Genomic DNA, 57,671 nt, shown 5'->3' with positions numbered 1-57,671 from the left:
TCAGGAGACAAAGAAGCGAAAGAAAAAGCTGTGAAAAACTTAGATGCGTATCGGATGAAGCAAGCGAAATTTCTAGATCAAGCGACAGATGGACGTTTGAAGGCGGCGGATTTAGAAGCTGGCTTGAAAATGCATATTGATGAGCTGATCAAAACATATACGTCTTACCATAATGGCGAATATGATCAGCTTTATCCAACAGTGAGAGAAGCGTACGGTCATATGTTCATGGTCGGTCAAGATGTCGCAGCAGCGATTGTTGATCAGCATCCTGAACTGTTCAAATCCAACATGCCTAATGAAATGCCGAAAACAGGTATGGGAGGCACAGCCGGTCCTTTAGGTATGTCATATGAAGCATTTGCGGGAATGATCGCAAGTTTGATCCTAGCCGGCGGTGCAGCGGGTGCGTTCTTCCTTACTCGCCGTAAGACATCAAATTAAGCTCGTATAAAAAGGAAAGGGGAACGTGCACAATCGTGCCGTTCCTTTCTTTAAAAGGAGGCAGACTGACTTGAAAAGGTGGTTGTTTGGTCTTCTGATGCTTCTCATCATCACGGGCTGCGCATCACAATCTATGGTTGATTCGTCATCCTCTAAAACAACCTCATCTCCTGAAAAAATGACAACAAACCAAGCCGCAAAACAGTCTCATTCACAAGACATGTTAAAAGACGAACCGTCTGGTATTGTCCCGGCTGAAATTGCGATTCCGGCGATTGATGTCAAAGCAAAAGTGGAGAAAACAACTTTATCAAAGGATGGCAGTATGGGCGTCCCAAAAAATACGGACAACACAGCTTGGTTTAAAGGTGGTCCAAAGCCAGGAGATAAAGGAAATGCCGTCATGAATGGCCATGTTGATAATAAATGGGGACCTTCTGTTTTTTATCGATTAAAGGAGCTAAAAAAGGGAAACAAGGTAATCGTGACGTCCTCGTCAGGAAAAAAGCGAACTTTTGAAGTGATCAAAGTGCAAAGCTATCCGCGTGAAGAAAAGCCGAATGCGTTTTTCGGGTACGCTTTTACACGGAATCTCAATTTCATTACGTGTACAGGGACATTTGATCATGCAGCAGGGACTCATGAAAAGAGACTGGTTGTCTTTACCCAGCTGATCCCTTCATAAAAAAGGCGATTACACGGAGGTGTAGCGCCTTTTTTTATGGTTTCTGCCAGAGTCCTACAAAAAGATTCATAGGTCATTAGATATGGTTTGTTGTATAAATAGGGGCGTTTGTCATATAAATGAGTTGGCAATTTTTATTTCTTTTCAGTAGAATATGAGTAATGAAGAGAACTGCAAGCGTATACACCCTGTCCAGACAAGGCAGATTCTCCACCCTTACATAAGGAGGCCGATCTGATGCTGAGTAAAAGACTGGCGCACATCTTAAGTCAGCTCATGGCAGCGGAGACCCCGCTCACAAGCGCTGCGCTTTCTGTCAGCTTACAAGTGACAAGCCGCACCATTCGTACAGACATCAAGGAACTGAACGACCGTCTCGCTCCTTATCAAGCGGCTGTATCAGCTGTTCGAGGAGCTGGCTATGAGCTGTTGATCAACGATGAGAATGCCTTTCGCCGTTTTATGAAAGAGGAGGTCGAACAGGAAGAGCCACTGGCTGTTCTGCCGGAGGAGCGCGTTCGGTTTATTTTAAAGAAGCTGCTTCTCGCAGAGTCTTATGTGAAACTGGAAGACTTACAGGATCAGCTGTTTATTAGTAAATCGACGATGAGTAACGATATGAAATGGGTCAAACGCAAGCTTGAGCCCTTTGATCTTAAGCTGGAAGCGAAGCCGAATAAAGGCTGCCGGATCAAAGGATCGGAGATGAAAATTCGTTATTGTATGTCAGAATATTTATTCAATGAACGCCGTTCCTGCCAAACGATGCTGAACACAGCAGTCACCATTTTGCCAAAACATGAATTGGAATTGATTCAGAAAACAATGATTGATTATATCAATGAAGAAAGAATGAATCTATCAGACATTTGCATGAATAATTTAATCGTTCATGTTGCGATTGCCTGCAAACGGATTAGACACGGAAACTATGTATCTGTTTTGCCAGAGGAAATCAATGAGATACCACAGGCAAAGGAATATAAGGTCGCTAAAAAAATGGTGGAACGCCTTGAAGGACTGCTGGACGTCTCTTTTCCACAAGAGGAGATCGTCTATATCGCCATTCATTTATTAGGAACAGCCAAAATGGTACAGTCCTTTTCATCGAGTGGTCAAAAACAAATTGTGGATGATGACACGAGCCGTCTTGTTCAGCTTATGCTCCAAGCCATTGATCAAAAACTGCAGCTTGATTTAGCCGGCGATGCGGAATTAATGATTGGACTGAGTCTGCATTTAAAGCCAGCTATGACCCGGTGTAAATATGGAATGAACTTAAGAAATCCGATGCTTGATGAAATAAAGGCGGGGTATCCACTTGCTTTTGAAGCAGGTATTATCGCCAGCAGGGTCCTAGAAGAAGAGGAGGGGCTGAGTATTCATGAGAATGAAATCGGATATATGGCGCTTCATTTTGGTGCGGCTTTAGAGCGGAGAAAAATGGAGATTCCGCCGAAGCGATGTCTCATTGTCTGTGCATCTGGTGCAGGGAGTGCAAGGCTGCTTCAGGATCGTTTGCGGTCACAATTTGGGTCAAAACTGACCATTTTAGGAACAGCAGAGCTTTATTCGCTTCCGCATGTGTCTTTACATGCCCTGGATTTGATTATTACAACGGTCCCGATTCAGATGGATTTACCGATTCCAGTCATACAAGTAAACACCATTTTGGGAGGCGGCGACTTTTTAAAAATTGAAGAAGCCCTGACGAGTGAAACAAGGGTGACATTGGCCTCTCAATATATGAAAAAGGAATTGGTCTTTACAAAATGCGCCTTTCAAACAAAGGAAGAGGTCATCACCTTTCTCACGGAAAAAATCATCGATATGGGGTTAGCACCAGCAGAGCTTACACCTTCTGTGATGGAAAGAGAAGAGGCTGCACCGACATCCTTCGGGCATTATACAGCCATTCCGCACCCTATGACGCCGCTGACAGAAGAGACGTTTTGGGCGATATGTACATTAGAAAAACCGATCATATGGGGAGAGAAAAAAGTTCAATTTGTCTGCTTGCTTTGTGTCGAAAAAGAGAATGCCAAAGATTTAAAAGGGATGTACCGTCTGCTGGGCGAGCTTGTGCATAATGTGAAATTCATTCAGCATCTCATCGCCTGTGATACATTTGAAGACATGCTGGATATCATGTATAAAAAGGTCCCTTCGTACAAGAACTAACAGTGTGATCTTAACTTTTTCCGCTTCCTAAAGGAAAAAGTATAGGTGTTTATGAAAGCGGTTTCATAATATGATGAATGTGTAAAGAAAAGCTTCACACTTTCAAAAGGGGGCGTTTACACATGAACATCTTATTGGTTTGTGCAGCAGGTATGTCAACAAGCTTACTAGTCACAAAAATGGAGAAAAGCGCACAAGAACAAGGAAAAGACTATCGTATTTGGGCAGTATCAGGAGATTCAGCAAAAAGTCATATTGATCAAGCCGATGTGCTTTTATTAGGACCACAGGTTCGATATTTATTACCACAAATGAAAAAGCTCGGAGAAGAAAAAGGAATTCCAGTCGACGTCATTAATACCGTGCATTATGGCGTATGTAATGGGGCTGAGGTTTTAAAATCTGCTGAACAGTTAGTGAACGGATAAAGGGGGCGGAAGGGATGAATGGATTCAACCGATTTCTAGAAGAGAAGGTCATGCCGTTTGCAGGGAAGATTGCCGCTCAAAGACATTTACAAGCATTGCGTGACGGAATTGTTTTAACCATGCCTCTCATTATTGTCGGTTCACTGTTTCTCATTTTAGCCAACCTTCCGATCCCAGGATACAGCGATTTTATGGCAAGTATCTTTGGAGCTGAATGGGCCACGAAACTATCCTATCCTGTTAATGCAACCTTTGACATTATGGCACTTGTTGCCACCTTCGGGATTGCCTACAGGCTTGCTGAAAAGTATGCAGTGGATGCCCTATCATCTGGTGCGATCGCTGTTGCAGCTTTCCTTTTGGCGACACCATATCAAGTTCCTTTCACACCTGAAGGCTCAACAGAAGCCATCCTAGTAGGTGGGGGAATTCCAGTCACATTGATGGGCAGTAAAGGGTTATTCGTTGCCATGATTATTGCCATGCTTTCAACTGAAATTTACCGATTCATTGTCCAGCGGAATATCGTCATTAGGATGCCTGATGGTGTACCGCCAGCAGTGAGTAAATCGTTTATCGCACTTATTCCAGGTTTTGTGGTCATCACGCTGATCTGGGTCGTTAGACTTGTGATTGAGATGACACCATTTGAGAGTATTCATAATATCATCACGGTCTTAATTGGCACACCGCTTTCCATTCTTGGTGGAAGCTTAGGCGGAAGTATTGTCGCCATTGGTGTGCAAATGCTCCTCTGGGCATGTGGTATTCACGGAGCAACCATTGTCGGCGGCGTCATGGGCCCAATTTGGCTCGGTGCGATGGATGAGAACCGTCTCGCATTCCAAGCAGGAGAAGTGCTGCCAAATATCTTCACAGCGCAGTTCTTTGAAATCTTCATCAATGTCGGCGGAAGCGGTGCAACGCTTGCCTTGGTGCTGACGATGATCTTACGTGCCAGAAGTAAACAAATGAAACAGCTTGGCCGACTTGCCATTGGGCCAGCCATCTTTAACATCAACGAACCGATCATTTTTGGAATGCCGATTGTCATGAACCCAATGCTTCTCATTCCGTTTATCCTTACGCCAATCATGATGATCATCACCACATATATCGGAATGAGCACAGGACTTGTAGCAAAACCGGCGGGGATTGCTGTCCCATGGACTATGCCGCCCATCATTTCAGGCTATCTCGCCACAGGAGGCAAAATCTCTGGTGCTGTCATGCAGCTGATTAACCTGGCGTTGTCATTCGCTTTATACTACCCATTCTTTAGAATGTGGGATAAGCAGAAATTAAAAGAAGAAAGTGAGCTAGAAACAAAAGCATCAACTGATGAAAATGTTGTCAGCATGTAATAGAGGAAACAAGGGGGATGCGGCCGATGGAAATGGAACAAATTGTGTTTCAACTCATCTTACACGGCGGGAATGGCAGAAGCTCCGCGATGGAGGCCATTACATGTGCAAAGCAAGGAAATTTTGATGAGGCGAAGCAAAAATTGCAGGAAGCACAAGACGCGTTAAATGAGGCGCATCACGCACAGACAGAGCTGATCCAAGGAGAAATTAGAGGAGAAAAGACCGACATCAGTCTCTTAATGATCCATGCGCAGGATCATCTCATGAACGCAATGACCGTCAAGGAGCTCGCGGCGGAAATCATCGAGCTCCATGAAAAAATGAAGCAACTCGGAGGTGTCAATTCATGAAAGATGGAATCAAAATTGTCACAATAGGCGGGGGATCGAGCTATACGCCTGAGCTTGTCGAAGGGTTTATCAAACGATATCATGAATTGCCTGTAAAGGAATTATGGCTAGTGGATATTGAAGCGGGTCAGGAAAAGTTAAACATCGTGGGCGCTCTCGCGAAACGCATGGTTGAAAAAGCGGGTCTGCCGATTGAGGTACACCTGACGCTTGACCGCCGGGAAGCCCTGAAGGACGCAGATTTCGTGACGACACAATTTCGTGTAGGACTGCTGGAAGCACGGGCAAAAGATGAGAGAATCCCGCTCAAATACGGCGTCATCGGTCAGGAAACGAACGGACCAGGCGGTTTATTTAAAGGACTTCGAACCATCCCAGTCATTCTAGATATCGTGAAGGATATGGAAGAACTTTGTCCAGATGCATGGCTTGTGAACTTTACAAATCCGGCGGGCATGGTCACAGAAGCTGTGCTGCGCTACACGAATCTAAAAAAAGTAGTCGGTCTATGCAATGTACCCATTGGGATGAAAATGGGGATTGCCAAGGCGCTTGATGTAGATGTTGAGCGGATCGAGGTACAGTTTGCGGGCCTCAATCACATGGTCTATGGGTTAGACGTGTATTTAGACGGGGTCAGCATCAAGGATCAAGTGCTCGATGAATTGGGAAATCCGAATAGTCAGTGGTCTATGAAGAACATTGAAGCGAAAAACTGGGAACCTTCTTTTGTAAAAGGCTTAGGGGTGATCCCATGTCCGTATCATCGCTATTACTATAAAACAAAAGATATGCTGGAAGAAGAGCAAAAAGCAGCCCAAGAAAAAGGAACAAGAGCAGAGGTTGTACAGCAGGTTGAGCAAGAATTATTTGAGCTCTATAAAAATCCTGATTTATCGATTAAACCACCGCAGCTCGAAAAAAGAGGCGGGGCGTATTACAGTGATGCGGCATGTAACTTAATCAGCTCCATCTATAATGATAAGCATGACATCCAACCTGTCAATACAGTGAACAGAGGGGCGATTGCCAGCATTCCGGCTGAATCAGCGGTTGAAGTGAACTGTATCATTACGAAGGACGGACCAAAACCAATTGCGACGGGCGATCTGCCTGTAGCTGTGAGAGGGCTCGTTCAACAAATCAAATCATTCGAGCGTGTGGCAGCAGAAGCGGCTGTAACAGGAGATTACGAGACGGCTCTTGTGGCGATGACGATTAATCCGCTTGTCCCATCTGATGAAATTGCAAAGCAAATTTTAGATGAAATGCTCGAAGCGCATCGTGAATATTTACCGCAATTCTTCAAATCAGTCAAAGCGTAAAACAAAATGGCCCCTTTATGGGGTCGTTTTTTATCATTGCCCCATATGGGAATTCAAGAAAGAAGTGTATGATAGAAAAAACAGCATGTATGGCTTCAAAGAAAGGACGGTTTGAATATGGTTGCAATTGGTTTAATGCTTTACGGCTTTATCGTTCAACCACTGATGAGTTACGGCACAGTGGTCTTGTTTTTGTATGGCATCATTGCTTCATTTATTGGTCTTATTCGTCATAGACAGTATGTGTGGATTTATGTTCTCCGCCTGCTCGTTTGTTTTACCATTCCAGTGACCAACCTGTTGATGTATTTCGCAACGATTGGTGGAGATGAAAGAGACTTTGATTTCCAGCCCATGCCGCTTGTTTATTATCTTGTCTTTATCCTAGAAATCATCATCGTCTTTTTACCAGAGATCTTTTTACTGATCGAAAGAAAGCGGAGCATAAAAAGGAAACAGTGGATATATGCAGGGGCGATTGTGGGGGTATCGGTCTTGTTTTGGTGCACGATTTGATGGGCGGCTGACTGGACATCTGAGTCTATTTCGCCTTTTTGTTGCGTAACCTCCTTCGTCTAACCTTCACAAAAGTAATAGAAAGAACAAAGATAGAAATTCCGAGAAACTTAAATAGAAACCGGGTGAGGAACGGTGAATCGTCGAAACCTGTAGCTATGATCATCGATCCGATGCAAATACCTAAGAACGCTAGTAGATAAGTAAAAAACATACCATCACTCCTTATACGTATGATTACCATTATAAGGTATATTGGAGGGGTAAATAAACAAAAAAAGAACCCTTCATGACTGAAAGGTTCTTTTACATGCTTAAGTCTGTTTGACGACCGAGTCGACTTCTACTGTCCAGCCGAAGATATCTGGCTGTGTTCCTTTTTGAATACCAGTAATGGCTTCGTACAATTTCTTCGATACTTCACCTGTTTGACCATCTTGAATTACATATGGCTGATCGTGATAAATTAATTCCCCGACAGGAGAGATGACGGCCGCCGTTCCAGTTCCAAAGATTTCTTCAAGCTCACCTGATTGATGTGCTTCAATTAACTCATCAATCGAAATTTTACGCTCTGTCACTGGAATACCCCAATGTTTTAACAGCTCAAGTACAGAGTTACGGGTGATGCCTTCTAAAATGCTGCCGTTCAATTCAGGCGTCACGATTTCTCCTTTGATTTTAAAGAAGATATTCATACTCCCGACTTCTTCAATGTACTTTTTCTCGACTCCATCAAGCCAAAGAACCTGTGAAAAGCCTTTGGTTTCAGCGACTTGCTGTGCCTTGAGGCTTGAGGCGTAGTTTCCAGCTGTTTTGGCATTTCCTGTCCCGCCCTTAACGGCACGGACAAATTCGTTTTCAACTGCAATTTTGACCGGGTGGATGCCTTCTTTATAGTAAGATCCCACTGGAGATAAGATAATCAGCAGCTTATACGTGCTTGACGGCGCAACGCCTAAATACGGCTCAGTGGAAATAATGAATGGACGGATATACAAGGAAGTGCCCTCTGCATCAGGTACCCAATCCTTATCAATGCGAATGAGTTCATTTAAGCCCTCTAAAACCGTTTCTGTATCAATTTGCGGGATACACAGGCGGTCATTGGATCTGTTTAAGCGTTCCATGTTCTTTTCCGGACGGAATAAGAGAATTTTCTGATCCTCAGAAACATAAGCTTTTAAGCCTTCAAAAACAGATTGCCCATAATGGTAGACCATCGAAGCTGGGTCCATTGGAATGGCCTGATAAGGTATAATTCTGGGATCGTACCAGCCTTGATCAATGGAATAATCCATCACAAACATGTGATCTGTGAAGATTTTTCCGAATTCAAGTTGATCAGATTGAGGTTTTGGTTTTTTTGTTGAACTAAGTTCAACGCGGATGGGTTGTTTTGGCATCGTAAATCTCCTTGCTGTTTGATTATTTGAAAATTCTAATAATATGAAATAATTATGATTCTATTCTATACCTTCACAAAATATTAGCAATAGGTTTTCTGGAATTCAGATAAGAAAAATCTGTTAAAGCGCTTTCCTTTTCTCTGCCGTCAGTCTGCCTCAAGTCACCCCTTTTTAATAAAGAAATAAAATCCAAATGCATTATTAACTGATTAATCTGACAATTTAAAAACGGATGATTTTCCTGTAAGATATTCTTTCAACCATACACCTTTTGACTAGTACATTGCAAGGGGCATTCTCATATTTTAATCCTCTTTTTTTTAACCGATAAAGGAAGAAGAGAAGTGAAAGGAGCAAACAACAAGATGAAACGAGCGATACTAGGCATTTTACTTATTTTATTCATGACCGTGATCAGCTTCGGCTGTCAAGCGATGACAGAGGAGGCTGGCGCCAAGCAGGGAACTACCTATTACGTGGCGCCAAACGGAAACGACAAAAACCCGGGAACGAAGCAAAAACCTTTTCGCACGCTGAAAAAAGCGGCAAGTATGGCGAAAGCCGGGGCAGCCGTTTACATGAGAGGCGGCACATACAAAGAGAAATTGATTGTCCGCCATTCAGGTACAAAGAAAGCACCCGTTATCTTTCAAGCTTACGGAAAAGAAAAACCTGTCATTAGCGGGGCTTCTCTTAAGGGAAATCAAGCAGATGGCGGTCTTGTCACGATCGATCAAAAAAGCTACATCACCCTCAAAGGTCTGACGGTGGGACATCTCAAGACGAATAAGGAAGATGTGACACCAGTCGGTATTTTCATCAAAGGAAGCGGCAAAGGCGTCAAACTGCTCAACAACCGAGTGTATGACATTCAGACGACACACAAAAATGGGAATGCGCACGGTATTGCGGTCTATGGAACAAAAGCTCCTGCGGCCATTGAAGACATTGAAATCAAAGGAAACACTGTTGAAAAATTAAAGCTTGGCTTCAGTGAAGCGCTTGTGCTAAATGGGAACGTCAAAAAATTCCGTGTGACACATAACACGGTTCGCCACACAGATAATATAGGCATTGATTTAATTGGTTTTGAGAACGTAGCACCTTCTAAAAAGTACGATCAAGTCAGAAATGGTGTCGTATCTAAAAACAAAGTATATGAGATTACGAGTGCAGGGAATCCAGCCTATGGCAAAGACATCTCCGCTGGCGGAATTTATGTTGATGGCGGAAAGGACATTGTGATTGATCATAACATCACACATCACAATGACCTGGGGATTGAAGTCACAAGTGAACATAAAGGAAAAATGGCAGATCGCATTCGCATCGAACACAATCAAGTGTATTTGAACCGTTATACAGGTATTTCAATTGGCGGCTATGATAAAAAGCGAGGCGGAACAACAAATACGACGATCTCACATAATATTTTGTACAAAAATGACACAGCCGGCTTAGAAGGCGGTCAATTGTTGATGCAATATCAAGCGGTGAACAATCGAATCACGAATAATATTATGACAGCGAGTGCGTCGCATTACTTAGTCGTGAATCTTTATGGAGTGAATCAAAAGAATACCTTCCAGAAGAACGTGTATGACGACCGAAAAGGTGCGAAGGCATCACAGTGGGTATGGCGCGGGAAATGGATGGAAGGCTACAAAACGTATCTCTTGAAAAGCGGCCAAGATAAAGGATCAGCACACCTCAATCCACAATTTGTGAATGAGAAAAAATATGACTTTCGCCTGAAGAAATCATCACCTGCTAAGAAAATCATCGGAAGTTAAGCATGTATGAACCACAAATGTATTGTTTTAAATTTTCAAAAAAATCATTGACATTGTTGTCACATCACATTAAAGTAAAGAAGACATTTTAACTAAAACAAAATTTCATAACGGATCTCTTATCAAGAGAGGCAGAGGGACTGGCCCTATGACGCCCGGCAACCGTTTCTACTATAGAAATTGGTGCTAATTCCTGCAAAGCTGTTACAGCTTTGACAGATAAGAGAGGAAGACTTCCCGATACATGTTTCATGCAACGGTGATCAAGCCTCTCTTTCCAGGAGAGGCTTTTTTTCGTCTCTTTTTCAAATGAAAGAAAAGTTTACTGGCGTTTTCCCACTGTTTTACCTAGTTTTCCGATGAGAAAAATAAAAACAACTTGAGGAGGAACAGCAATGAAGCGTAAGCATTTTACATCATGTCTTATATTATTAATGGTATTGACGATCCTATTAACGGGCTGCGGCACTGGATCAAGTGCAGGCTCAAAGGCAAATGCGAACGAAAAGGTCTCCTTTGACAATGTACCGAAGCGATTTGCAAAGGGACAGGGAGCAAAAATTAAAGTCATCCGTAAAATCGGAGGAGATGATCATACAGCGCAGTTTTTAGCTGGGACGAAGGCAGAAGGTGAAGCGCTTGGCTTTACGGTAGATGTCTACACCGCAAATGGAGATACAGCGAAATTCCATGATGCGATCTCTCAGGCGCTGGAAGAAAATTATGATGGCTTTATCATCTCTCATGGGGACGACGAGGCGACCGTCGCTGACGTGAAAAAGATTACAGCGAAGGGCATTCCAGTCGTAGCGTTTGATTCGAATCCTAAGCTGAAGGACATCAAAGGGGTCACAGTGACGTCTCAAGATGACGAACAATTAGCGAAAAAATCATTAGACGCACTCGTATCTGATTTTAAAGGAAAAGCAAATATTGCATACCTCTGGGTAGATGGGTTCCCGCCAATGGTGAGACGAAACAAGGTCTATCAAGAAACGCTCAACCAACACAAAGGGATCAAGGAACTTGACCGCTTTGGCATTGCTTCCTCTGATACGTCTGTTCAAACGCAAAATGCAGTAGCAGCCATGCTGAATAAATATCCAAAGGGTAAACTTGACGCTATTTTTGCCACGTGGGATGCCTTTGCCATTGGCGCAGCAAGAGCGCTAAAGGAAGCAGGAAGAACAGAAGTGAAGATTTACGGGATTGATGTGTCAAATGCTGATCTTCAAGAAATGACAGCGAAAGAAAGTCCATGGAAGTACACAGCAGCGGTTGATCCGAAGCTCATCGGCGCTGTTGACGTGAGAATTCTTGCGAAGAAAATAGCGGGCGAGAAAACGCCATCTTCCTATGACCTTGAGGCCTCTCTCATCTCGCAAAATCAGCTTCAACAAGCAGGAAAAGCCATCAATATGGTCAATCTTGCAGACGAAGTGAAGGGGTTCGGCTCATCGACTGCTTTTGAAGAAGATTGGATGAAGACCTTGAAGAAGCATTATACAAAATAAACGACGTGCACTCTCTTCCATAGAGAGTGTTTCGTTTTTCAGATGATGATCATGAGAAGGAGGACACCTATGACTTCGCCGCTTGTTTGTATGAAACATATTTCGATTGAATTCCCAGGAGTAAAAGCGTTAGATCAAGTGAATTTTACATTAAAAAAAGGGACGGTTCATGCGCTGATTGGAGCGAATGGTGCTGGGAAGTCCACGTTAATGAAAGTTCTTTCTGGCGCTCATTCGCACTATGAAGGAAGCATCCATATCAATGGTCAGGCGGCATCCATTCAAACCCCAAAGAATGCGGCCTCATATGGTGTGCAGACGGTCCATCAAGAAGTGGATACGGCGCTAGTTCCCTACTTAAGTGTTGGTGAGAATATGATGATGCATCAGATTGAGAAAAAAACATTTGTCGGCTGGAAAGAGCTGCACCGTAAGGCAGCTCAACTATTAAAAGAAATGGACATCGACATCTCCACAAAACGCCTTGTGAGTGATCTGACCCTTGCAGAAAAACAGATGGTGCTCATTGCCAAGGCCGTTTCGATTAAATGCAGCATTTTAATCTTAGATGAACCAACGGCCCCTCTTAGTCATACAGAAACAAGCAAGTTATTCTCAATGATTGATCGGCTGAAACAGAATGGAACGGGCATTGTGTTTATCTCCCATCGCATGCCTGAAATTTTCACCATCTGTGATGAACTGACAGTGATGCGAAATGGAACCGATGTCGCAAAACACCTCGTTCAAGATACAAATCCGCAGCAGATTATTGAAGAAATGCTAGGTGCGCCATTAGAGGAGCAATTCCCGCTCCGTACACCTTTGAAGGATGCACCTATTGTGCTTGAAGTGAAGCAGCTAAACGACCAGCATAAATTACGCAACATTCATCTTCACGTGAAAAAGGGAGAAATTCTCGGAATTGCAGGCCTTGTCGGTGCTGGAAAAACGGAATTGTGTAAAGCCCTTTTCGGCGCCTCAGAAAAAAAGACGGGAACTGTGCAGCTTCATGGTCAAACCGTTCGCATCACATCGCCTCATCAAGCCGTGAGAGCTGGAATGGCCCTTGTGCCGGAAGAACGTAGAAAGGAAGGGGTTCTGACAGAAGAGAGCGTGGGATGGAACTTAACGGCTGCAAGTCTTCGTTCATTCTCAAGAGTGTTCAGCTTCTTACATCGTTCGAAGGAAAAGCGGGAAGCAGACGTAATCGTCAAACGGCTTGGTGTCAAAACCCCATCTTTTGAAGCAAAGGTGAAGCATCTATCCGGTGGAAATCAACAGAAGATTTCCATAGGAAAATGGCTGCTGGCTGAAGCGGATATCTATCTCTTTGATGAACCAACAAAAGGCGTTGACGTTGGAGCGAAAAAAGATATTTTCACCCTGATTGCAGAGCTTGCCGCCCGCGGGAAATCTGTGATTTATGCGTCAAGTGAGCTGTCGGAGATTGCAGGTATCGCAGACCGAGTCTACGTGCTGTATGATGGCAGCATTGCCCGGGAAATGACTGCGCCAACGACTGAGGAAGAGCTTTTATATCATTCAACAGGAGGACAATTATGAGTGAACGACAAATTCCAGCCCCTGTGCAGCAAATGAAAAAACAGCGGCCATCCTTTCATCTATTTGATTTCTTTTATCGATATGGCACGATCTTAACCATTGTCGTATTGATTGTGGTATTTGCGGCAGCGAATCCAGCGTTTTTGCAATCAGGGAATATCATCAATATATTACGGTCTATCTCCATTGTGACCATTATTGCGGTGGGCCTTACCATCTCATTGGCAGTAAACGGCTTTGATTTATCAGTCGGATCAGTCGCAACGTTATCGAATGCAATTGTGATTTCTATGTTCGTGTGGTTTTCGCAAAACCCGCTGATTGCGATCCTCTCTGCGCTAGCGGCTGCCCTTATTGTTGGTTTACTCAATGCCTTGATGATTGTCAAAATGAAAATTCCAGATATGCTCATGACATTAGCTATGATGTTTATCATTCAAGGACTGGCTCAAACGTATACGAAAGGGGCGACCATTTCTGAAAACATGGTGCTGTCTGACGGTACATTCTCAACGGGCACAATCCCCGCCTTTTTCAGCAAAATCGGCCAGGTGCCATATATCATTCTCTTAATGGTAGCCATTGTGCTATTTGCACATGTTTTCATGACCTACACAAAGCACGGCCGATTTATGTACATTATTGGAGGGAATAAGGAAGCGGCTCGATTGTCCGGTATTCATGTAAACAAATATAAAATCGCAGCATATCTGCTCTCGGCTTTATTTGCAGCAATCGGTGGTATTGTGCTGGCATCAAGGGTGATGACAGCGGAAATAAATGCTGGCACACCTTATTTAATGGATGGCGTAGCGGCAGCTTTTATCGGTTTTTCCGTCATGGGAGCAGGAAAGCCAAATGCATTTGGTACGTTTATTGGGGCTGTGCTCATCGGTATTTTGCAAAATGGACTTGTGATGATGTCTGTCCCTTATTACGCGATGGATATTGTGAAAGGCTCTGTACTCGCGCTTGCGCTGGCGTTAACGTATTACAAACAGCGAGGCTGACGACGTATTTTTTAAAACCTTTTGAGTCCTTTCTCCGTCTAGTAAACGGAAAGCGGTGCAGCCGCCGTTTCCCAAAAGGAGATGACAAAAAGAAATGAATATGTCAGCAACTCATGTAGAAGATTTGAAAAACGTCATGGAAGACTGGAAAAATGAATTATTAGTATATAAATTTGCATTAGATGAAATGGATACAAAGTTTTCAATTATCAGCCAGGAATATAATTTAATCCATGGACACAATCCAATAGAGCATACAAAATCACGAATCAAATCCTTTGAAAGCATTGTAAATAAATTAGCAAGAAAAGGATGTGACATCACAACACAATGTGCCAAGGAGTATATCCATGATATCGCTGGTGTCCGTATCATCTGCTCTTTTATTCAAGATATCTATAATATTATGGATGTATTGAGGCAAAGAGAGGATCTAAAAATCCTTGAAGTGAAGGATTACATTCAACATCCAAAACCAAATGGCTACAGAAGTCTTCATTTAATTGTGGAAATCCCTGTGTACTTAACGAATCGTGTGGAGCATGTGAAGGTTGAGATTCAGGTGCGGACCATAGCGATGGATTTTTGGGCGAGCCTTGAACATAAAATCTATTATAAACTGCAAAACGATGTCCCTCATCAGCTGACCGATGAATTGAAGGAAGCGGCAGATATCGCCCATTACTTAGATGAAAAAATGCAAAATATTAAACGAGAAATTGATTAGCGCATAGAAAAGAGCAGCTGTTATATTCACAGCTGCTCTTTTTCATTTTTAAGGATTGGTGCCGCGGTCTCTCTTTTGAATGATATCTTGAGATTGTGCAGATTGGCTGTCTTTTTGGATAGAAGCGCCAATGGAAACACCTGTTATCAAGAGTGTCAAAATCGCAGTTGTGATAAACCATTTTTTCATCATACATCACTCCATATTTTTAACAAGTTTTTAAGGACAACGCCTTGTTCCAGAAATAAGTGGATTCCTCATGAAGTCCAAGATCCGTTAAGTAAGCAGCTGCATCCTGACAGATGGCTTCAAGATCGACAAGGAAATTCATAGATTCTAATTGATCACAATAAGATTTGATTTGCTCCATCATGTTGTCTGGCTGAAGCATAAGTGTTTCTAAAATGGATAATTTAAGTGAAATGTTTCGTTGTTTTAAATTTTCTGCTTTTTGTAGTGAAAGCTGTACATAATAGTGGAACAAACCAGGCTTTTTCAGCTTGAACAGTGCTTTTGTATAGGCATACATGGCAAGTAAGTAGCCGCCTGGAGAAGACGTTTCAAATGTCTCGATCAATAAAGCTTTTTCTAGGAGCGGCACAGCTTCACTGTATTCATTTCTAAGACTTTTAATAAAAGCTGCATTGCAATACGCGTGACCAAGTAAATCTGGGTCTTCCATTTGTTCTAGTGAATGAATCACTTCTTCAAATAATGACTCTGCCTCATCATATTTCGATTGATCAGCATAATTCAAAGCGAGCATCATTTGACAGCTGATTGACTTTTTCACATAACATGGATCTGCGTCATAAATAGATGAAGCCATCTTTAAGTGGTGTATGGAGAGAAGCGTGGACCTTATATTATAGTAAAGACACCCTGTTTTATAATGAAATTCTGCTTTTTCAATGTCATCGTGCACGAGATCTAATTTATCCTCGGCCAATTTTAAAAGGTGAAATGCCGTATCCTGATTGCCTCTGCGCATTTCATACATCCCTTTAAAGAAATAGAAATAGTAACTGAGCATGTCATCTGTACGGATCGCATTTTCATCAACAAAAAGACTATGATCCAACGAAGCTGTATCTTCGATGAGATCCTTAAAACGGTACTCTAGCAATTGATAGTAAAGTAAGACGTCTTGATTCTCTTCCATTCGATCAAACGCTTGAAGAATCTCTTCTTTTAGCTGGATCGCACCTTGTATTTCTCTTTTTTTCATCATGACATACCAGTCATTTAACATATTCGCTACATCAACGGACGACAAAACACCTGTTTCGGCCAATTTATATCCTCCTTTCTTCATCTATCCATCTAGTTCGATGTCCATTCATCTGAATTCACTTTCCATATTCAGTATCTTCTTATATTTTAAGCGCTCTCTTGCAATTTGTAAAACATGTTTTTTGATGTAAATTCAACCAGTTGTGAAAGAAATAGGGATCATCCATCCTTTTGTATGCGTTTACATATTTTTAGGTAAAAAGAGGGTTTTGGAAAAAATATATTACGATATCAATAGAGAGAAGAAGGTAATTCAAGAGTCTGTTTTCGTATGTTAGAAAAAACGGAGATTTTCAAGGTGATGTCTCGTTTTTTCGTAAGATTATCTCACATCATGATTGTGAATCACTCTTCTTTTAGAATAAAATGAGTTATTCGCAAAAAAGTAAAATTTAAAGAGACTATTGATCTAGTATTGTATGGATCTTTGGTATTGATAAAAAATATCACACGCTATAGATTTAGCGTGGTATAGTATTATTGGTATTGCGAATATTTAGACAAAACTGACAATAGGGGGTCGTGTTTTATGAAAAAATCGATGTTACTGATCATGGGACTCATTGTTGTGCTCGTCATGGCAGCCTGTGGATCAAAATCGGACAGCGGTTCGGGAGAAGGCAAAGGCACATATAAAATAGGGATAGATACAACATATCCGCCGTTTGAATTTGAAAAGGGCGGTAAATATGAAGGAATAGACGTTGATCTGATTAACGCAATCGCGAAAGACCAAGACTTCAAAGTGAAACTTGAAGCTATGGACTTCTCAGGCATTATTCCAGCAATGCAGGCAGGCCAGCTTGATGTAGGAATGGGCGGGATGAGTATTACAGATGAACGTAAGAAGAAGGTAGATTTCTCAGATCCATACTTCGACGCTGGACTGACAGTTGTTGTGAAAAAGGACAGCAGCATCAAATCAATTGATGATTTAAAGGGGAAAAAGCTAGCTGTTAAAAATGGGACGACAGGTGCAAAATTTGCATCAGATAACGCAGATAAATATGGGTATGAAGTTGTTCAATTTAATGACAGCCCATCGATGTTCCAGGAAGTTTCAAACGGAAATGCAGATGCCTTAATTGAGGATTATCCTGTCATTACGTATGCAATCGCACAACAAGATTTAAAATTGAAAACAGTTGGAGACCGATTGAATGGAGACCAGTATGGTATTTCTGTGATGAAGGGGAAAAACCAAGACCTATTGAAGAAGATCAATAAAGGTCTAGAGAACCTAAAGAAAAACGGTGAATATGACAAAATTATTGATAAATATTTGAAGTCATAACACAAGCGAGGCGCGCTCCGAGCGCGCTTTCTTTATGTGGCACCGTATGTGAATTAGGGAGGGAGAAACATGGACACGATTATTAATGCATTTCCATATTTAATGGATGGTTTGCAAACCACTTTATATATCTTTGTTGTTGCCATCATTTTAGGATTTATCATCGGTTTAATAGTGGCATTATTCCGTCTGTCACCTTTTAAAATCTTAAATTTCATCGCACTTGTCTTTGTCAATGCCATTCGAGGCACACCATTTATCGTACAGCTATTCTTCATTTACTTTGGTTTGAATACACTTGAATTCATATCGCTTGATCGAGTGCCGGCAGGGATTATTACAGTAGCGATTAATGCAGGGGCTTATTTCTCAGAAATTATTCGTGCAGGGATTCAGTCCATTGATAAAGGACAAACAGAAGCTGCGCGCTCTTTAGGCTTTACAGGGGGACAAAACATGCGCTTTATCGTCCTTCCGCAGGCATTCCGCCGCATGCTTCCAGCGATTACAAACCAAGCCATCATCAGCTTGAAGGACACGTCTCTCTTATCGATTATCGGAATCGCCGATATTATGCAGCGGGGACAAGTACAGGCATCGGCAACATTTGATCCTTTGAATGTCTGGCTCATTGTCGGCATCATTTATTTCGTGATCATTTATTTACTTTCTCTACTGGCTAGCTATGCAGAAAGGAGATTTGATATCAAATGAGTATGATTACGGTGAAAAATTTAAAGAAATCCTTTGGCGATCACGAAGTGTTAAAGGACATTAATGCAGTCATCGAGGAAAAGGAAGTAGTGTGTGTGATTGGTCCTTCTGGATCAGGCAAAAGCACGTTTCTAAGATGTCTCAATAAATTAGAAGATATTACGGCTGGCGAAGTCGTTGTCCACGGACATACGATTACAGATCCAAAGGTGAATATCAATAAAGTACGACAAGAAGTGGGGATGGTGTTTCAGCACTTTAATTTATTTCCTCATAAAACCGTTTTAGAAAACATCACGATCGCACCGATGAAGGTAAAAGGCGCCGACAAGAAGGCGGCAGTCGATAAAGCAATAGACCTGCTTGAAAAGGTCGGCTTAAAAGACAAAGCCAAAAGCTACCCTAACCAATTATCTGGTGGACAAAAACAGCGTGTCGCCATTGCAAGAGCCTTGGCAATGGACCCGAAAGTGTTATTATTCGATGAACCGACCTCTGCTCTTGACCCTGAAGTCGTCGGGGATGTATTAGCAGTTATGAAACAATTAGCCGTCGAAGGCATGACAATGATTGTGGTCACACATGAAATGGGCTTTGCGAGAGAGGTAGGAGACCGCGTGCTCTTTATGGATGGCGGATATATTGTCGAAGAAGACAAACCGGAGGCTCTCTTTGGAAACCCGCAGCATGAGCGGACAAAATCATTTCTTAGTAAGGTGTTATAAAAAAAGAGTAAGGGCATATGGATGCTCTTACTCTTTTTCTTTTATGGAGCCTAAGAAATATCGCAGTTTATATGATGATAAAGGTAACTGGCCCCATTTCCTAGGAAATATTAGCGCTGGAAGAATTCGATCCATTCTTGGTCTGGGCCTCTGAAAAAGAAGTAGCAGTATCCATTTGGTAACGTCGTAATTTCTTCATCAATTAATTCAATTTGCAGCTTTTGAATACGATTGAATTCAGCATGAATATTGTCTGTTGTAAAGGCAAGATGATGGACCTTTCCTTCAGATGGCAGGTCGCTGCTGTACCCTTGGATGAGCTCAATTTCCGTTTCTGTCTCATCTTTAAAACCGAGAAATGCAAGCTCAATGACTCCGTTTGTATGAGTGATGCGATCCTTTAATTTCATGCCCACGACCTTTTCATAAAAATCAATGGACTGATCAATATTTGTGACCATAATACCTGTATGATCTAATCGTAATGTCGTCAAAAAAAGAGCCTCCTCTATGGTGTGTTGATATTTTTCTCCTCATCTTATCATAATAGAAGTAACGTATACATTCATATGATAGGATAGAGAGAGGCAATTTAGGATAAGGATGACACAAATGAAAAAAATCTCATTAAAACAAACATTTGCAGAACAAGTGAAAAAGGGATATCCGCTCATTTCCAAAGATGCTGTATCTCATGTAAGCGGTGTGAAAGAAGGCGAGCTGATTGAATGGGTGGATGAGCGAGGCGCCTTTTTAGGAAAAGGATATTATGGTGTACAAAATAAAGGAATCGGCTGGGTACTCACATTTGATGCCAACGAAAAAATAGACCAAGCCTTTTTTGTCTCCAAGCTTGAGCAGGCAGCGAAAAGCAGAACGCATTTATTTCGTGATGCGCAGACGACTGCTTTCCGTGTGTTCAACGGAGAGGGTGATGGAATTGGCGGCTTCACGATTGATCATTATGACGGTTTCTATCTCATCCAATGGTATAGCGAAGGAGTCTATACATTAAAGGCGGAAGTATTGGCTGCACTTGAGCAAGTATATCCAGACTATAAAGGCATTTATGAAAAGAAACGATTTGATACGTCTGGACAGTATATAGAAGATGATGATTTTGTGAAGGGAGAGAAAGGTGAATTTCCTCTCATCGTGAAAGAAAATGGCATGAACGTAGCGGTTTACTTAAATGATGGTGCGATGACAGGCATTTTTCTTGATCAACGTCATGTGAGAAAAGCGATTCGAGATCGTTATGCAAAAGGAAAGAGCGTGCTTAATACATTTTCTTACACAGGCGCTTTCTCCGTGGCAGCAGCGCTTGGCGGAGCGAGCCGGACGACAAGTGTAGATGTCGCAAACCGCAGTTTGAAAAAAACAGCTGAACAGTTTGAAGTCAACGATATAGATGTGGACGGGCAGGATATGAAAGTCATGGACGTCTTTAAATATTTTCCGTTTGCTGCGAAAAAAGGATGGACTTATGATCTTGTCATCTTAGACCCGCCATCCTTTGCACGCACGAAAAAGCACACATTCAGTGCGGCGAAGGATTATAAGAAGCTATTAAAAGAAGCCATCCAAATCACAGCTGAGAACGGCGTCATTGTGGCATCAACGAATAGCAGTGCATTTGGTATGAAGAAATTCAAAGGATTTATTGAACAGGCCTTTAAAGAATCAGGGCAAACCTATCGTATCCTTGAAGAATATACACTTCCTGAGGATTTCCGTACAACGAAGAATTATCCTGAAGGAAATTATTTAAAGGTTGTCTTTATCCAAGCATAAGAAAAAGCCATTTTCCGATAAAGGAAATGGCTTTTTTATAAGGCAAACGACATGAGGAGAGGCGCTGCACATAATGTAATAATAGCTGAAAGAATCATCGACACACTTGAGATCGTCCCTGAGACGGAGCTCATTTCAAATGCCTTCGATGTTCCTGCCCCGTGTGCACCTGTACCAAGCAGGACGCCCATGGCAATGTCATTATCAATACGGAAATAACGAATGACCATTGGACCGATGATTGACCCAAACAGTGCGGTTAAAATGACGAATACAGCCGTAACGGACGGCATGCCGCCAATCATTTCTGACACACTCATCGCCACTGGTGTTGTGACCGACCTTGGGACAAGACTTTCAATAAGGCCTGTATCCAAATGAAACAACTTGGCGATAAATGCTGTTGATAGGATCGCAATGACAGAACCACAAGCCACATTCAAAATAATTTCCACTGCATGCTTCTTCAGAATGTGAAAATACTTATATAAAGGAATGGCAAAAGCAACAGTCGCAGGCTGAAGCATATTCGTGAGCCATTTACCGCCTTGATTGTATGCATCGTAAGGAATGTTGACGATTAATAGCAAGACGACAAGGACAAGCGGCGTCACAAGTAATGGGGAGACATAGACCTTCGGATGCCGTTTATACACCGCTTTTGATCCGAGATATAAAAGAACCGTTAAGATCAGAAATAGTGCGCCAACTAACATAGCTTTTTTCGCTCCTTTCTTTTCGCAATCATTTGCGTCATGATACCAGTCGAGAGCATGACGACAAAGGTACTAAGTAAGACGACAAGGACAATACTTGTGCCAGATTGAGAAAGCAATGTTCCATAATCAATGACACCAACTGCTGACGGGATAAAGAATAGCAGCAGTTCTCCAAGCAGCCATACGGCGCCAAGTTCAATCCATTTTAATTGAATGATTTTAAAATGAAGTAATAAGAAAATGACCAGAATGCCTAAAATCGTGCCCGGAATTCTTAAATGCAAAAAGGCCGCGAGCACATTCATCAATTTCGCAAAAACAAACAAAGCCATAATCTGAAGGACAGCAATCAGCGGCGTTTTGAGCAATTTCACTTTCTTTCACTCCTTTTTCTATATAAATTGTTCACTGTTTCACAAAAACATGACAACGTTCCAATTGATTAGCTTACTTTAAAGTGTACAGCACGTTCAGTTATAGGTAAAATACATATATCGAATAGTTAGTATTCCTTTTGTCTATAGGAAGGGTGAGTCATGTGGACATTAGACATTTAACATATTTCTTAGAAGTGGCGAGGTTAAAAAGCTTCACAAAAGCATCACAATCTCTTTATGTGTCGCAGCCTACCATTTCCAAGATGGTCAAAAATCTCGAGGATGAGCTGGGGGTGCAGTTGTTTTATCGAAATGGCCGGCAGGTTGAAATGACAGATGCTGGACAAACGATGTATACACAGGCGAGTGAAATCACACAATCATTTCAGAATTTAACGAGCGAGCTAAATGATTTAATGAATGTCAAAAAAGGACATATTCGCATCGGGCTGCCGCCGATGATTGGATCGAGTTTTTTCCCGAATGTCATGGGAGAATTCCGCCAGCAGTATCCAGATGTCACATTTCAATTGGTGGAGCACGGCTCTATTAAAGTAGAGGAAGGGGTCGAAGATGGTTCGTTAGATATTGGTGTCATTGTTCTGCCTGCAAATGATAAAATTTTTCATACGTACACCATTATTAAAGAAGACATGAAGCTCGTGACGCATCCATCACATCCGATGGCAGGTCGTGATAAGGTTGATTTAGCTGATTTAAAGGAAGAGTCTTTTATTTTCTTTCGAGAAGATTTTGTTCTGCATAGCCGGATATTGAATGAATGTATGAATGCGGGATTCCGGCCCAATGTCATTTATGAAACGTCTCAATGGGATTTCATTAGTGAGATGGTAGCCGAGAACTTGGGAATTGGTCTTCTGCCTGAGCGGATCTGCCGTGATCTTGATCCTGAAAAGGTGAAAGTCATTTCCTTAAACACGTCGATCCCGTGGCATTTAGGAGTCATTTGGCGAAAGGATCGCTATTTGTCGTTTGCGGCAAGAGAATGGTTAAAGCATACTAAATCCTATGTGTGGGGAGCAGAGTAAAAGGGAGGACGATACGGATGAAAACAAGCTGCGTGTCTCATTTATTGGAGAGGGTTCGAGCGGAAAATCCACTCGTTCATAATATCACCAATCAAGTCGTGACGAATTTTACAGCGAATGGTCTGCTTGCTTTAGGCGCTTCGCCAGTCATGGCAAATGCCAAAGAAGAAGTGGCTGAAATGGCGCAGTTGGCGGATGCACTTGTGCTCAATATCGGCACATTGACAAAGGACACGGTGGAGGCCATGGTTCTGGCTGGACAAGCTGCCAATGAAAATGGTGTACCTGTTCTATTAGATCCTGTCGGCGTCGGTGCGACAACGTTTCGAACGAAAGCGGCAAAACAGCTGTTAGAGCAAGTGAACATGACCGTTGTCAGAGGAAATGCTGCAGAAATGGCTCATTTACTTGGAGTGGATGGCTGGGAGTCAAAAGGCGTTGATGCGAAAGCAGCGAACGGAGATGTATCGGCACTAGCCAAACAAGCGGCAAGGACACTTCAGACCGTTGTGGTGATCACAGGAAAAGTCGATGTGGTGTCAGATGGAGAGGACGTGTTGTCTATTCATAATGGACATGAATGGCTCACCAAGGTGACGGGAACCGGCTGTTTACTGACGTCTGTCATCGGGGCATTTTGTGCAGTGGGTGAACGGCCTATTCATGCGTCAGCAGCTGCATTACTGTTTTATGGTGTCGCAGCTGAAAGGGCAGCTCATTACACTCAGGATAAAGGGCCAGGGACGTTTCAAATGGAATTGTTAAATGCACTCACACACACAACTGGCGATGATGTGGTGACTATGGGGAGAATAGGGGGAATTTCACATGACAAAGGCTGATCAACAGCAAATCAAACAGCAATTATCGGTTTATTTTATTATGGGAACAGCGAATACAAGCAGACCGCCGCTTGATGTCGTAAAAGAAGCCATTCAAGGCGGAATCACCATGTTTCAATTTCGAGAAAAGGGCGAGGGAGCCTTGCAAGGAGGAGAGAAGAAACAATTGGCTCGTCAACTTCAAGTGCTTTGCCAAGAAGCAAATGTTCCTTTTATTGTGAATGATGATGTACAGCTAGCGATAGACCTTAATGCAGATGGCGTTCATGTTGGACAGGAAGACACAAATGCAGAAGACGTCAGACAACGGATCGGGAATAAAATATTAGGTGTGTCTACGCATAACCTAGATGAAGTGAAACAAGCCATGAAGGACGGCGCAGATTATGTCGGCATGGGCCCAGTTTATCCAACAGAAACGAAAAAGGATACACGCAGTGTCCAAGGAGTATCTTTGATCACTGAAGTACGTCGTCATGGTCTTCATATTCCAATTGTTGGCATTGGGGGTATCACATACGACAATGCTGCACCAGTCATCCAAGCAGGGGCAGATGGTATTAGCATCATTAGCGCCATTAGCCAGAGCGCTGATCCAAAAAAAGCAGCAGAAAAATTGAAAGCACTTGTTGCATTAGAAAAAGCATCTCTTTAACCTGTAGGAGACATGGATTGACTCAATTCATGTCTTTTCTGATTTCAGGGAAAATAGACAGGTGAGAAACAATTGTGTACAATTAAATTGTTCGATTATTTTCGAAATGACAGGTAAATAAAGGAGAATGAACAATGGAAGTGCTCGATACGTATTTTCGCCGCTACGATGAAGCAGGAAAAGGACAGGAGCAAATGGATGAATTGCTAGCATTGTTTTCTGACGATGTCATGATTGTCTTAAATGGTGCCGAGAAGCCTGGCATCCAAGCGTTTACACAGTTTTTAAACACGTTTTTCCACGTGCATGAAGACATCAAGCATATGTGGGATGGATGGAAAAAAAGAGAAGACGGAAAGTATGAAACGAACTGGGCTGTTTGCGGGAAACTTTCGGATGGCCGTGTCTATACAGCAGAAGGAATTGACATTGCAGAACTGGACGACAAAGGAAAGATCGTTTATTTAGAAAACGTTCCGAAAAATCCAGAGTTATTTCAGCGCTATTAAAAAGCCGGCTCGCTGCCGGCTTTTCCTTATGAATCAGTATCCATATGCATGCCTGTATGTGCCTTTACTTGAATTTCCGTAAAGGTGTCTTCATCTGCTTTTTCAGAGGAGAATATCGTGCCTAAGTAAGCGGCAAGGAATCCGAGTGGGATCGAGATAATTCCAGGGTTCGACAGCGGGATGAGCGGATCTCCTGTAAAGATGGCTGCTCCCGATGGGTCCCAGACGCTTGGACTGAGCGAGACGATGATCAGTGCGCTCAGCAGTCCTACTAAGCTCCCTGCAATGGCACCCGTAGAATTAAATCGTTTCCAAAAGACAGTGAAGATAATCAATGGTAAATTTGCACTTGCTGCCACGGCGAAGGCAAGTGACACAAGAAAAGCGACGTTTAAGGATTGGGCAAATAATGCAAGAATGATGGAAAGAATGGCCACGCCGATGGAAGCAAAGCGTGCCGCCTTCACCTGTTCCCGTTCACTCGCTTTCCCTTTGCGGATGATCTGACTATAAAAGTCATGGGCAAAGGCAGACGCTGCGGATAAGACGAGACCAGTTACCACTGCCAAAATGGTCGCAAAGGCAATAGCGGAAACAAAGGCAAATAATAAATCACCTCCAAGGGCTTGGGCGAGCAGAGGAGCGGCCATATTTCCTGCTGCATCTGCTGCTGTGATCGCTTCTGTTCCAACAAAGGCAGCAGCACCGAAGCCAAGGAAAACCGTCATTAAATAAAAAATACCGATGATCCACGTAGCGGATAGAACAGATTTACGCGCAGAAATGGCATCCTTTACCGTATAAAACCGGATCAAAATGTGCGGCAAACCTGCTGTCCCAAGCACTAAAGCAAGGTTCAAAGACAGTGTCTCTAAAGGCACATCATATTTATTTCCCGGGTGAAGAAATGCCCCACCGAGCGGGGTCGCTGTTTTCATCTCCTCAAACATCTTCAGCAGACTAAAATCAAACTTTGCAAATACAAGCAGTGAAATAATCAGGGTCCCAAGCATGAGAAGCACAGCCTTTGTGATCTGTACCCAGCTGGTAGCGATCATGCCGCCAAACACGACATAAATGGTCATCAAGACACCTACGACCAGCACAGCAATCCAGTAATCAATGCCAAGAAGCAGTTTGATTAATGCACCTGCCCCAACAAGCTGTGCAATCATATAAAAAGTAGAGACTGTGATTGTGTTAAACGCGGCAACCCCTCGAATGGCAGGACGCTTAAATCGTGCAGCAATCATATCGGCCATCGTATATTTCCCTAGATTTCGAAGCGGTTCGGCCACAACGTAAAGAACGACAAGATACGCCACTAGAAAGCCAATGCTATAGAAAAAGCCGTCAAATCCATTTAACGCGATCATTCCAGCGATCCCTAAAAATGATGCGGCAGACATATAGTCCCCGGCGATGGCAAGGCCGTTCTGAAACCCAGTCAAACCTCCGCCTGCTGTGTAAAAATCGCTCGCATTGCTCGTTTTTTTCGCAGCAAAATATGTGATGACCAATGTGAGCCCTACGATCGCTATGAATAAAATAAAAGCGGTCATGCTCATTCGTCATCACCTCTTGATTCAGTTTTTAAAGCGCTTACATATTTGTCAAACTGAGCTGCTTTTCTCGCATAAAGTCCACATAATACCCAGGTCATCACAAATTGTGTGAGGGCGAATAACCAAGCCCATGAGATCGCGCCAATTGCCGGCGTGTTCAAAAAGGTGAAGTAGGATGTAGCAACCGGAAGTGAAAAGTAAAAGAGAAAAAAGAAAATCGTCATCGGTACGATAAATCTGCGTTTTTCCTCGAGAAGTTTTCGAAAATCCTCTGAAGCGGCAACCTTCTTATAATGAACTTTTTTGTCTGCCATTGTTTCCTCCTTTGTACGAATTAGGGACAAGGTACTCCAATGCATATGAGACGATCTGGTTGTTTATGACAGTATATCATAAAAAAGGCACCCGAAAAGGGTGCTGAGCCTGATCAAAACATGACTTTATCTTGAGGTATTGTGTTAAGTCGAGAAGGGGCAAGCATTCTATTATATGAAATATCGGCCTTGGAAGAGTGAAATATGGAAAGGTTACTGACCGTCTTGCAGGCGCAAGACGGTATTTTTTGCTTCGTACTGGTTTAGTAATCTATGATAAAATTGTTTGGGAATTAATGGGTTTATCCGGTTGTTAGAGGGGGAAAGGCAAATGGTTAAGGCAATCTCAAGAAATGACCCGTGTTTCTGTATATAAAAAGTGTCATAGTGACATTCATCCTGAATCAAGAGCTGCACGGCTTATCCAAACACAAAAAAAGTACGAACGAAAAATAGAGGATTATCAAAAATCAACAGGTAATATTCCTCCATGTCAAGAGGGGTGTTATAACTGCTGCTATGAGGATTTTTCTATAACTGAAATTGAGTTTGAATTTATTATGCGTGAGTTGAAGACTTGGAGCAAAGATCGAGCAGAAAAAATATATGATACTGCTTTGGATCAGTGTGAAACAATTAAAAATGAAAGACCTGACACATGGAGAAATTTGGAGATATATACAACGAACGATGGCACAATAATTGTTGAACAAATGAAGAAGCACATGGCAGTTGGACGGAATAGCTTTCCTTGTCCACTACTTGATCCAGAAACAAAATCATGTTCAATTTACGATTCTCGCCCTCTGATTTGCCGTTCTTTTGGTTCGACTCATCATAGCATCAATCAAGATACTCGTGTTGAGATATGCGAGTATATACCTGATTCTGTGGAACACGCTGCAATGACTCCTAATGTTGAAGATGAAACGGCAGAGACTGTTGAATATGTACATTTACGTTTGCCAGACGGAAGTACAATTCAACAAAGGCCCTATCCGATCTATTACTGGTTTAAGATTTTCTTCGATCGGACCGGAAAAAAAGAAGCGCAGTATAATCATTATGATAGCCCAATCAATTTTAATCAGTCACTTGAACAGGCAAACTTATACACTTTAAAAGGATTTAATCTGATTTAAACGAGATAAAAGACAATATTCGTGAAATCGTTTCGCTTGTATAGTTGGCCACACTTTTTCATTCGTGTTTTAGCTCATTTTGGATCTTCCAGGGCAGCTGTTTTGTTCGCATTCTCTCCACACAGCAAAAAACTGAAATTCGTTATTTTAACATGAAACTTAAAGGAGGATTTAGACATGGCAATTATTAAAGAACAATATTTAGAGCAGCATACAGAATTTAAACCACCATTTCAAAAGGAAGAAGCAACAATCATTATTCAGGAACAGAGTAGCCAACCGACTTTAGACTTTGCTTTAGCATTGTTGCCGACATTAGGAAAGGTCACACGTATTACGCATTTTAGAAATGGTCAAAAAGTGAGATATTATACGTATGTGGAGACTGTTGCCTATAAATTATTTATTTACCAAGGTTTAGCCAGTAATTATAACGGCGAAGGCAGCCACGCTTTTCAGTCATTTTTAATAAATGTGGGAATTCCAGAAGAAGAGGTTTCTTTCATAACAAAGTCCAATGGTGAAGATGTGGCCGTAATTGAAATAGCTTTATAAAAAGGGTATTTTGAAGTCGAGGATCAAGGAGAAAATCGTATTATGGAATATAAATTAGTACCGGTACACGCCGGCATACCCGAAATGGAATAGTCGCGCGCTATAATCTTTATTGAAACATACAAGGATGGTATGTTAGATAAAGATGATAAAAATTCATTCCAGAGAGGTTTTCAACTGTGCCTTATAGATTTCGGATATAAAATAGTGGAAAAGTGAAAATCAACATAAGAAGCCGTTAATGGCTTCTTTTTTATGTAAAAAGGGTTGTTTTACTAGGAGAAGAATGTGAGGGCTTACCGATCGTCTGCACGCTGCAACACTTTCTATACGCTTACCACTAATTAATGCAGAACCAAAATATTTTCAGGAATTTCAAAAATTTTGTGTTGAAGTCTTATATTAAGAGTAAGCAGGCTCTTACTGGAGCCTGCTTTTTTTATTTATTGTTGCTTAACAGTTATTTTTAAGGTATTTTTACAGTATATGCTAAATTAACAAACATAATATTTACGCCTACATCAACTTTCTTATATTTGTTTTTAACTGCCCATGCAACAGCACCAGAAGTTCCAGCAGTAATAGCCGCAGCTGCTCCAGCACCCCATGGTCCGGCAGCAGCAATTCGACTTGTGTACCAACCGATATATCCGGCTGCAAATCCACCTGCTACTATGGCATTCATGCTTCTAACTTTCGGTCCTAATTTGAGGTGTAAACCTACAAAACCTAAAGTCTGCATGTCACCTTTTTTCTCATTCTCTTCAAAGCTAAATTCTTCTGATTTCATTGAAGTCATTAGTAGACTGTCGTGTTCTGAAATTCCCATTTCCATAAGGGTTTCTTTATCAGCTGTAAAATGAATATTTCCATCCTTATCTAATTCGAAGTAATTAGATAGTTTCTCTGCTAATTCCAATTGTTTTTTATCTACACTGACTGGAGGGGTCTCATTATTACCTTGACTGGCATGACTAATCATTGGAGAAGAGAAACCAAATGTAATAGTAAGCACACATAACACTACTAGAAATTTTTTAAACATACGTACCACTCCTATTTGTTTTTTGGGGTAACGCATACATGATATTTCCTTCTATTGGGGTGGAATACTTAGAGGTTAAGGAGAGTAATAAAATGTATTTATTCTTATTCACTTTGATTTATTGTGTAATCACACAGATGTTGAGTTTTTCCTTTGAGATGTCTTTTGGTGTGTACTTGATAGGTTTAGCTTTAATCAAAGGACTTTCTAGTGTGGAAATTAAAGACATCTTTAATTTCAAAAAGACAAGGGACGTGTTCAAAGAAAACAGATTTATAGATTCTTTGATGGAATTGTTTTCTTTGGTAATAGTGTTTATTAATGCATACATAATTGATTATGAACCATTCTCTCCCTTTGAGTTTGTTTATACTTTTTTCTTGCTTGTAATTCTGTACAGGTTCCTATTTTGGGGGATCATAAGAGAGTCAAAAAAATGGTTGCATAAAGAAGCATAGGAGACATGGATTTATAAGAATCACTCACTTTCTTTGATATATTTCCATGCTACCATTTATTTCTTGATAATTGGTAATGTGATGGAAAGTTTCTTTTTGGGTTGCGGTGACCGCAATATAGGTTCTTTTATTAGGGAGGATAATTTATGATGACTGTAATACCAGTATTGATGATGTTAATTGGTGCTTCTTATTTTGCTGTTTATATGAAAAAACGTAAGAATAATAAAGAAAAAGAGATGGGTTATAAAGTTGTTTTTGCCGTTGTTTACTTTTTACTGAGTGTCCCATTCATCAATATGGTCATCACTGGATAATAAAGAACAGGCTAAAGAGCCTGTTTTTTTGTTTCTTAAAAAACATGGCACCTATTTTAAAAACACCACCAAGAGCGTTCATATTCGTTTCTAAGCATCTTTATTTATGCTCGGGTTTTTCATAGTGTGATGCTTCAAGAACGCTTATATGGGATTTAAATGCGTTAACTGCTGTGATAGCATCTAAAAACCGATATGTCTTGTGTCCTACTTGCTTAAAAAGTGTTTGCGTCATGCCGAAAATTTTACATATGAATGGATAAATAGGGTTTTATTAGGAATTCTTGTGCTAACATTTATTAAAAATTGGTTTTCTAGGGGGGGATTGTAGATGGCGTCTATACCGTCTCCAGTTGTAGCGATCAAGATAAATGAATGGTATAAGCATATAAAAAGATTCAATGTTAAAAAGGCCCAGATGCTAAGGGAAGAGGTTAGAAAAGATATAGATGTCATGGAAGAAGATGAACAGGCGGTTCTTTATTTTCAGTTGATGGAGTTTCGTCATCAATTGATGACAGACTATGTGCAGCCTTCTAAAGAACCACTTGAAAAATCGGATTACTTGAAAGCTGTAGAAGGACAAGGAAAAAAGATGTCAGCCATTCTTGAATACTATTTTAATTTTTTTCAAGGCATGTATGAATTCAAAAATGGTGAGTTTATTAGAGCTATTGTGTTCTATAAGCGCTCGGAAAAGCGCCTGGAGCAAGTAGGGGATGAGTTAGAAAGAGCGGAATTTTATTACAAATTATCTGAAGTGTTTTATCACATGAAACAGACACATGTGTCTATGTATTACGTTGGTCTTTCTTATGATACTTATAAGGCGCATAAGAGCAATTCCCTTTATATGATTCGAGAAATTAATTGTCTAACTGTTATGGCAGGTAATTTCATTGATTTTGAATGCAGAGAAAAGGCGCTTCCTCATTTATTGTCAGCTTTAGAAAAATCTAAGGCAATTTCTAATAAGCCAATGATTGTGAAGTCATTATTTAATATTGGGTGTTGTTATAAAGGATTAGGTGATTTTAATAGGGCACTAGCTTATTTTAATCAGGTTATTCTAGAAGGAGAGCCTATTAATGCTACAGAGTTGCTTTTGGTTTTTTATGAATTATCGTTATTTCATTTCAGTCAAAAGGAATTTATTGAGGGTGAAAGATTTTTCAAAAGAGGCTTGGAAGAAGCGAAGAATAGAAAAAATGATCTGTTTTTATCGTTGCTGATGGTATTGGAAATTTTATTTTTAAAAACAGCAAACCTAAGTGAAGTCTTGAGCTCGTTGGAAAAATTAGAGAATGAGAGGGGTTATCCATATATGGAAGACCTAGCGCTTGAAGCGGCTCGGTACTATAATGAGAATGGGCGTATGGATGAATCTGTAAAAATGTATGAAAAAGTGATGTACGCCCGAAAACAAATCCAAAGGGGCGACTGTTCATATGAATTTTAAAACGGTTCTTACTGGTTTTTTGAGTGCTTCAGCATTGCTAGGTGTGATCTCTTTATCATCTGTCGATTTTGATGTGAATTCAAGAAATGCTACTTCTCCAGAATCCACTGATCTGACTGTAAGGAATGCTACAGGCAGTAGCGTTACTACTGAGGATTTTCCTCTTATAACTTTATCTCAACAAGATAACGATTTTGCTGTGAGGAATGGAACCCGTTCTAGTGAAAATCCTGATGTTCGTTTTGGAACACGTGATTCTAGATTATCTACTTGATGAATCAAACAGACCTTTAGGGTCAGGCTGTCGAGAAAATCTCGACAGCTTTATTTTCCCCCTTAAAATTTACATTTCCCCATTTTATAATAGAGAAAAGCATATTAAAGGAAGGTGTTTTTCTCATGTTCCACATTAGACATTCTTCTCAGCACGAAGCTGAATTTGTATGACTAGATCAATTGGTTGAACACGATCACTTGCTTCGTAAAATTGATCAGTACATTGATTTTTCATTTATCATAGATAAAGTAAAACCGTATTATAGTGAGAAATAAGGTCGTCCTTCTCTCGATCCACTTATTTTGTTCAAAATGATGTTTATCGGGTACCTAACATCATGACGTGGAAAATAAAAAAGAATGTAGAAAAACATGAGTTTCTCTACATTCTGGTCACCCGAAAAGGGTGCTTTCTATCGATAATTCGCAAGAAATGTTTGTCTCGCTTTTTCATATGTTTCTGCATCAAAATGATCTCCGCATTTGTGGATACACCAAGGCTCTTCTTGTCTCGCAATTCCAACCTCATAGCCCTGCTGGATGAATTCAAAGGACTGCGAAACATCATAAAAATGAAAGCCATCAAAGAGATCCTCACGCCACTTCACATCATACTGCGTCGCCATGAAAAGACCATCAATCGCCGAAGCGTTGATATAATCTTGTGTTTCCGCCTGTTGTTGACGACCTCTTTCAAACGAAAGCAGCTGATAAGTGTCGTGACGATATTCAATGACTTTCCCCCGGCAATGAGAACTCTCCCACCAAATCCCATTGTCAGGCACGCTTTCTGCACCTATGACCCCAACCATCCCAAGTGATGGATGCTGTAAAAAAAGCGGGATCAGCTCAAGCAGCATATGCTGTTTGACAATCAAGGTATCTTGATGAAGATAAATTTTAAACTGAGCTGGATGGGTGATCGCTTCATTATAAGCAGAGGTCATACTGGATGCATGTCTAATCGGCAAAACCTCCACATGATATCCATGGGGAGCAGGAAGTGAAGCGAGCTGCCGAAAGCAAGCCTGAAACATCGATTCATCATTTACACATAAAACAAACAGGATGGTGGGGTTACTCATGAAACTGAACCGCCTCAAACACATACTGATAGGCGGTAGCGGCCTCGTGAAAATCTGAACGAATGCCATGCTTCATGAGTAATTCATGTAAATCACTCATCACGCTTGCATAGGAAGGATGCTTTACGCGAATGGTTTCGAGTTCGCGAATACGAAAGCCTGCTGAATGAAAGAGTGCATGAATTTCGTGAAGGGTGAAGAAACGTAAATGTGTTTGATCCATTAATCCTGCATCTGTATAAGTGAATCTGCCGGCTAGTAATTCTAAAACTGTTGATATGTGACCGATATTCGGAATGGATGACAGGATGACTCCTTCTTTTTTAAGGAAGGGTTTGACCTTCTTTAAAACGGCCCACGGATCCAATAAATGTTCAAGGACATCTCCGAAAATGATGCAGTCAAAGTGTTCATGTTCGTAAGGGAGAGTCATCTGTTCAATATTTCCGCATAGCACATGATCTAGCTCTTGCTCAGCCTCTTTTGCTGCATCCTCAAACGATTCAATTCCATAAATGGTCCGGCCCTTTTGTTTCAGGACTTTTCCAAGTTTGCCTGTGCCGCATCCGATATCCAATAAAGACGTCCATTCCTCACGAATACGGCTGACAATGACCGGGTTCACGCCATGATAATACTGATCCTTTTTTTGGTGATAATAGGAAAGGGAATCTGAACTCACGCTCTACCCACCTTTCTGCTTTCTCATTGTTTTCATGCTTAATATATGGGTGGGGAGCTTGGTTTTATAACGTGAGAATGACAATTTTCATGAATAGCGGCTATAAAGGGATCATATAAAGAACGGGAAACGGACTGTCCTCCTAATATAGAAAGACAGAACCCCATGAGTGGAAGGGATTGGTATGAAGGGGTGTTCAATTACTGTAGCGTATCGTCATGAAAGGATTTTCAAAAGGTCAATTGACAAGTCTTTTAGCCAAAGCAGTCTGAAAGACAAAGGATAACGGCGTTGATTTACGGTTTGTTTATCATCTTCTGATCACCGTTGGATGTTAAAAAAGCTTGTATTTCTTCGATGCCTAGTCCAATTTTTTTCGCTTCCTGAATCAAATAAACCCACTCTTCGTCAACTCTTCTTTTCACTTGCGTATCCATAATATCCTCCAGTTCAATAAGACATATTCATCTGCAACCAATGACTTGAACAAACCGTCTAGTAACTGTACGTGTGGATGAAAACAGCGCAAAATAGATTTTGTCGAAAAATGATGACATTTAACCTATTTTGTAAAATCTATCACCTACCACGTTCCTAAAAAAATGACTAAAAAACCCATAAATATTGATTTCTTACTTCTAATAATAAACAATTGTAAAGTCAGTTAAAAGATTATAAATTAAAATAATGAAAAAGACCTAAATCATTTGGCTTATATAAACCAATTAGGTTGACATTTGCCATCAAGTAGAACAAATTTCATCTGTTCAGGACGTACATATTGTTCGTTTGGGAAGTTCTTCTCAAGATGGTATTCTAAAAGAAACAGAAACCACCAAGAAGGAATGAAGAAAGACATGTATAGCCTTTTTCAAAAGTATCAAGAAGTTGTCATGTATCTTGTGATGGGTGTGTGTACAACCATTGTCAACATAGTCAGCTTCTACTTATTCGTTGAGATGTTTTCCATGGATTATAAAACAGCTACAGTTGTTTCATGGGTATTTGCTGTTCTCTTTGCTTATATCACCAATAAGAAGTATGTCTTCAAGCAAAAGGCTCGTGATACGAAAAGCCTTATGCGTGAGCTTTCTTCATTTTTTAGTGTTCGTCTCATGTCTCTAGGTGTAGATCTGGGGCTGATGATTTTATTTGTGAGCCAAATGGCGCTCAATGAAACCGTCGCAAAAATTCTTGTCAACTTTGTGATTGTGGTCGTGAATTATGTCGCCAGTAAATGGTTCGTCTTCAAGAAAACAAAAGAAGATGCGATTTAACACATGAAAAAAGATAGGTGATGTGAAATGAGCAGCAGGCCAGACGAATTATATGATGTCATATATCAGCAAACAGAAAAGCAGCATGAACAAGTGCTGAGGCTAGTCAAAGAAATGACCGCACATCCAGAAGCGTTTTCGGAACAAGAAAAGGAAAAGATCAACCGAATGGACATTGCGCTTCAAACGGCAACGGACATTTTAGAAAACTTAATGACACCTGACACGCAAATGACCATTGTTTTAAGACAAGGGAGAATTCATGTTGACCTGACGAAAGCGTAAAAGAAGCAGCCAATTGTGAAAGCGGCTGCTTTTTATTATGCATCGCTTGTTTCCCGCAGTTGCTTTGGAGACATGCCGATTTTCTTTCGAAAGACTTTATTCAAGTAATTCGCATTTCGGTAGCCGCACTGTATGGCGATTTCTTCAATCGAGTATTTTGTTGTTTTCAGTAACGTTTCCGCCTTTTCTAACCGGATATTGGTTAGATAGTGAATAGGTGTGAAGCCAGTGGCCTTTTTGAATTCCCTCGTAAAATGACTTTTGGATAAACGTGCCGCAGCTGCCATATCGTCCGGGCCAATTTCCTCGTGAAAATGATGGCTGGCAAACAAGGCAGCTTGAACGATGGGCTCGGGCCATTTCTCCATTTGTCCCTCAAGCTTTGGCAAATATGAATATAGTTCCATGACAAATTGATAAGCAAGGCTAGACCCCTCAAATGGATTGGTAATCCGTCTTTCACTGGCTTCATCATAAATGTTCTTGAGCAGGCGGATCGGTCTGGAATTTGGATGAAAACGCATGACCTGCTTTCCTTGGTCAATAAATTGGTCAAAGCAAAGATCGCAGGCTTCCCCGTAAAGCGTTAAATAAAGGAATTCCCAATGCTCACTGTCCTCTGGAAAATAATATTGATAGGCACTTGGGCTTTTCACGAGAAAGGCCTGACCCGGCAACACTTTGAAACGTTTCTCTCCGATTTCAATCATGCCATGTCCAGACAGTGTGAGCTGAAAGATGCACTTGCCCTGATCTTTCCGCTCCACGCCATTCCAGCTATATAACGAAGATGATTGTACTTCCCAGCCAACAGACCATATTTGCGCCGGCAATGTCACATCAGAATGGTGAAAACGAAATGCAAATGCTTCCTTCTTCAAATTGGAAATCCTCCTTCGCAGCAAAAAACAACCTTTTTCTATTTAGAATCATGTTACACCTCATATCACATCGTACCATTCACAGCAAAAAAAGGGTATTTTTTAACGGTTTTTTTACCATTGAACTGATGCTGCTGGGACAACTAAAATAAAAGTATCAGAAGAGAAAAGGGGAATGGATATGATCGAGACGTTACGCGCGGCATTTCACCAGCAATTTGGAGATGGAGAAGAACTTCGCTATTTTTTTGCCCCAGGAAGGGTGAACTTGATTGGTGAACATACAGATTACAATGGAGGCCATGTGTTTCCATGCGCACTTACTCTCGGAACGTATGCTGCTTGTGCGAAGCGTTCAGATGGCCGCGTGAGAATGTATTCCTTGAACTTTGATAGCGATGGTGTGAAAGAATTCAACCTTTATGAAATCGCTTACGTGGAATCGGACAGCTGGGCGAATTATCCGAAGGGTGTGTTCAATCAGTTTATAGAAGCAGGGATGAAGATAGAAGAAGGCTTTGACATTGTGTACAGCGGCAATATTCCAAATGGCGCAGGTCTGTCTTCCTCTGCCTCCATTGAGCTTGTCACCGCTGTTCTCATCAACGAATGGCATTCATTCAGCGTTTCAAATGCCCGTCTTGCCCTCCTCTCACAGCGTGCAGAAAATGAATTTATTGGCGTCAATTGCGGGATCATGGATCAGTTTTCGATTTCCCTTGGAAAAGAAGATCACGCCATTTTGCTCAATTGTGACACCCTTGCCTTTGAATACAGTCCTTTTCGGCAAGAGGGACTGGCGCTTGTCATCGCCAATACAAATAAAAAGCGGACACTGGCTGATTCCAAATACAATGAGCGCCGGGCAGAGTGTCAATCAGCTTTAAATGATCTTCGGAAAAAAATCGACATCACCCACTTATGTGAGCTCACTGCGGATGAATTTGCAGCACATGCCCACTTGATTGAAGATGACATATGCCGCAAACGGGCAAGACATGTCGTGACGGAAAACGAGCGGACGATGAAAGCAGTAAATTTTCTGAAAGATGATAAAATGGAAGAACTAGGTGGGCTCATGAAGGCTTCTCATCTTTCTTTAAAGAATGATTATGAAGTAACAGGACTTGAACTAGATGCACTGGCTGAAGCAGCTTGGCGGCACCCGGGGACGATTGGCTCCCGTATGACAGGTGCAGGCTTTGGCGGATGCACGATCAGCATTGTGAAAGAAGAACTGCTGGGTTCATTTATAGAAGAAACTGGTGCGATATATCAAGAGAAAACAGGCATTCAAGCCTCTTTTTACACAGCTGGAATTGGAGGCGGCGCAAGAGAACTCACAAAGGAGGAAGTGTGATGACAATTTTAGTTTGTGGAGGAGCAGGGTACATAGGCAGTCATGCGGTGGCGGCTCTTCTAGCGAAAGGCGAACGAGTAGTGGTAGTGGATAATTTGCAGACAGGCCACAAAGAAGCTGTTTTGGAAGGAGCTGTCTTAGAAGAGGGAGATTTACGGGATCACGTCTTTTTAAGACAGGTTTTCAAAACGCATCAAATAGAAGCGGTCATGCACTTTGCGGCAGATTCACTTGTCGGGGAGAGTGTGACAGACCCGCTTAAGTACTATGACAACAACGTCGGCGGAGCAACCGCTTTACTACAAATAATGAATGAATTTGATGTGAAACACATCGTCTTTTCTTCAACTGCTGCTGCATACGGTGAACCGAAGCGCGTGCCGATCGTTGAAACGGATGAAACGAACCCAACGAATCCTTATGGAGAAACAAAATTAGCGATTGAAAAAATGCTGAAGTGGTCTGAGCAAGCGTATGGAATAGAATACGTGGTGCTTCGGTACTTTAATGTAGCTGGTGCCCATACAGAAGGACTTGTCGGAGAGGATCATCAGCCTGAAACACATCTCATTCCAATTATTCTGCAAGTTGCTTTAGGAAAACGGGATCAGATCAAGATTTACGGTGATGATTATGAGACAGAGGACGGCACGTGTATTAGAGATTACATTCATGTGATGGACTTAGTAGAGGCACACATCTTAGCCGTTGATCGGCTGCGTGCTGGAAAAGGTAGTGCTACCTACAACTTAGGGAATGGAACAGGTTTCTCCGTGAAGCAGGTCGTAGAAGCTGTCAGAAAAGTCACGGGGCATGCCATCCCGGCACAAGTGGCAAAAAGACGCGCGGGAGATCCAGCAAAGCTGATTGCTTCTTCTGAAAAAGCGCTGCAAGAATTGGGATGGACACCTCAATATGCTGACCTTCACACGATCATTCAGAGCGCGTGGGATTGGTTTCAGAAGCATCCAGATGGCTACCAAAGTGAATAAAGCGTAACAGGCAGGCAAGAGAGGGGACAGAGGGAATGGCGATTGATATTTTTGGAAAATTGGAACAGCTGATTCAATACGGGATCAATAAAGAGCTGATGACATCACTAGATATCGATTATACGAGAAATCGGCTGCTTGAGGTGCTCGGGCTCGATGACGCTGAAGCAAGAACAGTCTCAGGAGAAGGAGACCTTGAAGACATTTTAATGCCGATGCTGGATTGGGCAGTAGAAACAGGCCTTATTCCTGAGGGGACGGATACGTATCGTGATTTACTAGATGCGAAAATCATGGGCTGCTTGGTGGCACCTCCAAGTGTCATCTATGCGAAGTTTGAAGAAAAACGCCAACATGAGGGACCAGAGGCAGCTACAAGCTGGTTCTATGCGATGCAGCAGCATGCCCACTATATTCATACAGGCAGGATCGCCAAAAATGTACAGTGGTTTACACCAACAGACGATGGTGTGCTGGAGATCACCATTAATCTATCAAAACCGGAAAAGGACCCCAAAGCCATCGCTGAAGCTAAGAAGCTCAGTCAAAAGCAATACCCTCTTTGTCTCCTTTGTAAAGAAAACGTTGGCTTCGAGGGGCGGATCAACCATCCAGCGAGACAGAATCACCGGATTATTCCTGTGACACTCTCAGGTGAATCGTGGTTTCTGCAATTTTCACCTTATGTGTATTACAACGAGCACTGCATAGTGTTCAAAGGTAAACATGAGCCAATGAGCATCACCAAAAAAACCTTTGAACGACTGCTTTCCTTCATATCTATATACCCGCACTATTTCATCGGGTCGAACGCCGACCTTCCGATTGTCGGAGGCAGTATATTAAGTCATGACCATTTTCAGGGCGGTGCACATGAATTTCCGATGGCGAAAGCAGAGATGGAAGAAGTCTTTTCTCTCAAAGCCTTTCCGGATGTGCGAGCTGGCATTGTGAAATGGCCGATGTCTGTGATCCGCCTTCGAAGCAGCGAGCGGCAGTCGCTCGCGGACGCAGCAGACTTTATCTTACATGAGTGGAAATTGTATTCAGATGAAGAGGTGGGGCTGATCGCTCATACAGGAGAGACTCCGCACAATACCATTACACCTATTGCACGGCGCCACGGGGATGACTATGAATTAGATTTAGTGCTGCGTAATAACCGTACAGACAAGCGGCACCCAGACGGCATTTTCCATCCGCACGAAGAAGTCCACCATATTAAAAAAGAGAATATCGGATTAATTGAAGTCATGGGCCTTGCTGTCCTTCCTGGCAGATTAGCAGAGGAGTTAAGCCAATTAAAAGAGGCATTGCTATCCGAAAGTCCTCTTGAAGAAATCAAAGCCCGTCCTGCTATCATGAAACACGAAACATGGGCAAAGCGTCTGCTTGAAGAGAACACCTTTACAGAGGACAATACCGAAACCATTTTACAACAAGAAATTGGCTCTATTTTTTCTCGAATTCTCTCGCAGGCGGGTGTGTTTAAAAGAACTGAGCAAGGGAAAACAGCTTTTAACCGTTTCATTCAAACACTTCATACAGGCAGGTGATTAGATGATTGAACAAGTAAGAGAGCTAATGGAAGAAAAGCAGCTTGATGGTGTCTTGATTCAAAAGCGAAATAACTTCTCCTGGCTGACAGGCGGAAGAAGGAATCACATTGTGTTAAATACGCCAGAGGGCGTGTGCCAGCTGCTCGTCTTAAAAGACGACCTCGTCCTCATTGTGAATCAAATGGAAGAAAAGCGGATCATTGAAGAGGAAATGGCGTATGTCGATCATCCCTTTCAGGTGGTCACAATGGATTGGTATGAGGATGAGATCCCCTACATTCAAGAACTCACAAAAGGTAAACGAATTGGGGCGGACATTCAAATGGATGGATTCGAATGGATCGAGCCGGATTTGTCACATGTTCGATCGATCCTTACTGCCTCGCTGCTCAGTCAATATGAAATCCTTTGTCATGAAACAGCGGTCATTGTAGAAAGTGTCTGTCAAGAAATCGTGCCAGGGCAGACCGAACACGAAATTGCTTCGCTTATTGCTCAAAGAGCCATTGCACAAGGGATGACGATAGAAGTCCTGCTTGTGGCAACGGATGACCGGATCCATCAATACCGTCACCCGATTCCAACAGAGAAAGCACTTCAAAAGCACGCGCTTGTTGTCCTCTGTGCAGAACGGCACGGGCTCGTAGCGAATGTCACAAGGTCTGTTTACTTTGGTCAGCTTCCAAAGGAGCTTGAAGAGAACAAAGAGCGGCTTGCACGAATTGATACAGTCATGAATGCCGCCACACGTCCTGGTAAAACATTAGGAGATGTACTGAAAGCAGGTATTGCTCAGTATGAAAAAGAGGGCTTCCCTGATAGCTGGAAAAAGCTTCATCAAGGGGGAAAGACGGGATTTGTATCTAGGGAAATCATTGCTGTTCCCTCATCGAAGGAAGAAATTCAGCTGCATCAAGTGTTTACGTGGAATCCTTCATTGCCTGGACTGAAATCAGAGGATACGATAGTAGTAGAAAAAGAGGGCAACCGCTTTTTAACCTATACAGGCAAGTGGACGTACATGGACATTGAACATGAAGGGGAGATCTATAGACGACCTGACATCTTAGTGAGAGATGAATAAATGCAGAGTGCCGGCGCTGAGCCGGTTTTTTGCTGGAAGTCTTTAGCGAGATTCCACTAATTCAGCATCATTACCAATTCTTACAGCGTATCGCAGAGAATCGATACTTTCTTTTCTTGTGAACTTGCGTTAAAATGAGTAAGGTTTTTGTTAAATGTGGGGATACCTATTTCAAAATTGTTTACCTAGATAAAATTTCATTAAGTTAAATTGAAATTCGACCAAACTTTTTTATTGTGGTAAACCTAAATTTGACAAAGTTCTTGATTGTTTGTCCTTTGCCTTCAACTCTCAACTTTTCAAAATCCTAGAAATTTATTGTGTGTGCAATAATATAAATTTATGTCGAATTTATGACATTTTAATAGAAATCTGTTGAAAAATAAATGAACTTTTGAAAAAAGGGAAGCTAACTCTAACAGATTTTGATAGCATTACAAAGGGAAGAAAAGTTTTCGAAGGCAGATGGCTTTTCACAATTATTCAGCAATTTATACATTATCTAAGGAAGGATGGTGATCTTCTTGTTCAGAGCCATTAAACCTATGCTTTTATTAGCGATGCTCGTGAGTGTTTTTTTATTAGGAGGTTGCAGCAATATCGCTGTTTTAGATCCTAAAGGACCTGTCGCAGCACAACAAAAAGACTTAATCCTTTTATCCATCGGATTCATGCTCTTTATCGTTGGTGCGGTATTTGTACTGTTTACCATCATTTTGGTTAAATACCGTGAGCGTAAGGACGTTGGAAACGCCTCTTATAACCCAGAACTACACGGGAATACGCTTCTAGAAGTTATCTGGACAGTGATCCCAATATTAATCGTTGCTGCCCTTTCGGTTCCAACTGTAAAAACAATTTACTCTTTGGAAGAGGCACCTCAAGCAACAAGCCATAAAGATCCACTTGTCGTTTATGCTACAGCTGTTGATTGGAAATGGATCTTTAGCTATCCAGAGGAAAATATTGAGACAGTGAACTACTTAAACATTCCAAAAGATCAGCCGGTTTTATTCAAAATCACTTCCGCTGATACAATGGCATCACTATGGATTCCTCAGCTAGGCGGGGAGAAGTATGCGATGGCTGGAATGGAGATGGAACAATATCTTCAAGCTGATCAAGTTGGCACATATGAAGGAAGAAACGCCAACTTCACAGGCGAGGGCTTTGCTCAGCAAAAATTCAAAGTCAATGCGATGACGCAGTCTGACTATGATAAATGGGTAAGCAAAACGAAGAAAGAAGCACCAAAGTTAACGAAGAAAACGTATGACTACTTGATGCTTCCGGATGCTGCAGATGTGCAGACATTCTCATCAACACATTTATCCTTTGCGAAGCATGGAGAGGATTCTGAATACGCACTCCAAGCACGCAAACGTTTAGGTTACCAATCAGTTTCTCCGCATTCCAAAACAGATCCTTTCGAGAATGTGAAGAACTATAAAAGAAAACTAGATAATGAATAAACTGACTAAGGAAAGGAGGAGGCCGTTATGCATTTGAAATGGGATGAGTTTTTTGTAACTGGAGACCCATTAATTCTTGGTGCGCAAATTTCTATCGCTCTTACTTCCATTGCTATCGTGTTTGTTTTAACCTACTTTAAAAAGTGGAAATGGCTCTGGAAAGAATGGCTAACATCAGTTGATCATAAAAAGCTTGGGATCATGTATATCCTTGCTGCTGTGATTATGTTCTTCCGCGGTGGGGTAGACGGACTGATGATGCGCGCGCAGCTGGCGCTTCCTAATAATACGTTTTTAGATTCCAACCACTATAATGAAATTTTCACAACGCATGGTACGATCATGATTCTATTCATGGCGATGCCATTTTTAATTGGTTTAATCAACGTCGTTGTTCCTCTTCAAATTGGTGCACGTGACGTTGCATTCCCTTATTTGAACAACCTTAGCTTCTGGACATTCATGGTTGGAGCGATGTTGTTCAACATTTCCTTCGTCATTGGAGGATCACCAAGTGCAGGCTGGACGAGTTACATGCCGCTAGCCGGAAATGATTTCTCACCAGGTCCTGGACAGAACTATTACTTGCTCGGGCTCCAAATTGCAGGTATTGGTACACTTATGACTGGTATTAACTTCATGGTGACCATCTTAAAAATGCGTACAAAAGGTATGACGCTTATGCGTATGCCAATGTTTACATGGACAACATTGATTACGTCTGTCATCATCGTATTCGCATTCCCTGTATTAACAGTTGCTTTAGCACTTATGACATTTGATCGTTTATTCGGTTCTGCATTCTTTACACTCGAAGCAGGCGGTATGCCAATGCTTTGGGCGAACCTTTTCTGGATTTGGGGACATCCTGAGGTATATATCGTCATCCTGCCGGCTTTCGGTATTTTCTCAGAAATCTTTGCGACGTTCTCAAGAAAACAGCTGTTTGGTTACAAAGCGATGGTTGTATCGATTGTGGCAATCTCTGTTCTTAGTTTCCTTGTGTGGGTTCACCACTTCTTTACAATGGGGAACAGTGCAGCGGTTAACTCATTCTTCTCGATTACAACAATGGCGATTTCTGTACCAACAGGTGTGAAAATCTTTAACTGGCTCTTTACGATGTATCGAGGCCGTATCAGCTTTACTTCACCAATGCTTTGGGCACTTGGTTTCATCCCGAACTTCGTTATCGGTGGTGTCACTGGGGTTATGCTTGCGATGGCAGCTGCGGATTACCAGTACCATAACACGTACTTCCTTGTATCCCACTTCCACTATGTATTAATCGCAGGTACTGTCTTTGCTTGTTTTGCTGGTCTTGTTTTCTGGTATCCAAAAATGTTTGGTTACAAGCTAAACGAAAGAATCGGCAAATGGTTCTTCTGGGTATTCATGATCGGATTTAACATCTGTTTCTTCCCGCAGTACTTCTTAGGACTGCAAGGAATGCCAAGACGTATTTATACGTATGGACCAGAAGATGGCTGGACTGCACTAAACTTTATTTCAACAATTGGTGCATTTATGATGGGTATCGGATTCATCATCCTTTGCTACAACATCTACTACAGCTGGAGACACGCGAAACGTGAAGTGTCTGGAGACAGCTGGGGAGATGGACGTACTCTTGACTGGGCGACATCTTCTGCAATTCCGCCGCATTATAACTTTGCAGCACTTCCAGAAGTGACAACACCAGATGCATTCCATCATTGGAAGCAAAACAACGTAGACGTTCATCCTGAAAAAGAATTCAAGAAAATTCACATGCCGCACAATTCAGGCAGACCACTCATCATGTCTGCATTCTTCGGACTTGGTGCATTCGGTCTTGTATTTGAATGGTACTGGATTGGCGTTATTGGCTTAATCGGTGTATTCGCAACAATGATTTTACGCTCATTTGAATATGACGATGGCTACTATATTCCTGTTGAAGAAGTGATTGAAACAGAGAAAAAGAATAAGGAGGCGCAGAAGTAATGGGACATAATGATAGCAGCTATGCAAATGCACCGCTTGAATATCAGTCTGAAACAGGACGTTTAAACATCCTTGGTTTCTGGATATTCCTTGGCGCGGAAATCGTGTTATTCTCAACACTTTTTGCGACCTACTTTGTTCTTCATGGCAGAACAGCTGGCGGCGTTTTACCAGCTGAGCTGTTCGATATGAAGCTTGTATTGATCATGACATTCCTGCTATTGGTTAGTTCATTTACATGCGGGATTGCTGTTCATGAAATGCGCCGTGGAAGTACAAAAGGGGTTGTCATTTGGACGATTCTGACACTGCTTCTAGGTGCAGGCTTCGTTGGCTTTGAGATTTTCGAGTTCTTCCATTATGTACATGAGGGTGCGAGCATCCATACAAGTGCGTATTGGTCTGCATTCTTTGTACTCTTAGGAACTCACGGACTACACGTATCCATCGGTATCTTCTGGATTACCGGGGTCTTGTTCCAAATTAAAAAACGTGGATTAACTCCACAAACAGCAGCGAAGATTTTTATCTCAAGTCTATACTGGCATTTCCTTGATGTTGTATGGATTTTCATCTTCACAGCTGTTTACTTGATCGGATTAGGGGGGCTTTTGTGATATGGCTGGAAAAACAAATTCCTCAGCAGAGCACGAACACTTCCCTTGGAAACACGTAGTTGGCTTCATCTTATCCATTGTGCTAACAATCTTAGCATTCTGGATTGCCATTGGAGCTGAAATTGGCAGTTCTGCAAAACTATGGATTATCTTTGGTTTTGCTTTCATTCAAGCGTTCTTGCAGCTATTCATGTTTATGCACATGACAGAAAGCGAGAACGGAACTGTTCAAGTCGGAAATACATTGTTTGGTCTGTTTTGTGCGATTATCTTCGTTATCGGATCTGTTTGGATCTTTGCGGCTCACTACAGCCACGGAGAGAACAGCAAAGACGGTTATTCACCTTCTGCGCCAAAGCAGTCTGAGCATTCAGAGAAATAATAAAAAAACCACTCATCCCTCAAAGGTGAGTGGTTTTTATCATGATGTTGATTACGCCTCCAATAGGTGGTGCGTGATTTATCTGGTGCTGCTGAATCTTTTGCGAATGAATGGAAGTCCATAAATGAGAAACGCTGCAATGTGTGCCAAAATGACGTTAATGGCAAAGAATGCGATCATGAAGGTATGTCCTGCTGGAGATAAACTGCTCGTCATGTAAAGACCGAAGAAAATCCACATAATCATAATGGGTGGAATAGAAGCTAGTGCAATTTTTCTGTTTTCAAGCCATAAAAACAGGGGTGTAGCCGTTGCAATACATAGGTACGCAAAGAACATATCCATCGTATCCAACTCCTTTGTAAGTTGATATCCAAATCAAATGAGAGGTCAGGATGCAATTGTGTCTGTTTTTAGGAGATATTGTGAACATTTTGTTACAAGTATTATACCACAATTGACTTTGAAGTAAACTCAATAATTGGAAAATGGGCCTTATTCCGTAGAAAGTGGCTTTTTCCTTTTCTCTCCGTACAACTTATGCTGGCTTGATAATTGCTTGTCATATCGCCACATAGGTCATTGAATTTTCCCCTTAATATCTGTAAAATAATCTTTTTAAAGGACTCATGATCGGATGAATGGAAAGAGTATAGAGGAATTTTTTCCTATTGTTAGAATGAAAAGTATTTCATTTTTTGAAAAATGATTGGAACCTTTCGGATGTATCTTCCGTCATATTTAAGGTGAGTTGCTTTTGTGAAAAATTCAATCTAATATAAATAAGGGCTTTTATGTTTTGTAATAAGGGTGGTTAGTTCATGAACAAGCAGAATACATCTCCGTACTATCAAGGGGATTTAATTTTTATATTTTTAGCCTTCTTTGCCATCAGTGTCATTGCGATTTATGCTGCGGGTCAATTTGGACAGTATGGATCTAATGCATGGACGAGGCAGATTATTTACTACATGGTCGGAGTTATATGTATTGTAGCCATAAATTACTTTGATTTGGAGCAATTAGAGAAGCTAAGCCTCTATATTTTTATAGGTGGCATACTGTTGTTACTTTTTCTGAAAGTCGCTCCTGCACAAATCGGAGGTCATGATTTTGCTCCAATTAAAAATGGTGCAAAAAGCTGGTTTGTGATACCAGGGATTGGGACACTTCAGCCTTCAGAGTTTATGAAAATTGGTTTGATTATGATGCTTGCATCTGTCATCGGTAAGTCAAGCCCTAGAGGAAAACGGACATTAGAAGATGATATCTTCCTACTATTAAAAATTGCCGGTGTAGCAGCCGTTCCAGTTGGACTGATTTTCTTACAGGACGCAGGTACGGCAGCTGTCTGTATGTTTATTGTCGTTGTGATGGTGTTTTTATCAGGGGTTAATTGGAAGCTGATTTCTCTCATCGGTTCTGTGGTTGTGCTTTTAGTTGCCGCTGTGTTAGCCGTGATCATTCTCTTCCCTGATGTTGCGAAAACAATTGGCATTCAGCAGTATCAGATTAACCGGATTACCGCTTGGCTGCCTGATAGCTCTACGTCAGCCAACCAAGCGCAGACTCAGGATGCGTCTGGGTCTGATAAATATCAAGTAGACCAGGCCATTATGGCTATTGGTGCTGGACAGATTTTTGGGAATGGGGTTAAAAACTTAAAAGTCTATGTCCCAGAGGCACAAACAGATATGATTTTCTCCATTATAGGAGAAGCCTTTGGCTTTATCGGCTGTGCTTTTGTTGTGATCATGTTCTTCTTCTTGATCTACCGGCTTGTCGTGCTGATCGACCGTATCCATCCTTATAGCCGGTTTGCGTCATTCTTCTGTGTAGGATATACAGCACTCATTGTGATCCATACGTTCCAGAACATTGGGATGAACATAGGCGTGATGCCTGTAACAGGGATTCCACTTCTATTTATCAGCTTCGGAGGAAGCTCTGTCTTATCTGTCCTCATTGGATTCGGGATTGCTTATAACGCAAGTGTTCAATTAACGAAATACCAAAGTTATTTATTTAAATAAAACGGGTAAGGGCAGTCTAAGTATAGACTGTCTTTTTTCATGCGAGTTTTAATTTTTGAAAAGCCATATGTCTTTGTCATATGATAGTACAAGTGAAGGAGGTCTTCGAATTGAACAAAACGATAGAAACGATATTAAATCATCGGTCCATCCGTTCGTTTACAGACGAGCGTTTGTCCGAAGAAGAGGTGCTGACACTCATTAAAAGTGCACAGGCTGCTTCGACATCAAGCTATGTACAGGCGTATAGTATTATTGGAGTGACAGATCAAGAGAAGAAGGCCAAGCTTGCTGAACTGGCTGGGAATCAGCCATACGTTGAGAAGAATGGGCATTTCTTTGTCTTCTGTGCAGACTTGAAACGCCATGATGATATTGCAAAAAAAGCAGGGGAAAATCATCAGGAGGCGCTTGAGAATACGGAAGCCTTTCTCATTAGCGTCATTGATACGGCGCTCGCTGCGCAAAATATGAGTGTAGCCGCAGAATCAATGGGACTTGGGATCTGCTATATTGGCGGTCTGCGTAATCAACTGAAAGAAGTGTCTGAATTACTTGAAACGCCATCTTATGTGCTGCCGTTATTTGGTCTGGCTGTCGGACATCCAGCGAGTCAATCGTCACAAAAGGAACGGCTGCCAGTTGAACTCATTTATCATGAAAATGCATATCAGCAAGATGAAGCGCATGTGGATCGTTATTTAAAAGAATACGATGATCGTATTTCATCATATTATGAAGAACGAACAAACGGAGAGAGAAAAGATACTTGGTCTAAGCAGATGCTTCGCGGCTTTAGTCAGCCAAAGCGTGCCTTCCTTGGAGAATTTGTTAAAGAGAAGGGCTTTAATCGAAAATAAATAAGACATCCCCCCTTTCGATTGAGAGAGGGGGATTTCTGTAAGAGGTGCAGCATGATGAAATTAAGTATACTGGATCAATCTCCTTTGATCGGAGATGCAACACCTGCTGAAGCATTGAAGCAAACGGTTGAATTGGCAAAGCAGGCAGAGAAGTGGGGCTATCACCGTTTTTGGGTATCAGAGCATCACTTTTCAAACCGGCTTGCAGGGTCGAGTCCAGAGGTGCTACTCGGTCATTTATCAGCCGTTACGTCACATATACGTATTGGCTCAGGCGGTGTGATGCTGCCTCACTATAGTGCCTATAAAGTAGCAGAGAACTTCAGGGTTCTCGAAGCACTGGCTCCTGGCAGAATTGATCTTGGGATTGGACGTGCTCCTGGTGGTATGCCCATTTCCTCCATTGCCCTTCATCATGGTGAACGAAAACGACTAGGTGATCAATATCCTGAGCAGGTAGAAGAATTGAAGGTCTATTTACACGACCTAGCGGATGAATTTTACCCGCTGCCCCATTTAACCGCTTCTCCGAAGGTAGAGACTGCACCAGAGGTATGGATGCTTGGTTCCTCTGGAGGGAGTGCAAGACTTGCGGCGAAAGCAGGTGCAGGCTATACGTTTGCTCTATTTATCAATGGCGAAGGCGGAGAAGATTCTGTGGAGCAATACATCAACCGGTTCGAACCTTCAGCATTCGGTGATGAGCCGCGCGTCAGTCTTGCGGTCTTCGTTTTATGTGCTGAAACAGAGGAACAGGCAGAAAAACTGGCAGTCAGCTTAGATTTATCCTTACTCGCCAATGAACAGGGGCAAAACCTCGGGGGCTTTCCTTCATATGAAAAGGCACAAGCTTATTCCTACAGTCCATATGAACAAAAACGAGTGGCTGCCAATCGTCAAAGGATGGTGGTTGGAACGCCATCTTCTGTGAAAAAGCAGCTGACGGCACTAGCGAAAGCGTATCGTACAAATGAAGTAATCGCTGTGACGATCACTCACCACATGCAAGACCGACTCACATCGTATCGTTTATTAAAAGAAGCCTTTGATGCATAACGTATGTATGTCTGTTTACCGTCCACGCAGCCAATAGAGGGGGAAAAGGAGCATCATGATGAAAATAAACGCGGCTGTTACCAGCAAACTAAGCGGGTAATGAAGGACACATAGACCGTCAGCTCGCATGGTTGATGAAAAGGACGAGGATGTTTCGAAAAAATACACCAAAGTGATCGTTAGAAAAAAAGCAGTCAAAAAAGAAACGATCCATAGCAATATCAACATCAGACTCTCTTTCCTCCATATATAATCAAAAAGCCTTGATGAGCTAATCCGCTCATACAAGGCTTTTCTTGTGATTCACGTTTATTCAGGATAAATATCGAAGGGTTCCTTCGTTTGAACAGTGTCTGATTTCCCTTTCAAACTTGCATACGCAAGCATTGTATACTCACCAGGTTCCAGCTTTTGACCTTGATTGATCGTGCCATTCCATTTTACGCGGTGTTCTCCTTTATCTACATGTTGATAAACACCTGCTTCACCTAAATACTCTCCATCTGTCGAGTAGACGAGAAATGCAAGGTTCTCAGCGCCACCAGGCAGATAGCTGCTAATGACATAGCTTCCAGCACGGTTATCCGGCTCGACGGAAACCGAAGTGACGCGCGGAAAATCAGGCTCTTTTACAATCAATAAAGTAGGAATCTCTGTGACCTTTCTGCCATTTTCACGAAGGGTAATGCTGCCTTGGTACGTTCCTTTTTTGGTTTTACCGTATTTCACTTGTACCGCGGAAGTAAAGGACCCAGTGGAATTCCCTTTGACAGTGATTTTTTTCGTTCCGTTTGTGCTGATGCCGCTGCCATTGAATTTGTAATCAATGGTATACGTTTTCGGTGCTTTTGAAAGGTTTTCTACCTTGAATTTCTTCGTTTTGATTTGAACGCCTTTTTCTTTCAAGAAAGTGCCGTAAGAATAGCTGGCATCAGAAACGATAGATGACGCTTGGAGTGATTCGATGATTCGAACACTGCCTGTCCCTTGTGTGTTATGAGGGAATGGGCTGCCATTTGCGTCAAATAGTTTTTCTGCTGTATTCATCATCAGTGCTTTGATCTGTTCAGTTGTGTACGATGGTTTTGCTTGCTTGATGATCGCTGCGACCCCTGCCACATGCGGTGAAGCCATGCTTGTTCCTTGCTTTGAGCCATATCCGTAAGGCTGAGAAGGGTTATGCGTTGGAATCGTACTCACAATGCTGACGCCAGGTGCTGATAAATCAGGCTTAATCATCCACGTATCCACAACTGGTCCGCGAGATGAGAAGTCAGCGACTTGCTCACTAAGTTCTTTGACAAATTGAATGGAGAAAGTCGTTGTATTGTTTCCAGCCTCAATGGCTTTGACAAGCGCCGTTCCTTCAGCTTTTGAAAGCTTAATCGTAGGAAGAGCGAGACCCGGTACATCGACTGGAATTTCTCCATCGGTGTTGTTATACATCACAACGCCGATTGCACCAGCAGCTTTTGCATTGTCGACTTTATCAACAAAGGCAATAGCTCCTCGTTCGATCACGGCAACCTTTCCTTTCACATCGATGTCTTCAAATGCTTTTTCGTCACCGATACCTGCATGGACGAGTGTGACTTGTTTTTGGTCAAGTGCTTTTAAATCACTCTCTTGGTAGTAGCCCATCACTTTTGCAGTAGAATAGTTCGGGAATTTCACACTATAAAGGCTGTACGGAAGTTGAGTTGCTCCGACAGAAATGGCATCTCTTGACGTGCCGGGAGAACCGACTGTCCAGCTGTTCGGTCCGCTGTTTCCATTCGATGTGACAGCGACAACGCCTTCAGACATGGCCCAATCGAGTGCGATGCTTGTGGCATAATCAGGGTTATTCACACTGTTTCCGAGAGAGAGGTTCATGACATCTGCTCCATCAGTAACAGCGCGGTCGATGCCTGCAAGAACGTTCTCAGTTGTCCCAGACCCGCCTGGTCCAAGTACACGGTACGCAAGAAGTGTGGCATCCTTTGCGACACCTTTAATTTGTCCATTGGCTGCAATTGTTCCTGCGACGTGTGTGCCATGGTCTGTCGATTCACCTCTAGGGTCTCCTTTAGGCGTCTCTTGCGGAGAATAATCGTTATCAACAAAATCATAGCCTTTGTATAAACCAAAGTTTCCTTTTAAATCAGGGTGGGTATAGTCTACTCCAGTATCAATGACAGCGACTTTTACCCCTTTTCCAGAGTAGCCGGCATCCCAAGCTTTTGGTGCACCGATAAATGGAGCGCTTTTATCCATAAGAGGGGAGACATCTTCATTTGGAAGCTGAATGCTTTCCTTTTTCACTTCATCTGTTTTATATGTAACATCCGGATAAACGGCTTTTACTCCGTCAACTGCGAGCAGCTTCGGAATTTCGTTTGCAGGAAGTTTCATAGAGAAACCAGAGAAGACTTTTTCATATTCTTGACGAACACTCGCTTTATCAATTTCTTTGAGTGCTGCATTTTTTACTTTTGTTCGAGATTTTTTGAGGGAGGCCTTTGTTTGAGCTTTGCCTTCTTGCTTTTCTTCAACTAAGGATTTTTCCTTTAATTCAACAATAACAGTGGTATGTTTTCTAGAGTTGACATTGATTTCACCGAAGATTTCTGCTTTTTCCAATTCCACCTGTTTGTTCGATGGAGCGGCAGCAGCCTGTTGACCTGTAAAGAATGTGGATAAAATAAAAATAGTGGAGAACAATAGAACAGAAGAACGAGAGATGACCTTTTTCATTAATTTTCCCCTTTCTAGCTGTGTTTTTAGGGAGATAGCCTTTCTTTTTGTGGATAAATAGGAAAGATTCACTGCCCGTTATTAAGTATTCAATACGATGAAAACAATTCCTTTACTAAAATGGTCTTATTTTACATAGTTATAAAGAACTATTTTGTTTATAAAGTCTCACTTATGCACAAACTCCTGTTGATAACTCAATTATTTAGATATATATATGGAAAATAAAAAAATCGCATACACAAAATCTAGTAATGGGATGTTGATATGTGGATAAACCCTGTTGATAAGGTGTGCTTATCTTTTGGATAGAGTGTGTATAAAATTTTTATTCAAACATCCTCGTACTTGATGATCTTCTGCACTTTTCAACAAAACTTCTGAAAACTAGTTTGTTTTTTCACCCAGATTGTGACAAACCTCTCTTTTTTCTCGGGATATGATAGGAGCAGTTGTTTTGCTAGAACTGCTAGATTCTAAGAAAAGCGGAGGGATGTTCAGTGAGGAAATTCAAAAACTGGTTGAGTGTATGGTTTGGTTTCATGATGAATGTGCTTGTGAATCCTGGTGTGATGATGAAGCAGCAACGTTTTCAGGCGGTCGCGGTGGATGATAGGTTCTTTCAAGTCGTGAAAGAGAGAGAGCTAGAGAAGCTGGCAGAAGAAAAGAAGAAGAAGCGCAGGTCAGAGAAACCGTTTCAGCAAAGTCTGATGATGCTTGATGAGAAGACGGCGAGAGAGGCGCGTGCTGGTCCGCTCTTACCTTTACATGAGAGATGAAACAGGGTAAAATCCCTCATAAGAAACGTTATCTGGTGGGAGAGGATACCCCTTGAAGATATATAAGATATTGAATAACAATGCGGTGATTGTAAAGGAAGGTGATCAGGAGAAAATTGTGATGGGGCCTGGAATTGCTTTTCAGAAGGGGAAAAATGACGTCGTTCCCGTTCAAAAAATAGAGAAAATCTTTGTTGTGCGTGAAGAAAATGAGAAATTCAAACAAATTCTTGCGACATTGCCAGAAGCGCATATTGAGGTGGCAGAGCATATCATCAGTTATGCAGAGGGTGAACTGATGATGCCGCTTAGTGATCATATTCATATATCACTGACTGACCATTTATCCTTTGCCATTGAGCGCATTCAAAAGGGCATTGTGCTATATAATAAATTGCTTGGTGAGATCAAAGTCTTATATAAGCAGGAATATGATATTGGAAAGTATGCCATTCGTTATGTAAAGGATCGGCTTGGGGTTGAACTGCCGGACGATGAGGCAGGGTATGTGGCACTCCATATTCATACGGCCAAAATGAATACGGAGTCTATGAAAAAGACCGTGAAATATACAACGATGATCAAAGAAATGATCGAGCATATAGAAAGCTATTTTCAGCATTCAATTGATGAGGATAGTATTTCCTATCAGCGGCTTGTGACACATTTGAGGTATGCATTAGGCAGGTTGGAATCAAATGAGGCATTTCAAATCATGGACGATGACATGCTGAGTTTTATCCAAACAAAGTATGATTTGGCTTACCAGTGTGCACGTGGACTCGCTGATTTGTTAAAAAATGAATATGAACTTCATCTCCCTGAATCGGAGATCGGCTACATCACGCTGCATGTCCAGCGTCTGCAGGATGCCGAATTGGTTTAGTGGTTGTGCCTGCATGCAGGCTTTTTTTATGCACACTACTCTTATTAGTGTATATGGGTCAATTGATTCGAAAAAAGAGGTTGACGCACGTCTCACTCTTATACTATGATGAAAGCGTAATCAAAATTTGATATCGTGGGATTGTGACTGCCAGGCAGGCAAGACCTAAAATTTGCGTAACGAGGGGACGTGTATGTCCTTTTATCGTTGGTGAATTTTAGGTCTTTTTTGCTTTAAAAAAGGAGGAGACAACATGGATTATCAAAAAACAGCCAAAGAATTAACAAAACGATTAGGCGGCAAAGAAAATGTCATCAGTGCCACGCATTGTGCAACAAGACTCAGATTGGTGATAAAAGATGAGGAACTGATTGACAAAGAAGCCATTGAGGAACTTGAAGGGGTGAAGGGGGCTTTCTCAAGCTCGGGACAATTCCAAATCATTTTTGGAACGGGGGCAGTCAACAAAGTATATGAACCATTTGCTCGTGAGACTGGTCTTGAGACAGGAGACGAGAAACAAAAGCCTGTCAGCCATGATGAAGCAGTGAAACAAAAAATGAATCCACTTGCACGTTTTGCAAAGACGTTATCAAATATTTTTGTACCGATCATTCCAGCAATTGTTGCAAGCGGTTTATTAATGGGCCTATTAGGCATGATGAAAGCCTTCAAATGGGCTGACCCAAGCTCTGCGATCTTCCAAATGCTTGATATGTTCTCAAGTGCAGCCTTTATCATTTTGCCGATTTTAATTGGGGTCAGTGCAGCGAAAGAGTTTGGTGGAAATTCGTATTTAGGAGCCGTTATTGGGGGGATTATGATTCACCCGAACCTGCTCAACCCGTGGGGGCTGACGGATGCGAAACCAGAGTATATGCATTTATTCAATTTTGATATTGCTCTTCTTGGTTACCAAGGAACAGTCATTCCAGTATTATTGACTGTGTACATCATGTGCATTGTAGAAAAGAATTTAAGAAAAGTGGTTCCGAACAGTATTGATTTACTTGTGACCCCGTTTGTGACGGTGATTGTGACTGGATTTGTGACGTTTATTGCAGTTGGACCGCTTGGAAGAATGCTCGGTACAGGAATTTCGAATGCACTGACATTTATTTATGATCATGCAGGGTTCTTAGCAGGACTCATTTTCGGAGGAGCCTACTCTCTCATTGTGCTCACAGGGGTTCATCATAGCTTCCATGCGATTGAAGCAGGACTGCTGAATGATATTGGGCGTAACTATTTGCTGCCAATTTGGGCCATGTCCAACGTAGCTCAAGGCGGGGCGGGATTGGCTGTCTTTTTCTTAGCGAAACGCGCGAAAACAAAAGAAATCGCACTTCCTGCAGCTTTCTCAGCTTTCCTAGGTATTACCGAGCCTGTCATATTTGGTGTCAACCTCCGCTATCGTAAGCCGTTTATTGCCGCGATGATTGGAGGCGCATTAGGCGGGGCATTTGTTGTCTTCACGAAGGTTGCAGCCAACGCCTATGGTTTAACGGGTATTCCGATGATTGCGATTGCCGCGCCATACGGTGTGCAGAATGTGGTGAATTATGTGATTGGTATGTTAATCGCTGTTGCTGTTTCATTTACTCTCACCATCATCTTTAAAGTAAAAGAAGTAGAAAAATAATCAAGGAGTGGTCACAGTCATGACAACAACTGACGCAGCACTTCGTCAAAAGGTAGCAGACCGTATTCGAAACTATGAGCATTTGGTGAAAAAAGATGTGTACCGTCAGCATTTTCATTTAATGCCGCCAGTTGGTCTTTTAAATGACCCGAATGGGTTGATTCAGTGGAAAGGGGTTTACCACGTTTTTTATCAGTGGCAGCCATTCAAAACGGGACACGGCGCAAAATTTTGGGGCCATTACACATCGACAGATCTAGTGAATTGGCAGCACGAGGAAGCCGCCCTTGCCCCAAGTGATTGGTTTGATCAAAACGGCTGTTATTCTGGCAGCGCAGTCATTGACGATGGACAGATGTATGTGATGTACACTGGAAACGTTCGCGATGAACAAGGAAACCGTGAGACATATCAATGTTTAGCTGTTTCAGAAGATGGCATTCATTTTCAGAAAAAAGGTGTCGTGGCGACGCTGCCAGAAGGATTCACCGCCCATTTTCGTGATCCGAAAGTATGGAAGCGAAATGGCCAGTGGTACATGGTTCTTGGTGCACAAAGCCTGGACCTGAAAGGGAATCTCGTCTTGTTTACCTCTGATACTTTAGACAATTGGACGTTTCAAGGCATGATTGCTGGCAGTGGAAAAAATGGATTAGAGGATTTCGGTTATATGTGGGAATGTCCAGATCTATTTGAATTAGATGGCCGGGATGTATTGATTGTGTCGCCGCAAGGGCTCAAGCCGGATGGCTTAAAATATCATAATACACATCAATCAGGCTATTTTGTTGGGAGATTGGATGATCATACCTATCAATATACGCACGGAGCGTTTGAGGAGCTGGACCGCGGCTTTGACTTCTATGCGCAGCAAACCTTTCTAGACGAATCAGGCAGACGTCTTTTAATCGGATGGATGGGGGTGCCTGATCAAGGAGATGAGCATCATCCAACGATTTCGTATCAATGGATACACTGCCTCACGATCCCGAGAGAGCTGCGTTTAGATGATAACGGACATCTGATTCAAAAACCAGTCACTGAGCTCCAGGCGATGAGAACCAATGAACAAGAGAATGTTTTTCATATCAAACGCTCCGTCCAATCGATTCCTGTAGATGATATTACAAGCGCAGAGGTATTCATTGATCAAATTGACACACAAAAAGGGTTTGAATGCTGTATTCGAGCGGCAGCCCGTATCATTTATGATAAAGATGAAGGCAAATTAACATTAGAGCGAGATCGATTTGAAGATCGATCAAAAGAAGTTCGAGAAGTAGCAATAGAGGAATTACACGACCTTCACATCTTTATCGATGCATCGTCGATCGAGATTTTTGTAAACGGAGGCCGAGAAGTATTTACTGCTCGTTACTTTCCTTCCCCGGGAAATAAATCAATCTCGATCAGTGGCAGAAATGAAACAAAGCTTAAACTAAAAACATGGCATTTACAAAGAAAAGCAGATCAATGATCTGCTCAGGCTGTCGAGAAAATCTCGACAGCTTTATTTTTTCCTTAAACTTTCCATCTCCTCATTTTATAATAGAGAAAAACCCACTTAAGGAAGGTGTTTTTCTCATGTTCCACACTA

57 protein-coding genes, 2 pseudogenes and 1 riboswitch (1 of these 60 running past the window's edge) are annotated in these 57,671 nt (G+C 41.9%); of the genes and pseudogenes, 44 read left to right on the top strand and 15 right to left on the bottom strand.

Annotation, left to right across the window (positions count from 1 at the left end; all coding sequences use genetic code 11):
• The 8 genes and pseudogenes from ACP7A0_RS13810 to ACP7A0_RS13775 all read left to right on the top strand — a co-directional run.
• Positions 1–444: pseudogene (locus ACP7A0_RS13810) on the top strand (copper amine oxidase) (it extends 941 nt beyond the left edge of the window).
• A 70-nt stretch (positions 445–514) separates the two neighbouring features.
• Positions 515–1,129, top strand: coding sequence for a class F sortase (locus tag ACP7A0_RS13805; RefSeq protein ID WP_066031551.1), 615 nt, complete (start codon positions 515–517; stop codon positions 1,127–1,129).
• 237 nt (positions 1,130–1,366) lie between these two features.
• Positions 1,367–3,310 carry a BglG family transcription antiterminator gene (locus ACP7A0_RS13800; protein ID WP_060597568.1) on the top strand — a complete coding sequence of 648 codons (1,944 nt, stop codon included), beginning with the start codon at positions 1,367–1,369 and terminating at the stop codon, positions 3,308–3,310.
• Between the two features lie 122 nt (positions 3,311–3,432).
• The gene (locus ACP7A0_RS13795) at positions 3,433–3,738 is read left to right on the top strand and encodes a PTS sugar transporter subunit IIB (protein ID WP_034660433.1); all 306 of its coding nucleotides are present in this window, start codon (positions 3,433–3,435) and stop codon (positions 3,736–3,738) included.
• Between the two features lie 14 nt (positions 3,739–3,752).
• Positions 3,753–5,102 carry a PTS cellobiose transporter subunit IIC gene (gene celB / locus ACP7A0_RS13790; protein ID WP_060597567.1) on the top strand — a complete coding sequence of 450 codons (1,350 nt, stop codon included), beginning with the start codon at positions 3,753–3,755 and terminating at the stop codon, positions 5,100–5,102.
• 26 nt (positions 5,103–5,128) lie between these two features.
• The gene (locus ACP7A0_RS13785) at positions 5,129–5,455 is read left to right on the top strand and encodes a PTS lactose/cellobiose transporter subunit IIA (RefSeq protein WP_003215078.1); all 327 of its coding nucleotides are present in this window, start codon (positions 5,129–5,131) and stop codon (positions 5,453–5,455) included.
• On the top strand, positions 5,452–6,780 hold the full coding sequence (locus tag ACP7A0_RS13780; RefSeq protein ID WP_060597566.1) for a 6-phospho-beta-glucosidase: 1,329 nt from the start codon (positions 5,452–5,454) through the stop codon (positions 6,778–6,780). The genes ACP7A0_RS13785 and ACP7A0_RS13780 overlap by 4 nt, the downstream gene beginning before the upstream one ends.
• A gap of 117 nt (positions 6,781–6,897) precedes the next feature.
• Entirely contained in the window at positions 6,898–7,296 is a 399-nt protein-coding gene (locus ACP7A0_RS13775) for a hypothetical protein (RefSeq protein WP_034660737.1), read from the top strand.
• Between the two features lie 314 nt (positions 7,297–7,610).
• On the opposite strand, the gene ACP7A0_RS13770 is transcribed toward ACP7A0_RS13775, so the two are convergent.
• Positions 7,611–8,702: a branched-chain amino acid aminotransferase gene (locus tag ACP7A0_RS13770; RefSeq protein ID WP_060597564.1), complete on the bottom strand. Its 1,092-nt coding sequence runs from the start codon at positions 8,700–8,702 to the stop codon at positions 7,611–7,613.
• 368 nt (positions 8,703–9,070) lie between these two features.
• Between ACP7A0_RS13770 and ACP7A0_RS13765 the strand changes: the two genes are divergently transcribed.
• The 5 genes from ACP7A0_RS13765 to ACP7A0_RS13745 all read left to right on the top strand — a co-directional run bounded on the left by ACP7A0_RS13765 (position 9,071) and on the right by ACP7A0_RS13745 (position 15,315).
• The gene (locus ACP7A0_RS13765) at positions 9,071–10,498 is read left to right on the top strand and encodes a right-handed parallel beta-helix repeat-containing protein (RefSeq protein ID WP_375566573.1); all 1,428 of its coding nucleotides are present in this window, start codon (positions 9,071–9,073) and stop codon (positions 10,496–10,498) included.
• A 116-nt stretch (positions 10,499–10,614) separates the two neighbouring features.
• Positions 10,615–10,724: riboswitch (SAM riboswitch) on the top strand.
• 169 nt (positions 10,725–10,893) lie between these two features.
• A complete protein-coding gene (locus ACP7A0_RS13760) occupies positions 10,894–12,012 on the top strand; it encodes a sugar ABC transporter substrate-binding protein (RefSeq protein WP_106030659.1) in 1,119 nt (372 codons plus the stop codon).
• 69 nt (positions 12,013–12,081) lie between these two features.
• Positions 12,082–13,578, top strand: coding sequence for a sugar ABC transporter ATP-binding protein (locus tag ACP7A0_RS13755; RefSeq protein ID WP_106061395.1), 1,497 nt, complete (start codon positions 12,082–12,084; stop codon positions 13,576–13,578).
• On the top strand, positions 13,575–14,588 hold the full coding sequence (locus tag ACP7A0_RS13750) for an ABC transporter permease (RefSeq protein WP_106061397.1): 1,014 nt from the start codon (positions 13,575–13,577) through the stop codon (positions 14,586–14,588). Before ACP7A0_RS13755 ends, ACP7A0_RS13750 begins: the two co-directional genes overlap by 4 nt.
• Positions 14,589–14,682: 94 nt before the next feature.
• The gene (locus tag ACP7A0_RS13745; RefSeq protein ID WP_003215004.1) at positions 14,683–15,315 is read left to right on the top strand and encodes a GTP pyrophosphokinase; all 633 of its coding nucleotides are present in this window, start codon (positions 14,683–14,685) and stop codon (positions 15,313–15,315) included.
• A 48-nt stretch (positions 15,316–15,363) separates the two neighbouring features.
• Here the strand turns inward: ACP7A0_RS13745 and ACP7A0_RS13740 are convergent, their stop codons facing one another.
• Both ACP7A0_RS13740 and ACP7A0_RS13735 read right to left on the bottom strand, forming a co-directional pair.
• Positions 15,364–15,504, bottom strand: a complete 141-nt coding sequence (locus ACP7A0_RS13740) for a hypothetical protein (RefSeq protein ID WP_162839379.1) — start codon at positions 15,502–15,504, stop codon at positions 15,364–15,366.
• Positions 15,505–15,523: 19 nt separating this feature from the next.
• Positions 15,524–16,609 (bottom strand): Rap family tetratricopeptide repeat protein, encoded by a 1,086-nt coding sequence (locus tag ACP7A0_RS13735; protein WP_060597562.1) that lies wholly within the window; start codon positions 16,607–16,609, stop codon positions 15,524–15,526.
• Positions 16,610–17,137: 528 nt separating this feature from the next.
• Between ACP7A0_RS13735 and ACP7A0_RS13730 the strand changes: the two genes are divergently transcribed.
• The 3 genes from ACP7A0_RS13730 (at position 17,138) to ACP7A0_RS13720 (ending at position 19,341) form a co-directional block, all read left to right on the top strand.
• On the top strand, positions 17,138–17,902 hold the full coding sequence (locus tag ACP7A0_RS13730) for a transporter substrate-binding domain-containing protein (RefSeq protein ID WP_034660424.1): 765 nt from the start codon (positions 17,138–17,140) through the stop codon (positions 17,900–17,902).
• A 69-nt stretch (positions 17,903–17,971) separates the two neighbouring features.
• Positions 17,972–18,616, top strand: coding sequence for an amino acid ABC transporter permease (locus ACP7A0_RS13725; RefSeq protein WP_003215015.1), 645 nt, complete (start codon positions 17,972–17,974; stop codon positions 18,614–18,616).
• The gene (locus tag ACP7A0_RS13720; protein WP_060597561.1) at positions 18,613–19,341 is read left to right on the top strand and encodes an amino acid ABC transporter ATP-binding protein; all 729 of its coding nucleotides are present in this window, start codon (positions 18,613–18,615) and stop codon (positions 19,339–19,341) included. The genes ACP7A0_RS13725 and ACP7A0_RS13720 overlap by 4 nt, the downstream gene beginning before the upstream one ends.
• 110 nt (positions 19,342–19,451) lie before the next feature.
• On the opposite strand, the gene ACP7A0_RS13715 is transcribed toward ACP7A0_RS13720, so the two are convergent.
• On the bottom strand, positions 19,452–19,835 hold the full coding sequence (locus tag ACP7A0_RS13715; protein ID WP_034660421.1) for a VOC family protein: 384 nt from the start codon (positions 19,833–19,835) through the stop codon (positions 19,452–19,454).
• Between the two features lie 118 nt (positions 19,836–19,953).
• Here ACP7A0_RS13715 and ACP7A0_RS13710 point away from each other — a divergent pair, with 118 nt between their 5' ends.
• On the top strand, positions 19,954–21,135 hold the full coding sequence (locus ACP7A0_RS13710) for a class I SAM-dependent rRNA methyltransferase (protein WP_375566569.1): 1,182 nt from the start codon (positions 19,954–19,956) through the stop codon (positions 21,133–21,135).
• Between the two features lie 35 nt (positions 21,136–21,170).
• On the opposite strand, the gene ACP7A0_RS13705 is transcribed toward ACP7A0_RS13710, so the two are convergent.
• Together ACP7A0_RS13705 and ACP7A0_RS13700 are read right to left on the bottom strand one after the other, a co-directional pair.
• The gene (locus tag ACP7A0_RS13705; RefSeq protein WP_034660418.1) at positions 21,171–21,851 is read right to left on the bottom strand and encodes a CidB/LrgB family autolysis modulator; all 681 of its coding nucleotides are present in this window, start codon (positions 21,849–21,851) and stop codon (positions 21,171–21,173) included.
• Entirely contained in the window at positions 21,845–22,228 is a 384-nt protein-coding gene (locus tag ACP7A0_RS13700; protein WP_012011691.1) for a CidA/LrgA family holin-like protein, read from the bottom strand. Before ACP7A0_RS13700 ends, ACP7A0_RS13705 begins: the two co-directional genes overlap by 7 nt.
• A gap of 164 nt (positions 22,229–22,392) precedes the next feature.
• Between ACP7A0_RS13700 and cidR the strand changes: the two genes are divergently transcribed.
• From cidR to ACP7A0_RS13680, 4 genes are all read left to right on the top strand, one after another.
• Positions 22,393–23,280 (top strand): cidABC operon transcriptional activator CidR, encoded by an 888-nt coding sequence (cidR, locus tag ACP7A0_RS13695; RefSeq protein ID WP_003214744.1) that lies wholly within the window; start codon positions 22,393–22,395, stop codon positions 23,278–23,280.
• Positions 23,281–23,297: 17 nt separating this feature from the next.
• Positions 23,298–24,122, top strand: coding sequence for a hydroxyethylthiazole kinase (thiM, locus tag ACP7A0_RS13690; protein ID WP_034660417.1), 825 nt, complete (start codon positions 23,298–23,300; stop codon positions 24,120–24,122).
• Positions 24,109–24,777 (top strand): thiamine phosphate synthase, encoded by a 669-nt coding sequence (gene thiE / locus ACP7A0_RS13685; RefSeq protein ID WP_106036402.1) that lies wholly within the window; start codon positions 24,109–24,111, stop codon positions 24,775–24,777. Before thiM ends, thiE begins: the two co-directional genes overlap by 14 nt.
• Before the next feature lie 134 nt (positions 24,778–24,911).
• Complete coding sequence (locus tag ACP7A0_RS13680; protein WP_060597556.1) at positions 24,912–25,286, top strand: nuclear transport factor 2 family protein; 375 nt, start codon at positions 24,912–24,914, stop codon at positions 25,284–25,286.
• A 26-nt stretch (positions 25,287–25,312) separates the two neighbouring features.
• Here the strand turns inward: ACP7A0_RS13680 and ACP7A0_RS13675 are convergent, their stop codons facing one another.
• Together ACP7A0_RS13675 and ACP7A0_RS13670 are read right to left on the bottom strand one after the other, a co-directional pair.
• On the bottom strand, positions 25,313–26,854 hold the full coding sequence (locus ACP7A0_RS13675) for a solute symporter family protein (protein WP_034660414.1): 1,542 nt from the start codon (positions 26,852–26,854) through the stop codon (positions 25,313–25,315).
• Complete coding sequence (locus ACP7A0_RS13670) at positions 26,851–27,165, bottom strand: DUF485 domain-containing protein (protein WP_034660734.1); 315 nt, start codon at positions 27,163–27,165, stop codon at positions 26,851–26,853. The genes ACP7A0_RS13675 and ACP7A0_RS13670 overlap by 4 nt, the downstream gene beginning before the upstream one ends.
• 353 nt (positions 27,166–27,518) lie before the next feature.
• On the opposite strand from ACP7A0_RS13670, the gene ACP7A0_RS13665 reads away from it, so the two are divergent.
• Together ACP7A0_RS13665 and ACP7A0_RS13660 are read left to right on the top strand one after the other, a co-directional pair.
• A complete protein-coding gene (locus ACP7A0_RS13665) occupies positions 27,519–28,307 on the top strand; it encodes a YkgJ family cysteine cluster protein (RefSeq protein WP_106030653.1) in 789 nt (262 codons plus the stop codon).
• 177 nt (positions 28,308–28,484) lie between these two features.
• The gene (locus ACP7A0_RS13660; protein WP_106030652.1) at positions 28,485–28,862 is read left to right on the top strand and encodes a hypothetical protein; all 378 of its coding nucleotides are present in this window, start codon (positions 28,485–28,487) and stop codon (positions 28,860–28,862) included.
• A gap of 466 nt (positions 28,863–29,328) precedes the next feature.
• Here ACP7A0_RS13660 and ACP7A0_RS13655 read toward each other — a convergent pair whose 3' ends face one another.
• Positions 29,329–29,907, bottom strand: coding sequence for a hypothetical protein (locus tag ACP7A0_RS13655; RefSeq protein ID WP_126268974.1), 579 nt, complete (start codon positions 29,905–29,907; stop codon positions 29,329–29,331).
• Positions 29,908–30,514: 607 nt separating this feature from the next.
• Between ACP7A0_RS13655 and ACP7A0_RS13650 the strand changes: the two genes are divergently transcribed.
• From ACP7A0_RS13650 to ACP7A0_RS13635, 4 genes and pseudogenes are all read left to right on the top strand, one after another.
• A complete protein-coding gene (locus ACP7A0_RS13650; RefSeq protein ID WP_155758699.1) occupies positions 30,515–30,682 on the top strand; it encodes a hypothetical protein in 168 nt (55 codons plus the stop codon).
• 331 nt (positions 30,683–31,013) lie between these two features.
• A complete protein-coding gene (locus tag ACP7A0_RS13645; RefSeq protein ID WP_426005494.1) occupies positions 31,014–32,141 on the top strand; it encodes a tetratricopeptide repeat protein in 1,128 nt (375 codons plus the stop codon).
• A complete protein-coding gene (locus tag ACP7A0_RS13640) occupies positions 32,131–32,415 on the top strand; it encodes a hypothetical protein (protein WP_017360144.1) in 285 nt (94 codons plus the stop codon). The genes ACP7A0_RS13645 and ACP7A0_RS13640 overlap by 11 nt, the downstream gene beginning before the upstream one ends.
• A gap of 125 nt (positions 32,416–32,540) precedes the next feature.
• A pseudogene (locus ACP7A0_RS13635) lies at positions 32,541–32,690 on the top strand (IS5/IS1182 family transposase); the annotation flags it as partial.
• Between the two features lie 140 nt (positions 32,691–32,830).
• Here the strand turns inward: ACP7A0_RS13635 and ACP7A0_RS13630 are convergent.
• From ACP7A0_RS13630 to ACP7A0_RS13620, 3 genes are all read right to left on the bottom strand, one after another.
• Positions 32,831–33,502 carry a glycosyltransferase family protein gene (locus tag ACP7A0_RS13630; RefSeq protein ID WP_106048051.1) on the bottom strand — a complete coding sequence of 224 codons (672 nt, stop codon included), beginning with the start codon at positions 33,500–33,502 and terminating at the stop codon, positions 32,831–32,833.
• On the bottom strand, positions 33,495–34,184 hold the full coding sequence (locus ACP7A0_RS13625; protein WP_106038932.1) for a class I SAM-dependent methyltransferase: 690 nt from the start codon (positions 34,182–34,184) through the stop codon (positions 33,495–33,497). Before ACP7A0_RS13625 ends, ACP7A0_RS13630 begins: the two co-directional genes overlap by 8 nt.
• Before the next feature lie 296 nt (positions 34,185–34,480).
• Entirely contained in the window at positions 34,481–34,621 is a 141-nt protein-coding gene (locus tag ACP7A0_RS13620) for an anti-repressor SinI family protein (RefSeq protein ID WP_008345506.1), read from the bottom strand.
• A gap of 456 nt (positions 34,622–35,077) precedes the next feature.
• Here ACP7A0_RS13620 and ACP7A0_RS13615 point away from each other — a divergent pair, with 456 nt between their 5' ends.
• Both ACP7A0_RS13615 and ACP7A0_RS13610 read left to right on the top strand, forming a co-directional pair.
• Positions 35,078–35,461, top strand: coding sequence for a GtrA family protein (locus ACP7A0_RS13615; RefSeq protein ID WP_012011676.1), 384 nt, complete (start codon positions 35,078–35,080; stop codon positions 35,459–35,461).
• A gap of 27 nt (positions 35,462–35,488) precedes the next feature.
• On the top strand, positions 35,489–35,746 hold the full coding sequence (locus ACP7A0_RS13610; protein WP_003215318.1) for a hypothetical protein: 258 nt from the start codon (positions 35,489–35,491) through the stop codon (positions 35,744–35,746).
• 35 nt (positions 35,747–35,781) lie between these two features.
• Here the strand turns inward: ACP7A0_RS13610 and ACP7A0_RS13605 are convergent, their stop codons facing one another.
• Positions 35,782–36,627 carry an AraC family transcriptional regulator gene (locus ACP7A0_RS13605; RefSeq protein ID WP_034660412.1) on the bottom strand — a complete coding sequence of 282 codons (846 nt, stop codon included), beginning with the start codon at positions 36,625–36,627 and terminating at the stop codon, positions 35,782–35,784.
• Positions 36,628–36,808: 181 nt separating this feature from the next.
• Here ACP7A0_RS13605 and ACP7A0_RS13600 point away from each other — a divergent pair, with 181 nt between their 5' ends.
• From ACP7A0_RS13600 to qoxD, 8 genes are all read left to right on the top strand, one after another.
• Positions 36,809–37,987 carry a galactokinase gene (locus tag ACP7A0_RS13600; RefSeq protein ID WP_411265997.1) on the top strand — a complete coding sequence of 393 codons (1,179 nt, stop codon included), beginning with the start codon at positions 36,809–36,811 and terminating at the stop codon, positions 37,985–37,987.
• The gene (gene galE / locus ACP7A0_RS13595) at positions 37,987–38,979 is read left to right on the top strand and encodes a UDP-glucose 4-epimerase GalE (protein ID WP_106048054.1); all 993 of its coding nucleotides are present in this window, start codon (positions 37,987–37,989) and stop codon (positions 38,977–38,979) included. Before ACP7A0_RS13600 ends, galE begins: the two co-directional genes overlap by 1 nt.
• Before the next feature lie 35 nt (positions 38,980–39,014).
• Positions 39,015–40,535, top strand: a complete 1,521-nt coding sequence (galT, locus tag ACP7A0_RS13590) for a UDP-glucose--hexose-1-phosphate uridylyltransferase (RefSeq protein ID WP_106048056.1) — start codon at positions 39,015–39,017, stop codon at positions 40,533–40,535.
• A 4-nt stretch (positions 40,536–40,539) separates the two neighbouring features.
• Positions 40,540–41,622 (top strand): M24 family metallopeptidase, encoded by a 1,083-nt coding sequence (locus ACP7A0_RS13585; protein WP_106048058.1) that lies wholly within the window; start codon positions 40,540–40,542, stop codon positions 41,620–41,622.
• A gap of 515 nt (positions 41,623–42,137) precedes the next feature.
• Entirely contained in the window at positions 42,138–43,094 is a 957-nt protein-coding gene (gene qoxA, locus ACP7A0_RS13580) for a cytochrome aa3 quinol oxidase subunit II (RefSeq protein WP_095285740.1), read from the top strand.
• A 27-nt stretch (positions 43,095–43,121) separates the two neighbouring features.
• Positions 43,122–45,080, top strand: coding sequence for a cytochrome aa3 quinol oxidase subunit I (qoxB, locus tag ACP7A0_RS13575; protein WP_034660406.1), 1,959 nt, complete (start codon positions 43,122–43,124; stop codon positions 45,078–45,080).
• Positions 45,080–45,697 (top strand): cytochrome aa3 quinol oxidase subunit III, encoded by a 618-nt coding sequence (qoxC, locus tag ACP7A0_RS13570; protein ID WP_007497820.1) that lies wholly within the window; start codon positions 45,080–45,082, stop codon positions 45,695–45,697. Before qoxB ends, qoxC begins: the two co-directional genes overlap by 1 nt.
• A 1-nt stretch (position 45,698) precedes the next feature.
• A complete protein-coding gene (qoxD, locus tag ACP7A0_RS13565; RefSeq protein WP_003215204.1) occupies positions 45,699–46,079 on the top strand; it encodes a cytochrome aa3 quinol oxidase subunit IV in 381 nt (126 codons plus the stop codon).
• A 78-nt stretch (positions 46,080–46,157) separates the two neighbouring features.
• Here qoxD and ACP7A0_RS13560 read toward each other — a convergent pair whose 3' ends face one another.
• On the bottom strand, positions 46,158–46,424 hold the full coding sequence (locus tag ACP7A0_RS13560; protein ID WP_003215279.1) for a spore morphogenesis/germination protein YwcE: 267 nt from the start codon (positions 46,422–46,424) through the stop codon (positions 46,158–46,160).
• 476 nt (positions 46,425–46,900) lie between these two features.
• Between ACP7A0_RS13560 and ACP7A0_RS13555 the strand changes: the two genes are divergently transcribed.
• The 3 genes from ACP7A0_RS13555 (at position 46,901) to ACP7A0_RS13545 (ending at position 50,031) form a co-directional block, all read left to right on the top strand.
• On the top strand, positions 46,901–48,112 hold the full coding sequence (locus tag ACP7A0_RS13555; RefSeq protein WP_058013388.1) for an FtsW/RodA/SpoVE family cell cycle protein: 1,212 nt from the start codon (positions 46,901–46,903) through the stop codon (positions 48,110–48,112).
• Between the two features lie 110 nt (positions 48,113–48,222).
• Positions 48,223–48,972, top strand: a complete 750-nt coding sequence (nfsA, locus tag ACP7A0_RS13550; protein WP_034660404.1) for an oxygen-insensitive NADPH nitroreductase — start codon at positions 48,223–48,225, stop codon at positions 48,970–48,972.
• A gap of 54 nt (positions 48,973–49,026) precedes the next feature.
• Positions 49,027–50,031, top strand: a complete 1,005-nt coding sequence (locus ACP7A0_RS13545) for an LLM class flavin-dependent oxidoreductase (RefSeq protein ID WP_189293862.1) — start codon at positions 49,027–49,029, stop codon at positions 50,029–50,031.
• Positions 50,032–50,340: 309 nt separating this feature from the next.
• Here ACP7A0_RS13545 and ACP7A0_RS13540 read toward each other — a convergent pair whose 3' ends face one another.
• Entirely contained in the window at positions 50,341–52,767 is a 2,427-nt protein-coding gene (locus ACP7A0_RS13540; protein WP_426005485.1) for a S8 family peptidase, read from the bottom strand.
• Positions 52,768–53,267: 500 nt separating this feature from the next.
• Between ACP7A0_RS13540 and ACP7A0_RS13535 the strand changes: the two genes are divergently transcribed.
• The 4 genes from ACP7A0_RS13535 to ACP7A0_RS13520 all read left to right on the top strand — a co-directional run bounded on the left by ACP7A0_RS13535 (position 53,268) and on the right by ACP7A0_RS13520 (position 57,551).
• Positions 53,268–53,546 carry a hypothetical protein gene (locus ACP7A0_RS13535; protein WP_106038939.1) on the top strand — a complete coding sequence of 93 codons (279 nt, stop codon included), beginning with the start codon at positions 53,268–53,270 and terminating at the stop codon, positions 53,544–53,546.
• A gap of 52 nt (positions 53,547–53,598) precedes the next feature.
• Positions 53,599–54,432: a PRD domain-containing protein gene (locus tag ACP7A0_RS13530; RefSeq protein WP_106038940.1), complete on the top strand. Its 834-nt coding sequence runs from the start codon at positions 53,599–53,601 to the stop codon at positions 54,430–54,432.
• A 253-nt stretch (positions 54,433–54,685) separates the two neighbouring features.
• Entirely contained in the window at positions 54,686–56,074 is a 1,389-nt protein-coding gene (locus ACP7A0_RS13525; protein WP_095285644.1) for a sucrose-specific PTS transporter subunit IIBC, read from the top strand.
• Between the two features lie 19 nt (positions 56,075–56,093).
• Positions 56,094–57,551: a sucrose-6-phosphate hydrolase gene (locus ACP7A0_RS13520; protein WP_426005482.1), complete on the top strand. Its 1,458-nt coding sequence runs from the start codon at positions 56,094–56,096 to the stop codon at positions 57,549–57,551.
• The last annotated feature ends 120 nt before the right edge of the window (positions 57,552–57,671 follow it).

The organism is Bacillus sp. DWP3-1 (assembly GCF_049896565.1).
GTDB lineage: Bacteria > Bacillota > Bacilli > Bacillales > Bacillaceae > Bacillus.
This window is presented reverse-complemented; position numbering and strand designations above follow the sequence as displayed.

Bases quoted from the DNA above. Each gene is read 5' to 3' on its own strand.
- ACP7A0_RS13800 (WP_060597568.1), top strand. From the start codon at position 1,367: ATGCTGAGTAAAAGACTGGCGCACATCTTAAGTCAGCTCATGGCAGCG.
- ACP7A0_RS13795 (WP_034660433.1), top strand. From the start codon at position 3,433: ATGAACATCTTATTGGTTTGTGCAGCAGGTATGTCAACAAGCTTACTA.
- celB (WP_060597567.1), top strand. From the start codon at position 3,753: ATGAATGGATTCAACCGATTTCTAGAAGAGAAGGTCATGCCGTTTGCA.
- ACP7A0_RS13785 (WP_003215078.1), top strand. From the start codon at position 5,129: ATGGAAATGGAACAAATTGTGTTTCAACTCATCTTACACGGCGGGAAT.
- ACP7A0_RS13780 (WP_060597566.1), top strand. From the start codon at position 5,452: ATGAAAGATGGAATCAAAATTGTCACAATAGGCGGGGGATCGAGCTAT.
- ACP7A0_RS13775 (WP_034660737.1), top strand. From the start codon at position 6,898: ATGGTTGCAATTGGTTTAATGCTTTACGGCTTTATCGTTCAACCACTG.
- ACP7A0_RS13770 (WP_060597564.1), bottom strand. From the start codon at position 8,702: ATGCCAAAACAACCCATCCGCGTTGAACTTAGTTCAACAAAAAAACCA.
- ACP7A0_RS13765 (WP_375566573.1), top strand. From the start codon at position 9,071: ATGAAACGAGCGATACTAGGCATTTTACTTATTTTATTCATGACCGTG.
- ACP7A0_RS13760 (WP_106030659.1), top strand. From the start codon at position 10,894: ATGAAGCGTAAGCATTTTACATCATGTCTTATATTATTAATGGTATTG.
- ACP7A0_RS13755 (WP_106061395.1), top strand. From the start codon at position 12,082: ATGACTTCGCCGCTTGTTTGTATGAAACATATTTCGATTGAATTCCCA.
- ACP7A0_RS13750 (WP_106061397.1), top strand. From the start codon at position 13,575: ATGAGTGAACGACAAATTCCAGCCCCTGTGCAGCAAATGAAAAAACAG.
- ACP7A0_RS13745 (WP_003215004.1), top strand. From the start codon at position 14,683: ATGAATATGTCAGCAACTCATGTAGAAGATTTGAAAAACGTCATGGAA.
- ACP7A0_RS13740 (WP_162839379.1), bottom strand. From the start codon at position 15,504: ATGAAAAAATGGTTTATCACAACTGCGATTTTGACACTCTTGATAACA.
- ACP7A0_RS13730 (WP_034660424.1), top strand. From the start codon at position 17,138: ATGAAAAAATCGATGTTACTGATCATGGGACTCATTGTTGTGCTCGTC.
- ACP7A0_RS13725 (WP_003215015.1), top strand. From the start codon at position 17,972: ATGGACACGATTATTAATGCATTTCCATATTTAATGGATGGTTTGCAA.
- ACP7A0_RS13720 (WP_060597561.1), top strand. From the start codon at position 18,613: ATGAGTATGATTACGGTGAAAAATTTAAAGAAATCCTTTGGCGATCAC.
- ACP7A0_RS13710 (WP_375566569.1), top strand. From the start codon at position 19,954: ATGAAAAAAATCTCATTAAAACAAACATTTGCAGAACAAGTGAAAAAG.
- ACP7A0_RS13705 (WP_034660418.1), bottom strand. From the start codon at position 21,851: ATGTTAGTTGGCGCACTATTTCTGATCTTAACGGTTCTTTTATATCTC.
- thiM (WP_034660417.1), top strand. From the start codon at position 23,298: ATGAAAACAAGCTGCGTGTCTCATTTATTGGAGAGGGTTCGAGCGGAA.
- thiE (WP_106036402.1), top strand. From the start codon at position 24,109: ATGACAAAGGCTGATCAACAGCAAATCAAACAGCAATTATCGGTTTAT.
- ACP7A0_RS13680 (WP_060597556.1), top strand. From the start codon at position 24,912: ATGGAAGTGCTCGATACGTATTTTCGCCGCTACGATGAAGCAGGAAAA.
- ACP7A0_RS13675 (WP_034660414.1), bottom strand. From the start codon at position 26,854: ATGAGCATGACCGCTTTTATTTTATTCATAGCGATCGTAGGGCTCACA.
- ACP7A0_RS13670 (WP_034660734.1), bottom strand. From the start codon at position 27,165: ATGGCAGACAAAAAAGTTCATTATAAGAAGGTTGCCGCTTCAGAGGAT.
- ACP7A0_RS13665 (WP_106030653.1), top strand. From the start codon at position 27,519: ATGACCCGTGTTTCTGTATATAAAAAGTGTCATAGTGACATTCATCCT.
- ACP7A0_RS13660 (WP_106030652.1), top strand. From the start codon at position 28,485: ATGGCAATTATTAAAGAACAATATTTAGAGCAGCATACAGAATTTAAA.
- ACP7A0_RS13655 (WP_126268974.1), bottom strand. From the start codon at position 29,907: ATGTTTAAAAAATTTCTAGTAGTGTTATGTGTGCTTACTATTACATTT.
- ACP7A0_RS13650 (WP_155758699.1), top strand. From the start codon at position 30,515: ATGACTGTAATACCAGTATTGATGATGTTAATTGGTGCTTCTTATTTT.
- ACP7A0_RS13645 (WP_426005494.1), top strand. From the start codon at position 31,014: ATGGCGTCTATACCGTCTCCAGTTGTAGCGATCAAGATAAATGAATGG.
- ACP7A0_RS13640 (WP_017360144.1), top strand. From the start codon at position 32,131: ATGAATTTTAAAACGGTTCTTACTGGTTTTTTGAGTGCTTCAGCATTG.
- ACP7A0_RS13630 (WP_106048051.1), bottom strand. From the start codon at position 33,502: ATGAGTAACCCCACCATCCTGTTTGTTTTATGTGTAAATGATGAATCG.
- ACP7A0_RS13620 (WP_008345506.1), bottom strand. From the start codon at position 34,621: ATGGATACGCAAGTGAAAAGAAGAGTTGACGAAGAGTGGGTTTATTTG.
- ACP7A0_RS13615 (WP_012011676.1), top strand. From the start codon at position 35,078: ATGTATCTTGTGATGGGTGTGTGTACAACCATTGTCAACATAGTCAGC.
- ACP7A0_RS13610 (WP_003215318.1), top strand. From the start codon at position 35,489: ATGAGCAGCAGGCCAGACGAATTATATGATGTCATATATCAGCAAACA.
- ACP7A0_RS13600 (WP_411265997.1), top strand. From the start codon at position 36,809: ATGATCGAGACGTTACGCGCGGCATTTCACCAGCAATTTGGAGATGGA.
- galE (WP_106048054.1), top strand. From the start codon at position 37,987: ATGACAATTTTAGTTTGTGGAGGAGCAGGGTACATAGGCAGTCATGCG.
- galT (WP_106048056.1), top strand. From the start codon at position 39,015: ATGGCGATTGATATTTTTGGAAAATTGGAACAGCTGATTCAATACGGG.
- ACP7A0_RS13585 (WP_106048058.1), top strand. From the start codon at position 40,540: ATGATTGAACAAGTAAGAGAGCTAATGGAAGAAAAGCAGCTTGATGGT.
- qoxB (WP_034660406.1), top strand. From the start codon at position 43,122: ATGCATTTGAAATGGGATGAGTTTTTTGTAACTGGAGACCCATTAATT.
- qoxC (WP_007497820.1), top strand. From the start codon at position 45,080: ATGGGACATAATGATAGCAGCTATGCAAATGCACCGCTTGAATATCAG.
- qoxD (WP_003215204.1), top strand. From the start codon at position 45,699: ATGGCTGGAAAAACAAATTCCTCAGCAGAGCACGAACACTTCCCTTGG.
- ACP7A0_RS13560 (WP_003215279.1), bottom strand. From the start codon at position 46,424: ATGGATATGTTCTTTGCGTACCTATGTATTGCAACGGCTACACCCCTG.
- ACP7A0_RS13555 (WP_058013388.1), top strand. From the start codon at position 46,901: ATGAACAAGCAGAATACATCTCCGTACTATCAAGGGGATTTAATTTTT.
- ACP7A0_RS13545 (WP_189293862.1), top strand. From the start codon at position 49,027: ATGATGAAATTAAGTATACTGGATCAATCTCCTTTGATCGGAGATGCA.
- ACP7A0_RS13540 (WP_426005485.1), bottom strand. From the start codon at position 52,767: ATGAAAAAGGTCATCTCTCGTTCTTCTGTTCTATTGTTCTCCACTATT.
- ACP7A0_RS13525 (WP_095285644.1), top strand. From the start codon at position 54,686: ATGGATTATCAAAAAACAGCCAAAGAATTAACAAAACGATTAGGCGGC.
- ACP7A0_RS13520 (WP_426005482.1), top strand. From the start codon at position 56,094: ATGACAACAACTGACGCAGCACTTCGTCAAAAGGTAGCAGACCGTATT.